The sequence below is a fragment of the Streptomyces sp. bgisy159 genome, assembly GCF_057707805.1.
The window spans coordinates 54761-110259 of record NZ_JBYIQX010000005.1; the positions used below are offsets into that span (position 1 = coordinate 54761).

52 protein-coding genes and 2 tRNA genes (2 of these 54 running past the window's edge) are annotated in these 55499 nt (G+C 72.4%); 19 read left to right on the forward strand and 35 right to left on the reverse strand.

The features are described from left to right. Both AC3ET3_RS07270 and AC3ET3_RS07275 read left to right on the forward strand, forming a co-directional pair. Positions 1-90 carry the end of an LLM class flavin-dependent oxidoreductase gene (locus AC3ET3_RS07270; protein ID WP_432133196.1) on the forward strand. The gene continues 993 nt to the left of window position 1, outside the view, so only the last 90 of its 1083 coding nucleotides appear in the window; its start codon lies beyond the left edge, outside the window; its stop codon occupies positions 88-90. Next, the gene (locus AC3ET3_RS07275; RefSeq protein WP_432133195.1) at positions 65-256 is read left to right on the forward strand and encodes a hypothetical protein; all 192 of its coding nucleotides are present in this window, start codon (positions 65-67) and stop codon (positions 254-256) included. Before AC3ET3_RS07270 ends, AC3ET3_RS07275 begins: the two co-directional genes overlap by 26 nt. Here AC3ET3_RS07275 and AC3ET3_RS07280 read toward each other — a convergent pair. Beyond that, entirely contained in the window at positions 235-2127 is a 1893-nt protein-coding gene (locus tag AC3ET3_RS07280; protein ID WP_435611841.1) for a putative bifunctional diguanylate cyclase/phosphodiesterase, read from the reverse strand. The genes AC3ET3_RS07275 and AC3ET3_RS07280 overlap by 22 nt on opposite strands. 313 nt (positions 2128-2440) lie before the next feature. On the opposite strand from AC3ET3_RS07280, the gene AC3ET3_RS07285 reads away from it, so the two are divergent. Next, on the forward strand, positions 2441-3718 hold the full coding sequence (locus tag AC3ET3_RS07285; protein ID WP_432133193.1) for a M6 family metalloprotease domain-containing protein: 1278 nt from the start codon (positions 2441-2443) through the stop codon (positions 3716-3718). 61 nt (positions 3719-3779) lie between these two features. On the opposite strand, the gene AC3ET3_RS07290 is transcribed toward AC3ET3_RS07285, so the two are convergent. The 7 genes from AC3ET3_RS07290 to AC3ET3_RS07320 form a co-directional block, all read right to left on the reverse strand. Beyond that, a tRNA-Lys gene (locus AC3ET3_RS07290) sits at positions 3780-3853 on the reverse strand. Further along, entirely contained in the window at positions 3844-4455 is a 612-nt protein-coding gene (locus AC3ET3_RS07295; protein WP_432133192.1) for a bifunctional DNA primase/polymerase, read from the reverse strand. Before AC3ET3_RS07295 ends, AC3ET3_RS07290 begins: the two co-directional genes overlap by 10 nt. Positions 4456-4575: 120 nt before the next feature. Next, on the reverse strand, positions 4576-4941 hold the full coding sequence (locus AC3ET3_RS07300) for a hypothetical protein (protein WP_432133191.1): 366 nt from the start codon (positions 4939-4941) through the stop codon (positions 4576-4578). 266 nt (positions 4942-5207) lie between these two features. After that, positions 5208-6548: a DEAD/DEAH box helicase family protein gene (locus AC3ET3_RS07305; protein ID WP_432156676.1), complete on the reverse strand. Its 1341-nt coding sequence runs from the start codon at positions 6546-6548 to the stop codon at positions 5208-5210. Continuing rightward, positions 6545-8137, reverse strand: coding sequence for a hypothetical protein (locus tag AC3ET3_RS07310; RefSeq protein WP_435611842.1), 1593 nt, complete (start codon positions 8135-8137; stop codon positions 6545-6547). Before AC3ET3_RS07310 ends, AC3ET3_RS07305 begins: the two co-directional genes overlap by 4 nt. Further along, on the reverse strand, positions 8128-9318 hold the full coding sequence (locus AC3ET3_RS07315; protein ID WP_432133188.1) for a hypothetical protein: 1191 nt from the start codon (positions 9316-9318) through the stop codon (positions 8128-8130). The genes AC3ET3_RS07310 and AC3ET3_RS07315 overlap by 10 nt, the downstream gene beginning before the upstream one ends. Further along, positions 9215-10216, reverse strand: coding sequence for a phosphatase PAP2 family protein (locus AC3ET3_RS07320; protein ID WP_435611843.1), 1002 nt, complete (start codon positions 10214-10216; stop codon positions 9215-9217). Before AC3ET3_RS07320 ends, AC3ET3_RS07315 begins: the two co-directional genes overlap by 104 nt. Before the next feature lie 207 nt (positions 10217-10423). Between AC3ET3_RS07320 and AC3ET3_RS07325 the strand changes: the two genes are divergently transcribed. Continuing rightward, positions 10424-11020, forward strand: a complete 597-nt coding sequence (locus AC3ET3_RS07325) for a histidine phosphatase family protein (RefSeq protein WP_435611844.1) — start codon at positions 10424-10426, stop codon at positions 11018-11020. Between the two features lie 28 nt (positions 11021-11048). Here the strand turns inward: AC3ET3_RS07325 and AC3ET3_RS07330 are convergent, their stop codons facing one another. Beyond that, a complete protein-coding gene (locus AC3ET3_RS07330) occupies positions 11049-12554 on the reverse strand; it encodes an NsdA family TPR-like regulatory protein (RefSeq protein ID WP_435611845.1) in 1506 nt (501 codons plus the stop codon). Between the two features lie 276 nt (positions 12555-12830). Here AC3ET3_RS07330 and AC3ET3_RS07335 point away from each other — a divergent pair, with 276 nt between their 5' ends. After that, positions 12831-13205: a hypothetical protein gene (locus tag AC3ET3_RS07335; RefSeq protein ID WP_432133184.1), complete on the forward strand. Its 375-nt coding sequence runs from the start codon at positions 12831-12833 to the stop codon at positions 13203-13205. A 60-nt stretch (positions 13206-13265) separates the two neighbouring features. Further along, on the forward strand, positions 13266-14135 hold the full coding sequence (locus tag AC3ET3_RS07340) for a spermidine synthase (protein ID WP_432133183.1): 870 nt from the start codon (positions 13266-13268) through the stop codon (positions 14133-14135). A gap of 55 nt (positions 14136-14190) precedes the next feature. On the opposite strand, the gene AC3ET3_RS07345 is transcribed toward AC3ET3_RS07340, so the two are convergent. Further along, positions 14191-14727: a hypothetical protein gene (locus AC3ET3_RS07345; protein WP_432133182.1), complete on the reverse strand. Its 537-nt coding sequence runs from the start codon at positions 14725-14727 to the stop codon at positions 14191-14193. A 110-nt stretch (positions 14728-14837) separates the two neighbouring features. Between AC3ET3_RS07345 and AC3ET3_RS07350 the strand changes: the two genes are divergently transcribed. From AC3ET3_RS07350 to AC3ET3_RS07360, 3 genes are all read left to right on the forward strand, one after another. After that, entirely contained in the window at positions 14838-15557 is a 720-nt protein-coding gene (locus tag AC3ET3_RS07350) for a response regulator transcription factor (protein ID WP_435611846.1), read from the forward strand. Then, entirely contained in the window at positions 15554-17053 is a 1500-nt protein-coding gene (locus tag AC3ET3_RS07355) for a HAMP domain-containing sensor histidine kinase (protein ID WP_435611847.1), read from the forward strand. The genes AC3ET3_RS07350 and AC3ET3_RS07355 overlap by 4 nt, the downstream gene beginning before the upstream one ends. A gap of 108 nt (positions 17054-17161) precedes the next feature. Then, positions 17162-18643 carry a glycoside hydrolase family 18 protein gene (locus AC3ET3_RS07360; protein ID WP_432133179.1) on the forward strand — a complete coding sequence of 494 codons (1482 nt, stop codon included), beginning with the start codon at positions 17162-17164 and terminating at the stop codon, positions 18641-18643. 202 nt (positions 18644-18845) lie between these two features. Here AC3ET3_RS07360 and AC3ET3_RS07365 read toward each other — a convergent pair whose 3' ends face one another. From AC3ET3_RS07365 to AC3ET3_RS07380, 4 genes are all read right to left on the reverse strand, one after another. Continuing rightward, positions 18846-20372, reverse strand: coding sequence for a GH1 family beta-glucosidase (locus AC3ET3_RS07365; RefSeq protein ID WP_432133178.1), 1527 nt, complete (start codon positions 20370-20372; stop codon positions 18846-18848). Positions 20373-20514: 142 nt separating this feature from the next. Then, positions 20515-21417 carry a carbohydrate ABC transporter permease gene (locus tag AC3ET3_RS07370; RefSeq protein WP_432133177.1) on the reverse strand — a complete coding sequence of 301 codons (903 nt, stop codon included), beginning with the start codon at positions 21415-21417 and terminating at the stop codon, positions 20515-20517. 11 nt (positions 21418-21428) lie between these two features. Then, on the reverse strand, positions 21429-22442 hold the full coding sequence (locus tag AC3ET3_RS07375; RefSeq protein WP_432133368.1) for a carbohydrate ABC transporter permease: 1014 nt from the start codon (positions 22440-22442) through the stop codon (positions 21429-21431). A 5-nt stretch (positions 22443-22447) separates the two neighbouring features. Continuing rightward, positions 22448-23806: an ABC transporter substrate-binding protein gene (locus AC3ET3_RS07380; RefSeq protein WP_432133176.1), complete on the reverse strand. Its 1359-nt coding sequence runs from the start codon at positions 23804-23806 to the stop codon at positions 22448-22450. A gap of 403 nt (positions 23807-24209) precedes the next feature. Between AC3ET3_RS07380 and AC3ET3_RS07385 the strand changes: the two genes are divergently transcribed. Continuing rightward, positions 24210-25265 carry a LacI family DNA-binding transcriptional regulator gene (locus AC3ET3_RS07385; protein ID WP_432133175.1) on the forward strand — a complete coding sequence of 352 codons (1056 nt, stop codon included), beginning with the start codon at positions 24210-24212 and terminating at the stop codon, positions 25263-25265. Between the two features lie 339 nt (positions 25266-25604). Here AC3ET3_RS07385 and AC3ET3_RS07390 read toward each other — a convergent pair whose 3' ends face one another. Together AC3ET3_RS07390 and AC3ET3_RS07395 are read right to left on the reverse strand one after the other, a co-directional pair. Continuing rightward, positions 25605-26159 carry a GNAT family N-acetyltransferase gene (locus AC3ET3_RS07390; protein WP_435611848.1) on the reverse strand — a complete coding sequence of 185 codons (555 nt, stop codon included), beginning with the start codon at positions 26157-26159 and terminating at the stop codon, positions 25605-25607. A 312-nt stretch (positions 26160-26471) separates the two neighbouring features. Next, entirely contained in the window at positions 26472-27170 is a 699-nt protein-coding gene (locus AC3ET3_RS07395; RefSeq protein ID WP_435611849.1) for a hypothetical protein, read from the reverse strand. 218 nt (positions 27171-27388) lie between these two features. Here AC3ET3_RS07395 and AC3ET3_RS07400 point away from each other — a divergent pair, with 218 nt between their 5' ends. The 3 genes from AC3ET3_RS07400 to AC3ET3_RS07410 all read left to right on the forward strand — a co-directional run bounded on the left by AC3ET3_RS07400 (position 27389) and on the right by AC3ET3_RS07410 (position 29708). After that, positions 27389-28504: a helix-turn-helix domain-containing protein gene (locus tag AC3ET3_RS07400; protein WP_435611850.1), complete on the forward strand. Its 1116-nt coding sequence runs from the start codon at positions 27389-27391 to the stop codon at positions 28502-28504. 12 nt (positions 28505-28516) lie between these two features. Beyond that, a complete protein-coding gene (locus AC3ET3_RS07405) occupies positions 28517-29101 on the forward strand; it encodes an HD domain-containing protein (protein ID WP_435611851.1) in 585 nt (194 codons plus the stop codon). Between the two features lie 352 nt (positions 29102-29453). Beyond that, a complete protein-coding gene (locus AC3ET3_RS07410; protein ID WP_435611852.1) occupies positions 29454-29708 on the forward strand; it encodes a hypothetical protein in 255 nt (84 codons plus the stop codon). A 60-nt stretch (positions 29709-29768) separates the two neighbouring features. Here the strand turns inward: AC3ET3_RS07410 and AC3ET3_RS07415 are convergent. The 4 genes from AC3ET3_RS07415 to AC3ET3_RS07430 form a co-directional block, all read right to left on the reverse strand. Further along, positions 29769-29841, reverse strand: a tRNA-His gene (locus tag AC3ET3_RS07415). Positions 29842-29951: 110 nt separating this feature from the next. Further along, positions 29952-30560 (reverse strand): oligoribonuclease, encoded by a 609-nt coding sequence (gene orn / locus AC3ET3_RS07420; protein ID WP_432133170.1) that lies wholly within the window; start codon positions 30558-30560, stop codon positions 29952-29954. Between the two features lie 113 nt (positions 30561-30673). Beyond that, a complete protein-coding gene (locus AC3ET3_RS07425) occupies positions 30674-31939 on the reverse strand; it encodes a helix-turn-helix domain-containing protein (protein WP_432133169.1) in 1266 nt (421 codons plus the stop codon). Between the two features lie 378 nt (positions 31940-32317). Then, positions 32318-32653 carry a hypothetical protein gene (locus tag AC3ET3_RS07430; RefSeq protein ID WP_432133168.1) on the reverse strand — a complete coding sequence of 112 codons (336 nt, stop codon included), beginning with the start codon at positions 32651-32653 and terminating at the stop codon, positions 32318-32320. Between the two features lie 322 nt (positions 32654-32975). Between AC3ET3_RS07430 and AC3ET3_RS07435 the strand changes: the two genes are divergently transcribed. Continuing rightward, a complete protein-coding gene (locus AC3ET3_RS07435; protein ID WP_432133167.1) occupies positions 32976-33503 on the forward strand; it encodes a universal stress protein in 528 nt (175 codons plus the stop codon). A gap of 161 nt (positions 33504-33664) precedes the next feature. Next, positions 33665-34228, forward strand: a complete 564-nt coding sequence (locus tag AC3ET3_RS07440) for a GPR1/FUN34/YaaH family transporter (protein WP_432156665.1) — start codon at positions 33665-33667, stop codon at positions 34226-34228. 154 nt (positions 34229-34382) lie between these two features. Here AC3ET3_RS07440 and glmS read toward each other — a convergent pair whose 3' ends face one another. From glmS to AC3ET3_RS07485, 9 genes are all read right to left on the reverse strand, one after another. Next, positions 34383-36200, reverse strand: coding sequence for a glutamine--fructose-6-phosphate transaminase (isomerizing) (gene glmS, locus AC3ET3_RS07445; RefSeq protein WP_432133165.1), 1818 nt, complete (start codon positions 36198-36200; stop codon positions 34383-34385). An 11-nt stretch (positions 36201-36211) separates the two neighbouring features. Continuing rightward, positions 36212-36469, reverse strand: a complete 258-nt coding sequence (locus AC3ET3_RS07450) for a hypothetical protein (RefSeq protein WP_432133164.1) — start codon at positions 36467-36469, stop codon at positions 36212-36214. A 75-nt stretch (positions 36470-36544) separates the two neighbouring features. Next, complete coding sequence (locus AC3ET3_RS07455) at positions 36545-37423, reverse strand: DUF4429 domain-containing protein (protein WP_432133163.1); 879 nt, start codon at positions 37421-37423, stop codon at positions 36545-36547. Positions 37424-37464: 41 nt separating this feature from the next. After that, the gene (locus tag AC3ET3_RS07460) at positions 37465-39243 is read right to left on the reverse strand and encodes an IucA/IucC family protein (protein WP_435611853.1); all 1779 of its coding nucleotides are present in this window, start codon (positions 39241-39243) and stop codon (positions 37465-37467) included. Continuing rightward, positions 39240-39773, reverse strand: coding sequence for a GNAT family N-acetyltransferase (locus AC3ET3_RS07465; protein WP_432133161.1), 534 nt, complete (start codon positions 39771-39773; stop codon positions 39240-39242). Before AC3ET3_RS07465 ends, AC3ET3_RS07460 begins: the two co-directional genes overlap by 4 nt. Further along, positions 39770-41056, reverse strand: coding sequence for a lysine N(6)-hydroxylase/L-ornithine N(5)-oxygenase family protein (locus AC3ET3_RS07470; protein ID WP_432133160.1), 1287 nt, complete (start codon positions 41054-41056; stop codon positions 39770-39772). Before AC3ET3_RS07470 ends, AC3ET3_RS07465 begins: the two co-directional genes overlap by 4 nt. Beyond that, a complete protein-coding gene (desA, locus tag AC3ET3_RS07475; protein ID WP_435611854.1) occupies positions 41040-42482 on the reverse strand; it encodes a lysine decarboxylase DesA in 1443 nt (480 codons plus the stop codon). Before desA ends, AC3ET3_RS07470 begins: the two co-directional genes overlap by 17 nt. 213 nt (positions 42483-42695) lie before the next feature. Further along, a complete protein-coding gene (locus AC3ET3_RS07480; RefSeq protein ID WP_432133158.1) occupies positions 42696-43526 on the reverse strand; it encodes a siderophore-interacting protein in 831 nt (276 codons plus the stop codon). A gap of 45 nt (positions 43527-43571) precedes the next feature. Continuing rightward, positions 43572-44618, reverse strand: a complete 1047-nt coding sequence (locus AC3ET3_RS07485; RefSeq protein WP_432156663.1) for an ABC transporter substrate-binding protein — start codon at positions 44616-44618, stop codon at positions 43572-43574. Between the two features lie 70 nt (positions 44619-44688). Between AC3ET3_RS07485 and AC3ET3_RS07490 the strand changes: the two genes are divergently transcribed. Then, the gene (locus AC3ET3_RS07490) at positions 44689-44856 is read left to right on the forward strand and encodes a hypothetical protein (RefSeq protein ID WP_435611855.1); all 168 of its coding nucleotides are present in this window, start codon (positions 44689-44691) and stop codon (positions 44854-44856) included. 67 nt (positions 44857-44923) lie between these two features. Here the strand turns inward: AC3ET3_RS07490 and AC3ET3_RS07495 are convergent, their stop codons facing one another. From AC3ET3_RS07495 to AC3ET3_RS07510, 4 genes are read right to left on the reverse strand one after another with little or no spacing between them, the layout of a single operon-like run. Further along, positions 44924-46084 carry an acyl-CoA dehydrogenase family protein gene (locus AC3ET3_RS07495; RefSeq protein ID WP_432156662.1) on the reverse strand — a complete coding sequence of 387 codons (1161 nt, stop codon included), beginning with the start codon at positions 46082-46084 and terminating at the stop codon, positions 44924-44926. Positions 46085-46089: 5 nt separating this feature from the next. Further along, the gene (locus AC3ET3_RS07500) at positions 46090-47037 is read right to left on the reverse strand and encodes a hydroxymethylglutaryl-CoA lyase (protein ID WP_432133154.1); all 948 of its coding nucleotides are present in this window, start codon (positions 47035-47037) and stop codon (positions 46090-46092) included. Then, positions 47034-48959 (reverse strand): acetyl/propionyl/methylcrotonyl-CoA carboxylase subunit alpha, encoded by a 1926-nt coding sequence (locus AC3ET3_RS07505; protein WP_432133153.1) that lies wholly within the window; start codon positions 48957-48959, stop codon positions 47034-47036. The genes AC3ET3_RS07500 and AC3ET3_RS07505 overlap by 4 nt, the downstream gene beginning before the upstream one ends. A gap of 11 nt (positions 48960-48970) precedes the next feature. Further along, positions 48971-50587, reverse strand: a complete 1617-nt coding sequence (locus AC3ET3_RS07510) for a carboxyl transferase domain-containing protein (protein WP_435611856.1) — start codon at positions 50585-50587, stop codon at positions 48971-48973. Between the two features lie 97 nt (positions 50588-50684). Here AC3ET3_RS07510 and AC3ET3_RS07515 point away from each other — a divergent pair, with 97 nt between their 5' ends. From AC3ET3_RS07515 to AC3ET3_RS07525, 3 genes are all read left to right on the forward strand, one after another. Beyond that, entirely contained in the window at positions 50685-51281 is a 597-nt protein-coding gene (locus AC3ET3_RS07515) for an SACE_7040 family transcriptional regulator (protein WP_435611857.1), read from the forward strand. Positions 51282-51400: 119 nt separating this feature from the next. Beyond that, entirely contained in the window at positions 51401-52558 is a 1158-nt protein-coding gene (locus AC3ET3_RS07520; RefSeq protein WP_432133150.1) for an acyl-CoA dehydrogenase family protein, read from the forward strand. Between the two features lie 9 nt (positions 52559-52567). Beyond that, positions 52568-53437 carry an acyl-CoA thioesterase gene (locus tag AC3ET3_RS07525; RefSeq protein WP_432133149.1) on the forward strand — a complete coding sequence of 290 codons (870 nt, stop codon included), beginning with the start codon at positions 52568-52570 and terminating at the stop codon, positions 53435-53437. A gap of 4 nt (positions 53438-53441) precedes the next feature. Here AC3ET3_RS07525 and AC3ET3_RS07530 read toward each other — a convergent pair whose 3' ends face one another. Both AC3ET3_RS07530 and AC3ET3_RS07535 read right to left on the reverse strand, forming a co-directional pair. Beyond that, a complete protein-coding gene (locus tag AC3ET3_RS07530) occupies positions 53442-54230 on the reverse strand; it encodes a phosphatase (protein ID WP_432156660.1) in 789 nt (262 codons plus the stop codon). Between the two features lie 62 nt (positions 54231-54292). Further along, positions 54293-55499, reverse strand: partial view of a helix-turn-helix domain-containing protein gene (locus AC3ET3_RS07535; RefSeq protein ID WP_435611858.1) — the 3' portion only. Its footprint extends 410 nt past the window's final position; only the last 1207 of its 1617 coding nucleotides appear in the window; its start codon lies off the right edge, out of view; the stop codon is at positions 54293-54295.

Below are 55499 nucleotides of genomic sequence, written 5' to 3' on the forward strand. Positions count from 1 at the left end.
CTGATGCTCACCAGCCACGCCCACCGCGGCGAACTGCGCCTGCGCTCCTACGAACTCGTCGCGGATGCCTACGGACTGCCCACCGGGTGACCGGGCGCACGCCGCCACCAAGACGAACATCGTGCCCCGGGTGCTCGCCGCCTCCAAGACGAACATCGTGCCCCGGGTGCTCGCCGCGTCCAAGACGAACCCCGTGCCCCGGGCGCACGCCTCGCCCAAGACGCACCCCGGGGCTTACGTGCACGCCTCGCTGTAGCGCAGCTCGGAGATGCGGTCCGGCGGCACCGGCCGGGAGTACAGCCACCCCTGGCCGGTGTCGCAGCCGATGCGCCGCAGCCGGTCGGCCTGGGCCGCCGTCTCCACGCACTCGGCGGTGACCGTCAGCCCCAGCCGGTGCGCGAGGTCGATCATCGCCTCGACGATCACCTCGTCCGCCGGGTTCGGCGGCCCCGCCCCGTCGCCGCGCCCCTCGTACTGGAAGCCCCGCACGAACGATCCGTCCAGCTTCAGCACCGACACCGGCAGCCGGGACAGATAGGCCAGGTTGGAGTACCCGGTGCCGAAGTCGTCGATGGCGATGCGCACGCCCATGTCGCTCAGCGCCTGCAACGCCTGCAGCGGCCGGCCGGCCGAGCCCATCACCGCGGACTCGGTCAGTTCCAGTTGCAGCAGGTGCGGGGGGAGCCCGGTCTCGGCGAGGATCGCCGCCACGTCCGCCACCAGGTCGGAGTCCCACACCTGACGCACCGCCACGTTCACGCTCACGAACAGCGGCGGCTCCTGCGGGTGGTCCAGCTGCCAGCGGCGGGCCTGCCGGCAGGCGGTGTTCAGCACCCAACGGCCCAGCGGCACGATCGAGCCGTCCTCCTCGGCCAGCGCGACGAACCGATTCGGCGGCAGCAGCCCGAACCGCGGGTGGTCCCAGCGCACCAGCGCCTCCACCCCGTGCAGCCGCCCGTCCGCCATGCCGACCAGCGGCTGGTACTCCAGCACGAACTCGCCGCGCTCGATGGCCGGCCGCAGCGTGGAGGCCAGCGCCTGCCGGGTCATCAGGTGCGCGTTGCGCTCCGGGTCGAACAGCGTCCAGCGGGACTTGCCGTCCACCTTCGCCCAGTACAGCGTGGTGTCCGCGGCCTGCATCAGCCCCGTCGCCGTCGTCCCGGCGGCGTGCCGCTCCACCACGCCGATCGACGCGGACAGCCCCAGGCGCTGCCCCGCCAGGTCGAACGGCGCCTGCAGCGCGCGCAGGACCGCCTCGGCCAGCTCGGAGAGCTGGTCGGTGCCCGTGGAGTCCTCCACCAGCAGGGCGAACTCGTCGCCGCCGAGCCGCGCCACCAGCGGCATGCTCGTCCGGCCCGCCCCGGCCTCCTCCGCGCAGGCCGTCAGCCGCTCGGCCACGGCGGCCAGCAGCCGGTCGCCGACGCGGTGGCCGAGGGTGTCGTTGACCACCTTGAAGCCGTCGAGGTCCAGGTAGCACAGCCCGATCCGGCCACTGCCGCCGCGCTCGTAGGCGTAGGAGTCCGCCTCCAGGGCGGCCGTCAGCCGCTCGAAGAACAGGGTGCGGTTGGGCAGCCGGGTCACCGGGTCGTGCATCTCCAGGTGGCGCAGTCTGGCCTGCAGATCGCGCCGGGCGCTGATGTCGGTGACCGACAGCAGGACCCCCGGCCGGTCCGCGTCGCCCAGCGCGGAGACGGTGACCTGCACCCACAGCGAGTGGCCGGTGCGCTGCTTCAGCCGCCGGGTGCAGCGCACCCGGGCCTGCCGGCCGCGCAGCAGCTCGCGGTAGGCGTGCCAGGTGCGTGGGTCGGAGGACAGGTCCATCAGGTCGGCGGCCACCTCTCCGGCCAGGGAACCGGGTTCCCGGCCGAGCAGGGTGCCCAGCGACTCGTTGGCGCTGACCACCAGGCCGCCGCGGTCGACGACGGCCATCCCGAGGGGAGCGGCGGCGAAGACGGAGCGGTAGGTCAGCGGGTCGTCGAAGGCGGTCATGGCGAGCGCACCGGCTCCGGTGCCGGTGCGCGGATCGATGGCCCCCTCGGTACCGGACGGGGCTGTGCTGTCACGCTCCGTGACGGCTGACCCGTCGAGGTCTGCCGCGGGCGTCGGCCCTTCGGACGTTCCGCTCACCGCTCGCTCCCGCAGTGCACTTGATCTCTGTCCGCGCAGCAAAGTGTGCCGATCATAGAGGCTGGCCCCGGAGTTGCGCAGCCACTGCTTAGTGTCCCCGACCGGACCGCACTTCTGACAGATCGTTTCTGCCCGCACCTGGACGGGTTCTGGGGGTGCCCGACCGCTTGTGACGTTCCGTGAGTGGTCCGGGGGTGTCGACCGGTCCGCATCCCCCCGGTCCCTCACTCATCCGGTGCAGATAAACAGGGCGTAGTACGACAAATCCACACAGGCTGGATGGCGGTGTCCCCTGAACCGCCCGGAGGTCCCTGTGCCGCGTCCGCTCTCGCGCCCCCGACTGCGCAGTACCGCGGCCGTGTTCACCACCCTCTCCGCCCTCGCCGCCACCTCCCTGTTCTCCGCTCCCTCGGTGGCCGAACCCTTCTCCACCACCCCCTGCGCCCTGCGGCGCACCGCCGCCCACCACTCCGAGGGGCTCGACACCTGGAACCCCGCCTATCCCCGGCCCACCCGAGCCCTGGACGCGGTGATGGTGTTCCTGTCCTTCCCGGACTGGCGGCCCCTGTCCAGCCCCGCCGCGCTGACCGCCGACCACTTCCCGGCCACCAGCCGATTCTTCCGCCAGGCCTCCTACGGCCGGTTCACCTTGCGCGCGCACCCGCTGCGGCACTGGATCCGCATGCCCAAGCCGTCCACCGCGTACGCCATACGGCGCGACTGGCGCCCCGAGCACCGTGCCGCCTACCTGCGCGACGCCCTCGCCGCCGCCGACGGGCTGGTCGACTTCTCCCGCTACGACATCGTCTACCTCGTCGCCGACCCGGACGCGCCGGGCGTGGACTCCGACGCCACCAAGGTGGTCAATCTGCGGGCCCCGCTGCGGGTCGACGGCACCGACATCCGCCGGGTGGTGACGGTGTTCGAACGGCATCCGCCGGACCGGCTGGTTCTCGCCCATGAGACCGGCCATGTCCTCGACCTTCCCGACCTCTACCGGCGGCCCGCCGACGGCAAGGGCGACTGGGACACCCACGTCGGCGACTGGGACCTGATGGGCAGCCAGTTCGGGCTCGCCCCGGACCTCCTCGGCTGGCACAAGTGGAAGCTCGGGTGGCTGCGACCGCGCCAGGTGGCGTGCGTGCAGGGCACGGAACCGGCGCGCCTCACCCTGGAGCCGCTGGGTGCCGGTCCGGGGGTGCCCGTGCTCCGCGCGTCCGGCATGCCCTTCTTCGGGCTCGGCCGCGGCACCAAGCTGGCGGTGGTGCGCACCGGCGTCGACACCGCGCTCGCCTTCGAGGCGCGCGAGCAGGTGGGCAACGACCGGAACGCCTGCCGCTCCGGGATCCTCGTCTACCGGGTCCGCGGCGGCACCGAGTCCGGCCGGGGGCCGGTCGAGGTGATCGACGCCCACCCGGACACGGACGCCTGCTGGGAGCGCTCGGTCTATCCGCCGCTCGCGGACGCGCCGGTCGGGGTGGGCGAGAGCTTCACCGTGCCGGGGCGGGAGGGGACCCTGGGCGTCCGGGTGATGGTCGAGGGCCGGACGGCGTCCGGGGGGTGGACGGTGCGGATCACGCCTGGGGTGTGACCCGGGTGTGAGGGGCGTATGCGAAAAGCCCCCCGCTTGTGCGAGGGGCCTTCCCGTCGAGTGCGCCGCCAGGGACTCGAACCCCGGACCCGCTGATTAAGAGTCAGCTGCTCTAACCAACTGAGCTAGCGGCGCCTGCTGACGTCGTAGACCTTAGCATCCTGCTCCGGGGAGAACGAAATCGAAATCCGGGTCCCCGTCCGGGCCGCCCGCACGGCCGCCCACAGCAGTATCTCGGGGCCCGGCAGCCACGGGCGGCGGGTGTCCGGGGCCACCAGCCAGCGGGAACCGGAGGCGCCGGGGCCGGCCAGGGACGGCACGGTGACGGCGTCGCCGGTGCCGTGGCAGAGCAGGGGCGGGACGGCGGCCGTACGACCGGCGGGGTGCCCGGCGCCGGTGTCCGACGGGCCGCTGCCCCACTCCTCCCAGGCCAGCAGGGACGGCAGCCGCCGGGCCGTCCCGGGGGCGGCGAACAGCAGCACCCGCCCGCGGTGCACGGCCACCGGGCCGGAGCCCGCGCCCTCGTCCCACAACCGGTCGAGCATGCGGCGGCCGAACAGCGCCGGCACGCTCACGACGTCGAAGACGGAGCCGCACGGCAGGACGACGGGCGCGTCGGGACGCTCCCGCCAGTGGGCGAGCGCGCTGCGCGGATACGTTCCGGCGGAGGCCAGCCAGGCGGCACCGTCCGCGGTGGCGCCGACGGCGTCGAGGGTCTCGTCCCATACGCTGCTCATACCTGACAGGTGTACCTGTGGTGAGCGTGCGGTTCCGGTGAGTTGCCGAAACCCGGGACAGCGGAGCGCGGAACGGCTATCCTGCCCGCCTGGCATATGCCGGACGTCGGTGCGCGCGCCTCAGACCGGGTCGACGGGGCTGACTCCCTCGCCGTCTCGCAGCAGGTCCCGCCCGAATTCGACCATCTTCTTGGCGTAGTCCTCGGTCCACTCCGCCCGCTCGGCGATGTCCGCCGCGGTCAGCCGGTCGAACCGCCGGGGGTCGGCCAGCTGGGCCGCCGCCATGGCCTGGAACTCCACCGCCCGGTCGGCAGCGGCGCGGAACGCCAGCGTCAGCTCCGTGGCGCGTGTCAGCAGGGCCCGGGGGTCGTCGATCGACTCCAGGTCGAAGAAGTGCTCCGGGTCGCCGGCGGCCTCCGCCGGCTCGAACAGCAGGGGCGCGGGGCGTAGCCGCGGCTCAGGGTGACGCGGCGTGGGCTCCGCCATGTCGTGACCTCCTCCTCGGGTCGCTACCGGCCCGCCCGGATCACCCGCACGGACCACCCTCCATTCTCCCCCGCCCCCGCCGTGCGGACTCCCCCCACTTCGGCAGAGCCCCCGGGGCTCGCAGAGCCCACCGGTCAAGAGCCCCTCCGGTCCCGCAGAGCCCCCGGTCCCGCAGAGCCCCCGGTCCCGCAGAGCCCCCGGTCCCGCAGAGCCCCCCGGCCCCGAAGAGCCACCACCCCCGCACGTCCCGGCGCGGCCCGGTTCCGTCACGGCCGCCAGGCCACCCGGTGTTCCGCGAGGTGGGCCAGGACCGCGTGGTTGGCCTCCCAACCGTCCGGAAACTTCACCAGAGTGCCGAGCTGGACCGGCTCCGTGGACGGGTAGTCGTCGAGGAGGTCGGTGACCCCGGCGCGGCACACGACGATGCAGGCGTGGCGGTGGCGGGAGGCCAGGACGCACAGGCGGCCGGTCTCCAGGTGGAAGGCGGTGGCGTCGGGGCGGCCGGACAGCGGATGCAGGACGACCGTGACGTCGAACTCCATGCCCTGCAGCCGGTTGGCCGTGTCCACCGTGACGTCCGGCACCGCGAGGTCCGCGAGAGCCGCCCGGACCGCCGCGGCCTGGTCCCGGTGCGCCGTACCGACGGCGATGCGGTCGGCGGTCAGCGGAGCCGGCACCGGGGAGCGCTCCGAGGTCGCCGCCCCGCCCCGGTCCAGCAGCCGTCGTACCACTGCGGCGACCGCGCGGACCGCCTCCGGGTCCGTGCGCGGCGTGTGCCGGGCCGGCAGCTCCAGCAGCCCCCAGCCGGTCTCCGCCGCCTCGTCGATCACCCGGTCCGGGCCGGACCCGTCCGACGGCACCGCGAACGCCAGGCTCCGGTCCCCGTGGCCGGTGCCGCTGCGGAACCGCGTGTACGGGTAGAACGCGTCCGAGACCAGCGCAGCGGCCGACGCCGGCAGCCGCCACGACACCGGCAGCCGGTGCTGGGGCAGCTCCGGGTTGTGCGCCAGCAGCGTGGTCACCGCCGACGCCGACGGGTCGTACGACAACCCCGCCCACTGCTCGCTGCCCACGATCGCGAACGGGTCCAGCTGCCCCGGATCGCCCACGAACAGCGCCCGCTCGAACAGGCCGGCCACGGCCAGCAGCCCGTCCGAGCGCATCTGGTACGCCTCGTCGACGATCGCGTGCCGCCACGGCTCGTCGGCCTTCACGTGCGCCCACTTCGCCGCCGTGGAGATCACCACCGGCAGCCCGCCGAGGTCCCCGGCCTTCGCCGACTTCCGTACGTTCGCCAGGTCGTCCAGCGCCTTGTCGTAGGGGTCGGCGTCGCTGCTGTGCAGTCGGCCCACCGGCAGGTCGGGGGACTTGTCGGCGAGGCGCAGCACCAGGTCGTCGACCTGCGCGTTGGTCTGCGCCACCACCATCAGCGGCCGCCCGGCCTCGGCGAGCTCCAGCGCGGCCCGCACCACCAGCGTGGACTTGCCGGCGCCGGGCGGGGAGTCGACGACGACACCGCGCGCGGTGCCGTGCAGGGTGTCGCGCAGGATGGCGTCGGTGGCGCGGGTCGCGGCCGTACCGGGGTCGAAGCCGGCCTCGGTGGTCACAGGACGTCCTCCTCGGTGACGGGGTCTGCGGCCTCGGGTGCCTGCTCGCCGGGCGGCCCGCCGTGGGTCCACGGGGTATCCTCCGGGTCGGGCAGCCTCGCGCCGCCGCGCTGCTCGTGCTCGAACAGCGTGAAGCACACCCGGTCGCCCTTCTCGGGCACCGACCCCTCCTCGGGCTCCTTGCCACGGCCCATCTTGTCGACGATCCGCAGGACCAGCAGCGACCCGTCGTCCTCCAGGCGCACGAACTCCGCCGCCTGGGGCCTGCCGCCCAGCGACCGGTAGACCTTGGCCCGCTCGGCGAGGTGCGGCCGGTCCTCGGTGCGGACCGTGACCAGCGGGCGCGGGCTGGGCCGCCGGCTCTCGGAGTGGGCCATCACGACGTCGGTGACCTCGCCGGCGAACGCCTCCCCGGCCAGCCGCCGCCCGGCCATCACCAGCGGGTCGTCCAGCGCCTCCTGCGCCTCCAGCCGGGCCTGCTCCCGCTCGCGCGTGGCGAGCTTGTTGGCCGCCGTGACCGCGTCGTCGCGGCGCGGCTGCGGGGGCTCTCCGGCCAGGACGCGGTCGCGGTGCCCGGTGAAGGACCAGCGGTCGCGGGTCCAGCGCTCCTCGACGTGCGCCCCCTCGGGCAGCGCCCGCAGCAGGTCCAGGCCCCGCCAGACCCGCTCCCAGGTGGGCAGGGTGCGGCTCAGCACCAGCTCGCGGATCTCGCGCTCGGCCGCGGTGAGGACACCGAGCCGGTCGTCGGCCTGCAGGCCGTCCTCGGCGGCGGCCAGGGCGGTGCGCGCCCGGTCGTAGCGTTCGATGGCCGGTGCGAGCAGCCGGTTGTCGAACGCCGGATCGGTGGCCGGGCCGGCCGGCGGGCACAGCAACTGGCCGTCCGCGTCCCGCCCCGACTCGGCGAGCCGCGCGGCCTCGGCGCCCGATCCGTCCTCCGGGGGGTCGATCCACGCGAGCAGGGCACCCAGGTGCTGGTCCTCCACGCCGGACTGCCCGGTCGCCCAGTGCCGGGCGAGCACGTCGGTGAGCGCGAGCAGCAGGGTGGAGCCGGGCACCCGGGCCCGCTCCCCGAAGTGCGTCAGCCACCGTCCCAGCAACGGCACGCGCGGCGGCGCGGGATGCGGGGCCTCCGGCTCCTGTTCCGCGGTGCGCCGGAACCGCATGGAGCGGCCCAGCAGGCGGACGAAGTCGATGCCCGCGCGGCTCGGCACGATCAGCTGCGGGGCGTCCGCGCACAGCTCGACCTCCACCTTGACGCGCTTGCCGGTCTCCGGGTCGGTCTCGGTGCGCTCGGCGGCCTCGACCACCCCGGTGTAGGAGTCGACGTACGGCAGGACGACGTCGGCGAGGTCGGCGAGGAAGGCGAACCGCAGGTCGCGGTCGCGCGGCTGCGGCACCACCAGCAGCCGGGGCGCGTCCCGGTCGGTCCCGACGAGCGCCCCGAGCGGCGCGCCCGCCTCACCGGCGGTGGTGAGCGGCACGAGGACCAGGGGCCGCCGCGACACGTGCCGGTGGCGGACGGTCGCCGTCGGCTGCGCGCGACCGGTGGCGACGGCCTCCAGCCGGGCGAGGGTGGCCATCAGCGACATGCCGCCTCCCCGCGGGCCTCACCGAGCGCCTCCGCGCGCAGCGCCGCCGCTCTGCGCAGCGCCGCCACCGCCGGGTCCGCGGGATCCCCGTCCTCGCCGCGGGCGGCGGCGAGGACGTCCTCGACGGTGCTCAGGCCGCCGAGCTCGGCGCGCACGGAGCGGCCCAGGGGGGTCACCGCGCCGGCCGCGCGGGACCGTTCGCGGCAGTGGAAGGCCAGCTCGCAGGCGGACAGGCACTCGGGCGCGTAGGACGCCGGCAGCGCCTCCACGGCGGCGGTGAGCCGCTCGGCGGGCAGGTCGGGCGCGAAGCAGGTGCCCTCCGGGAGGGTGTCGGCGATGTCCTGCACGCGGGTGAGGCGGGCCAGTTGCCGGGCGGTGACGGCGCGCTGCTTGCGGATGTCCACGGCGGAGCCGGTGGGCTGGTTGGAGAAGTCCTTAGGGCAGACCAGCAGGACCCGCTCACGCACCCGTGGCGCCGGGTCCAGCCGGGCGGCGACCCGCTCCAGCGCCAGTACGTAGACCGCGGCCTGGCGGGCGGCGGCCCCGACCTTCGCCGGGTCGGCCGCGCCGTCCAGCATCGGGAACGACTTGATCTCCACGACGCTCCAGCTGCCGTCGGGGTGCACGACCACCGCGTCCGGCTCCAGGAAGGCGGGGGAGCCCGCCACCTCGAGGGCGAGCATGGGATGGTCGAGCAGCGTCCACGCGCCGGTCGCCTCGGAGGCCTCCCGCAGCGCCAGGGCCGTACGGGCCGTGCGCCCCTCGGGGCCGATCGCGCTCAGGTCGGGGACCGCGGCGCAGGCCGGGGGCTCGGCCGCGGGGTCCAGCCGGTCGTGCACCAGCCGCAGCAGCTCCGCGCCGCCGTCCGCCTTGACCCGCGCCTCGAAGGCGTTGCCGCGGATCAGGGCGAACTGGGACTGGCCGAAGGCCGAGGGCGAGCCCAGCGCGCTCGCCAGGGCGGTCTTGTCCACCCCGGCGCCGTCGAGGAGCGCGCGCCGCCGGCACCCGGGGTTCGCCGCGAGCGCGGCGAGGGCCCGCGCGTCCAGCGCCTTGGCCGGTACGTCGGGCCCGCGCAGCTCAGCGAGCCGCCGCCGGAGCGCCGTCCCCCGCGTCGGTGGGGGCGGCGTCCGGTTCGGCTCCGGATGCGAACCCTGTTTCGCGCTGCCGTGGAAGTCGCTCACCCGGGGAAGTCTTGCATTCGCCACTGACAATCGAGGCCGGAGCGTCGGAAGTCGCGCCGGGAGAGGCGGCGGAAGCCCGCGTGGGTGACGCGCCCGGGGCGCTCTTCGCGAGCGCCGGGAAGCGGACGGCGAGCCGGGCCTGCACCCGGTCCGTCGCGCGCAGCACCAGCGGCGTCAGCAGCAGCCCGACCCCCATCACGGCCACGCCCGCGACCGCGTCGAGGAAGTAGTGGTTGGCGGTGCCCATCACCACGATCGTCGTCACCAGCGGGTAGACGACCCCGGCCACCTTGGCGGAGCGCGTGCCGCCGTGCCGCCACAGCATGACACCGCACCACAGGGCCCAGCCCACGTGCAGACTCGGCATCGCCGCGTACTGGTTGGTCATGCCGCCCATCCCGCGCGGGGCGCTCGCCTCGCCGCCCCACCAGCCGTACGAGCTGTACTGGGCCATCGTGTCCACGAAGCCGTGGCTCGCCGACAGCAGTCGCGGCGGGCAGGTGGGCAGCAGGGTGAAGCCGATCAGGCCGATGAACGTCGACGTCATCAGCCAGGTGCGGGCCGCCCGGTAGTGCCCGACCCGCGACCGGAACAGCCAGACCAGCAGCACCGGGGTGACCACGTAGTGCAGCGACGCGTACCAGAAGTCCGCCGGCACGCCCAGCCACGCCTGGTGGGTGAACAGCCGGTTGAGCGGGTGCTCGGCGTTGATGTACAGGAACTTCTCGATGCGCAGGATCGCCAGACCGTGGTCGACGGCCGAGGAGACGTCGCCCCGCGCGAGCAGTCTGCCCGCGGAGTAGCAGCCGTAGACCAGCAGGATCAGCGGCAGCTCCGTCCACCAGCGCAGCCGTGTCAGCGAGGCCGCCACGGTGCCCGGTGACTCGGTGTGGGGCATCCGATCGCCTCTCCTTCGTGTCGCTTCCGCGGTCGCCGTCCCATGTCGCCGCGTGCCGCGGCATCGGGCGTGTCACTTTACGGCGTATGTGCGCGCCGGTGCCCGGCACCCCGGCCCTCAAGACGCCGAGACCGCCCCCTGGGTTGCCCCTCTCAGGTGTGAGCGATGATGGAGGGGTTCGTCCCCTGATCCACCCGGAAGGTCCCCATGGCACCGCGCATCCTGCTGGCCCGGCACGGGCAGACCGAGTGGTCGCTGGCCGGCAAGCACACCGGCAGGACGGACGTCCCGCTGCTGGAGGAGGGCCGGCGCGGCGCCAAGCTGCTCGGCGAGCGGCTGCGGCGCGCGCCCCTCGGCGGTCTTCCCGGCACCGAGGTGCGCACCAGCCCGCTGGTACGCGCGCGTGAGACTTGCGAACTGGCCGGCTTCGGCGAGCGCGCGACCGTGTGGGACACGCTGATGGAGTGGGACTACGGGGCGTACGAGGGGATGACCCCCGCCGAGATCCTGGACACCCGCCCCGGCTGGCTCATCTGGCGCGACGGTGTGCCGGACGGGGAGACACTGGCCGAGGTCACCGCCCGCGCCGACGAGGTGGTCGCCTGGGCCCGGTCCGCCGACCGGGACGTCCTGGTCTTCGCCCACGGGCACATCCTGCGCTCCATAGGCGCCCGCTGGCTCGGCCTGCCCCTCGACTTCGGCGCGCGGATCCGGCTGAACCCGACGTCCCTGTCCGTGCTCGGCTGGGCCTACGGCGAGCCGGCCGTCGAGAGCTGGAACGACCTGGGGCACCTGGCCGCGTGACGCGCCCGGCGCCCGGTCCCGTACCGGGTCAGACCGTCCGGGGCAGCGAGGCGTGCCGCTCCAGGAACGCGGCCACCCCCGTCGCCCGCCGGTGCGGCAGGAGTACCCGCGCGGTGCCCGCCAGCATGGTCTGGACGCGGGACGACTGGACCTGCTCCAGCAGATCCAGGACGCGCATGCCGGCCGCCGCTGCCTCGTCGGGGCGGCCCCCGCGCGCGAGGTCGTCGGCCAGCTCCGCGGTGTAGAGGGCGATGTTCCGGGTGAAATGCGGATCCTGCAGCCGGGTCGCGCGGGACGCGTGACGGGCGGCGCGGGGCCAGTCGCCGAGCGTGGACCAGCACTGCGCCTCCAGCACCTCCAGTTCGGCCTCCCCGTAGAAGCTCATCCACTCCGGGTCGGCGTCCGAGGGCCCGCGGCCGAACAGCGCCTGTGCCCGCACCAGGGCCTGCTCGCAGGCCGACCGGTCGGCGAGCCCCGCCCAGCCGCCCGCCTCGCGCAGCGAGAGCAGCGACATCAGCCGGGCCGAGCCCAGGGGCCGGGCGGCGCGCTGGGCCGCCTGCGCGGCCCGGACCGCCTCGCGGGGCCGGCCCGCGTCGCGGGCGAGGAAGGCGGTGTTGCAGAAGGCGTGTGCCTCCAGCGCCTGGTCGCCGGTCACGCGCGCGGTGGCGAGCGCTTCGGCGTAGTGCGAGCGGGCGTCCTCGAACCGGCCCGAGTCGTGCGCCAGCCAGCCCACGGAGATGGCGAGTTCACCGGCGCCCGAGTGCAGCCGGTCGGCGGTCGCCTGCCGGGTCGCGCCGGCGTCCAGCAGCGCGTAGGCGGCGCGCAGCGGGGCGGCCGCGCGCCGGTAGAGACCGTCGGCGCCGTGCCGGTCGTCCAGCAGCCGGATCCTGCGGACGGCTTCTTCCAGGACGCCCGCCTCGCCCGCCCCGGCGCGGCGCACCGGTCGCCGGGCGGCCGAAGCGTCCGGGGCGAGCCCGAGCGGGCCCAGGGAGGCGGCGGCCAGGGTGGCGCCTCCGCCGGTCATGAATGCGCGACGCAGCACGTCGCTCTCCTCGTGGTTGTGGTGCGGGTCGTACGGATGGTGCATGTCGGGCCGGTCGTGCGGGGCGTGGACGGCGTGTGCTTCCTGCGGGTCCTGCGTGTCGATCAGGTGGTGCGGTTCTGGGGCGTTCTCCGGGGCATACGGCTCACGCGCCCCGCGCGTCTCACCGGCGCCGGGCGCGTCGTCCGCTGTACGCGCCCCGCGCCCGCGCACCGAGGAGCGGGGCGCGAAGCCCAGGTCGGTGAGCGTGCGGCCGGGAAACATGTGCAGGAACACCCGCTCGTAGGCGTAGTTGGGACAGCGGATCTCACCGGCCTCGACCCGCCCGATGTAGCGAGCGTCACAGCTCACCCGCTCGCCGATCTCCCGGGCGGCCCGCCGCACCAGCGCGGCGAACTCCGCGGGTGAACGCCGGCCGCGCAGGCGCCGGAAGACGAGGTTGGGCCGCGGTGGCCGGCTGGGCCGGGGCGTGGGCACCGTTGACGACGCCATGGCCGGGTCCTCTCGTGCGAACCGTCGAACCATGCCGGATCCAGGGGCGGTCCGACCGCGAAGACGATCAGCCGACCGTCCTGTCTCCGGCGGGCAAGAACGTACCTGCTGCACCAGGGCCGCCACGCGATGTTTGACTACAAACCGGATATGTCACCCGTGATCTGCCATGAACTGCCATCCTTTGCGGCGGACTTCGGCCGTAGCCCTTGACGCGCTCCCGCGTTGAACCCGTCAGACCGCCGTCAGGGGTTCCGTTCCGTCGTGGAGGCCGGCATGGAGACCAGTCAGGGAAACGTTCCTTGTACGCCGTGCGATCTGGTGACCGTGCCGGCGCGGCAGGGCCTGGAAGCGGTGGACATCCTGCGGCGGGGCGCGGGTGACAGCGTCGGTCCCGTGCTGCACGACGACGGGGGCGGCACGCTGGGCTTCGTGGTGCCGGCGGGGACGGCGGCCGCCTGGGACGTGCCGGGCAGCACCTGTACGGGGACCGACGGACGAGGCCTGCGGCTGGACCCGGAGCCGCCGGTGGCCGGCTCGGACTGGCTGCTGCCGCCCGGCGAGGCCGACCTCGCGACCGACCCGGCGGTGCTGCGCAGAGCGCTGGGCGAGGCGGCACGGCTGATCGAGGCGGCGGACAGCTGCGAGTGATCGCACGCGCTTCGCGTCCCCGGCGCCACGCCGCACCCCCGCCCCTGCGAAAATGGCCCGATGGGAAGGTCCAGGAACGCCCGGCGCGGGCGGGGAGCCGCCGAACCCGTCGTCGAGAGCGTGGACGGCGGGGTCGCCCAGCTGATCCCCGACCGGGAGCGGCCCCGGGCCTGGACGCTGCTCATCGACGGCGCACCCCAGTCGCACGTCGACCTCGACGACCCGGCTCGTCTGGAGTTCGAGTACCAGCGGCGGCTGGGCCACGTCATCGACCTCGTCGCACCGCCCGGCCGGCCGGTCCACGCCGTGCACCTCGGCGGCGGCGCGTTCACCCTCGCCCGGTACGTCGCCGCCACCCGGCCCCGCTCCACCCAGCAGGTGGTCGAGCGGGACGGGAGCCTCGTCCGGCTGGTGCGGCGCGAACTGCCGCTGGACCCGGCGGCCCGGATACGGGTGCGGTCCGTGGACGCCCGCGAGGGGCTGGCCAAGGTGCCCGACGGCTGGGCCGACCTGATCATCGCCGATGTCTTCGGCGGGGCCCGGACGCCGGCCCATCTGACCTCCACCGAGTTCCTCGACGCGGTCCGCAGGGCGCTGCGCCCGGACGGTGTCTACGCCGCGAACATCGCCGACGGCCCGCCCCTGGCCCATCTGCGCGGCCAGATCGCCACCGCCGCCGCGCGGTTCGCCGAACTGGCCCTGGTCGCCGACCCGACGGTGCTGCGCGGCAAGCGGTTCGGCAACGCGGTGCTGGTGGCCGCGGACGGTGCGCTGCCGGTCGCCGAACTGACCCGCCGGGCCGCCTCCGACCCGCACCCCGGCCGGGTCGAACACGGGCGCGCCCTCACCGACTTCGCCGGCGGCGCCGCACCGGTCGCGGACGCGTCGGCCGTCGCGTCGCCGGCCCCGCCGCCGTCCGTGTTCCAGTAGCCGCTCGCGTGACGGTGGCCGCGGCGGAGGCGGGGACGGTGGCCGTGACGGCGCGTCAGTACGTCCCGATCTCCACCCGTGGCGGCCCGTCGTGCCAGGTGCAGAACACCGACACCCGGTCGGTGCCCGAGCTGAACTCCACGCGGATCCATGAGGCGGTGGTCCAGGTCTGCATCGACCAGCCGGGGCCCGGTGTGGCCGAGACGAGACCCGCTGACGTCGCGCCGAGGTCGAAGACGACCCGGCCGCCGTCGGTGTCGTAGCTCCTGACCCGGCCGGACGGGCCGGAGGGGGTGGCCGTGGCGCGCGGCTTCGCCGAAGGGGCGGCGGAGGACGGTGCCGGGCTCGTGGAAGGGGCGCGGGAGGCGTCGGCCGACGGTGTCCCGGAGGACGGTGCGGGCCGGCTGGTCGCCGGGGGCAGCGGCCCGGGCTCCCGCGCGGGCTTGTCGTCGCCGGCCGCCGCGAGGGGCAGGGCGTACGGCCGCTCGTAGGCCGTGCCCGCCATCACCGTGTGCACACCCCACCACGACAGCGTGACCGCCGCGCCGGTGGCGAGCGACCAGGCCAGTACGTGTACGAGTCCTCTGCGCATCGCGGGCCATACTGCCCCACGTCCCCCGTGGGTGTCGCCCCGTCGTCCATAAAGGGGGAGTTGTCCACAGGCTCCCGACCGGCTCGCCCGCATGGCGTACGGTGCGGCGCATGGCAAGTGTGCTCGTGGTCGAGGACGACCAGTTCGTACGCTCGGCGCTGATCCGGCACCTGACCGACGCCGCCCACACGGTGCGCAGTGTCGGCACGGCGCTGGAGGCGCTGCGCGAGGTCGCCCATTTCCGTTTCGACCTGGTCATCCTGGACCTGGGACTCCCGGACCTGGACGGTTCCGAGGCGCTGAAGATGCTGCGCGGCATCACGGACGTGCCCGTCATCATCGCCACCGCACGCGACGACGAGGCGGAGATCGTCCGGCTGCTGAACGCGGGCGCGGACGACTATCTGACCAAGCCGTTCTCCGTGGAGCACCTGGCGGCGCGGATGGCCGCCGTGCTGCGCCGCTCGCGCGCCGGCACCGGCGAGGCGCCGGCGGACGGAGTGCTGCGCGTCGGCGGCCTGACCGTCGACCCGATGCGCCGCCAGGCCGAACTCGACGGCCTGCGGCTGGACCTGACCCGCCGTGAGTTCGACCTGCTGGCGTTCCTGGCCGGCCGGCCGGGCGTCGTCGTACCGCGCCGGGAACTCCTCGCCGAGGTGTGGCAGCAGTCGTACGGGGACGACCAGACCATCGACGTCCATCTGTCCTGGCTGCGCAGGAAACTGGGCGAGACCGCCGCCGACCCGAGGTACCTGCACACCCTGCGGGGCGTCGGGGTGAAACTGGAGCCGCCCGCCGAGGGCGTCTCGGGCGGGGGGCCGGTGCGATGAGGTGGGCGCTGGTCAAGGTCTGTCTGGCCGTCACCACCATGGTCGTGGTGGCGTTCGCCGTGCCGCTCGGACTGGTCGTCAAGGAGATGGCCCGGGACCGCGCCTTCTCCAACGCGGAGCGGGAGGCGGCCGTCGTCGTGCCCGCGCTGTCCATCACCACCGACCGCGACCAGCTGGAGCGGGTCCTCGCCTCGGGCGGCGGTGACGACGGCATGGCCGTGCACCTGCCGGCCGGGCCGGGCCGCGCCGCCGTCGACCTCGGCCGGCAGCGGGCCGGCAACGAGGACATCGCGACCGTACGGCGGATGGGCCGGGCCTCCACCGCCGAGGTGCCGGGCGGGTTCGTGCTGCTGCAGCCGGTCGCGGTGAGCGTCGGCACGGCGGTGATCGAGGTGTTCGTGCCCGAGGCGGAGGTGACCAACGGCGTGGGCACGGCCTGGGCGGTGCTCGCCGCCGTGGGCGCCGCGCTGGTCGTCGGCTCGGTCGCGGTCGCCGACCGGCTCGGGGTGCGGATGGTGCGGCCGGCCCAGCGGCTCGCCGTGGGGGCGCACGAGCTGGGCGAGGGGCGGCTGGGCGCCCGGGTGCCGGAGGACGGGCCGACCGAACTGCGGCGCGCGGCGGTCGCGTTCAACTCGATGGCGGACCAGGTCGTCCAGCTCCTCGCGAACGAACGGGAACTGGCGGCGGACCTGTCGCACCGGCTGCGCACCCCGCTGACCGTGCTGCGGCTCAACACGGCCTCGCTCGGCGACTCACCGGCCGCCGACCAGACCCGGTCGGCGGTCGCCCAGCTGGAGCGCGAGGTCGACACCATCATCCGGACCGCCCGCGAGGCCAAGCCGCAGACGGCGGCCGCCGGCCCGGGAGCCGGGTGCGACGCGGCGGAGGTGGTGCGCGAACGGATGGCGTTCTGGTCGGCGCTCGCCGAGGACGAGGGCCGCAAGGTGCGGCTGGCCGGGGTGGAGCGCCCGGTGCGCATACCCGTGGCCCGCGCCGACCTCGCCGCCGCCCTGGACGCGCTGCTCGGCAACGTCTTCCGCCACACCCCCGAGGGCACCGCCTTCGCGGTCGACGTGCACAACGCCGAGGACGCGGTGATCGTGCTGGTGTCGGACGCGGGTCCGGGCATAGCCGACCCGGAGGCGGCGATGGCGCGCGGCCGGGGATCGGGCAGCGACGGCTCGACCGGGCTGGGGCTGGACATCGTACGGCGGCTCGCGGAGTCGACCGGCGGGGATGTGCGGATCGGGTCGTCGGTGCTGGGCGGCACCGAGGTGCGGATCTGGCTCCAGCTGGACGGGCACGGGCCGACGCCCGCGCGCCGGGGACACCGGGGTGCGGTGCGGCGGCGGGGGCGGGGGCGCACCGCGGGCGGGACGGGCGGAGCCTTCGAGGGCGCCGGGAGGCCCGGGGCGGGGGAGCCCCGGCAGGCCGCCGGAGGGAGCCGGGTGGCCCGAATGGTCTCTACCTTTAACCGATCCCGATCCCTTCCTTAAGCGCGCCCTAAGATCCCCGACGCCCGTCCGGGACAGGCGGTTTGCCCGGTTCCGGATCGCTAGCGTGCCTTCGCGATCCCACCCGAGAGCAGCGAAGGCAGGCACGTGATGAGTTCCCATCGGCGCAAGGTCAGCGGCAGGAACAAGGCGATCGGCGGTGTCGTCGCGGCGGCCGTCGTGGGCGGTGGTGTCTTCGTGTTCACCAGCACCGCCCAGGCCGCCGGGATCGGCGCCGCGTACACCAAGACCAGCGAGTGGTCGACGGGCTACACCGCGCAGTACGTCGTCACCAACAACACCGGTCGGGCGAAGGCCGACTGGACGCTGGAGTTCGAGCTGCCGTCCGGAGCGACGCTGGGCTCGCTGTGGAACGGCGAGTCGAGCGTGAGCGGCCGGCAGGTCACCGTGAAGCCGCCGAAGTGGGACACCGACGGGCTCGCGGTCGGCGAGTCGGTGACCGTCGGCTTCGTCGTCAACGGCACCGCCGACCCGACCGGTTGCCGTATCGACGGCGTCACCTGCTCCACCGACGGCGGTGCCACGCCCGAGCCCAGCGGCCGCCCCACCCAGTCCCCGACGACGGCCCCGACGACACCCCCGACGACGGCCCCCACGCCCACCACCCCCACCGCCGAACCCTCGCAGCCCAGCGGCACGGGCACCCCCGGCACCGGCACCCCCGGTACGGGCACGTCCGGCACCGCCCGCTTCGCCCCGTACGTCGACACCTCGCTCTACCCGGCCTTCGACCTGCTGGCGACCGCCCGGGCGACCGGGGTGAAGGACTACAACCTCGCCTTCGTCACCGACGGTGGCGGCTGCACCCCGAAGTGGGGCGGTGTGACGGACCTGGCCGACGACGCGGTGGCCGCCCAGATCGGCGCCCTGCGCGACCAGGGCGGGGACGTCCGCGTGTCCTTCGGCGGCGCGGCCGGCTCCGAACTCGGCACCACCTGCGCCTCGGCGGACAAGCTGGCGACGGCGTACGGCAAGGTCGTGGACGCCTACGGGCTGACCAAGGTGGACTTCGACGTCGAGGGCGGCGCGCTGCCCAACACGGCCGCCAACTCCCGCCGCGCCCAGGCGATAGCCGAGCTCCAGCGGCGCCACCCCGCCCTGGACGTCTCCTTCACCCTCCCGGTGATGCCCGAGGGCCTCACCCAGGACGGCGTGAACCTGCTCGCGGACGCCAAGTCCCACGGGGTGCGGATCAGCGCGGTCAACATCATGGCGATGGACTACGGCCCGGCGTACAGCGGCGACATGGGCGGCTACGCCGAACAGGCCGCCACCGCCACCCAGGCCCAGATCAAGAGCGTGCTGGGGCTGAGCGACAGCGCGGCCTGGAAGACGGTCGCCGTCACCCCGATGATCGGCGTCAACGACGTCGCCTCCGAGGTCTTCAAGGTGGACGACGCCGCCCAGCTGGTCGCCTTCGCCAAGGCCAAGGGGCTGGGCTGGCTGTCGATGTGGTCCGCGACCCGCGACAAGCAGTGCGCGGGCGGCACCAAGAACACCGCGGACGCCACGTGCAGCTCGATCCTGCAGGACCCGTTCGCCTTCTCCAAGGAGTTCGCGGCGTACCGGTGACCTACGACCGGCGGCGATCGGCGGCCTACCGGAGACCGGCGCTGATCGGCGACCGGCACCGGCGACCGGCACCGGCGGCAGACCGCGGCCGGAGAGAGCGGCGGGGCCCGGGAGCGCCCCCACAACGTCCCGGGTCCCGCCTGTCCGGTGGTCCCGCCTCTTCGGCGGGTACGCCTCCCCGGCCGTTACGCCCTTCCCGTGGTCACGGCTGGACGGGTTCGGCCGGCGGCGTCACGGACTCGGCCGGCGGCGCCACGGGCTGGGCGGGCGGCAGGACGGCCTCGGACTCCGGCACCCCGGTCTCGGCCGGCGGCAGGACGCCGGACTTGGCGGCCCGGCTGTACCAACGGGCGCTGGACTTCGGGGTGCGCTCAAGGGTCTCGTAGTCCACGTAGACCGCCCCGAAGCGCTTCTCGTAGCCGTACGCCCACTCGAAGTTGTCCATGAGGGACCACAGGAAGTAGCCACGCACGTCGGCGCCGTCGGAGATGGCCCGGCGGACCGCCCCCAGGTGGCCGTGCAGGTACGCGATGCGCTCCGGGTCGTGCACGGCGCCGTCGGGCCCGGGCTTGTCGTCGTAGGCCGCGCCGTTCTCGGTGATGTACAGCGGCAGACCCGGCGCCTCCCGGGTGTAGCGCATGATCAGGTCGTGCAGGCCCGACGGGTCGACGGTCCAGCCCATCGCCGTGCGCTCGCCCGGCGTCTGGTGGAAGGCGACGTCGTCCGCGCCCGGCCAGGGGGAGTGGTCGCTGGCGCCGTGGCCGTCCGCGCGCGGCCCCTCGGGCGCGTTCCGCGCCGCCGAGACCAGCGCCGGCGTGTAGTAGTTGAGGCCGAGCGCGTCCAGCGGCTGGTGGATGGTCTGCACGTCGCCGTCCTGGACGAAGGACCAGTCGGTGACCGACCGCGTCGCCTCCAGCAGGGAAGCCGGGTAGGCGCCGTGCAGGATCGGCCCGTGGAAGACGCCGTTGGCGAGGTCGTCGATGCGGCGGGCGGCGTCGAGGTCGGCCGGGTCCTCGGTGAGCGGCCGTACCACCGAGGAGTTGAGGCTGATGGCCACCTGGTTGCGGGTCGGCATCACCGAGCGCAGCGCCGAGGTGCCCAGCCCGTGGGCGAGGTTGAGGTGGTGCGCGGCGCGCAGCGAGGCGGCCGGCTCGGTGCGGCCGGGCGCGTGCACCCCGGAGCCGTAGCCCAGGAAGGCGCTGCACCACGGCTCGTTGAGGGTGATCCACTGCTCCACCCGGTCGCCGAGCGCCTCGCCGACGATCTGCGCGTACTCGGCGAACCGGTACGCGGTGTCCCGCTCCGGCCAGCCGCCCGCGTCCTCCAGCTCCTGGGGCAGGTCCCAGTGGTAGAGGGTGACGGCCGGCTTGATGCCGTGCGCGAGCAGCTCGTCCACCAGGCGGCGGTAGAAGTCCAGGCCGACCTGGACGGCGGGGCCCCGGCCGGTCGGCTGCACCCGGGACCAGGAGATCGAGAAGCGGTACGCGGACAGGCCCAGGTCCGCCATCAGGGCCACGTCGTCGCGGTAGCGGTGGTAGTGGTCGACAGCGATGTCACCGGTCTCGCCACCGGCCGTCCTGCCCGGGGTGTGGCTGAAGGTGTCCCAGATGGACGGGGTGCGGCCGTCCTCCCGTACCGCCCCCTCGATCTGGTACGCCGATGTCGCGGCGCCCCAGAGGAAGGCGGGAGGAAAGGTCGCCGGGGTCTCCGGCTGTGCGGACTCAGGCATGGAAGCGCTCCCATAGATGGTCGTCGAGACCGACGAAGGAATGAGGGGGGACAGGGGAGTGGCGAAGTGCGAGGAGAAGGCGGTGGGGGTAGGAAGCGGGGCCGAGGCGGCGGTGACCCGGCCCCCGCAAGTGCGGCGCGCGTCAGCCCTTGACCGCGCCCTGCATGATCCCGCCCACGATCTGCTTGCCGAAGATCGCGAAGACCAGCAGCAGCGGAAGCGTGCCGAGCAGCGCGCCCGCCATGATCAGTGACTGGTCGGGCGTGTACCCGCGGCCGAGGCCCGCCACCGCGACCTGCACGGTCGGGTTGCCGGTCTGGGTCAGGACCAGGAACGGCCACAGGAAGTCGTTCCACGTCTGGACGAACATCAGCATGCCCAGCACGGCCATCGCCGGCCGCGCGGCCGGGAACACCACGTGCCACACCACCCGCCAGCTGCTGGCCCCGTCGACCCGGGCCGCCTCGATGATCTCGTCCGGCAGCGCCTGGATCAGGTACTGCCGCATGAAGAACACGCCGAACGCGCTCACCAGCGACGGGAAGATCACCGCCTGCAACTGGTCGGTCCAGTCCAGCTTGGCGACCATCATGTACAGCGGGATCACGCTGAGCTGCGGCGGCACCATCATCGTGCCGATCACCAGCAGCATCAGCGCGTTGCGGCCCTTGAAGCGCAGCTTGGCGAAGGCGAACCCGGCGATGGTCGACAGGAAGACGACGGTCAGCGCGGACACGCCCGCCACGAAGGTGGTGTTGACGAACGCCTCGCCGAGGTTCGCGTCGTTCCACGCCACGTCCAGGTTGTGGAAGAGGTTCGAGCCGAACCACAGCGGCGGCGGGGTCTGGGCCAGCCGGTTGTTGTCGCGCGAGGCGGCGATCGCCGTCCACACCAGCGGGAACAGCGAGACGATCGTGAAGATGATCAGGATGAGGTAGGCGATCGGCCCGGCGTGCATCTGCCCGCCGGCCCGGGCCGACCGGGGCCCGTGCTTCTTGCGCCCGGCGGGGGCGGTCGTGTCGGGTTTCGTCAGGGTCGTCGTCACGGCCGTACTCCTTAACTACTGGCGCGCAGCCGGCGCGAGATGACGTAGTTGACGATCCCGATCACGATGAGGATCAGGAACATCGTCCAGGCGATGGCGGAGGCCCGGCCGAGGTGCTGGTTCACCCAGCCCTGCTCGTACAGGTACAGGCCCAGCGTCTGGAACTGGTGCTCACCGCCGCCGGACGCCCCCTTGTTGGCGTCGAACAGCAGCGGCTCGCCGAAGACCTGGCTCGCGCCGATCGTGGAGACGACCGCGGTGAACAGGATGGTGGGCCGCAGCGAGGGCAGTGTCACGTGCAGGAACTGCTGCCAGCGGCTGGCGCCGTCCAGCGCCGCCGACTCGTACAGGTCCTGCGGGATGGCCTGCATCGCCGCCAGGTAGATCAGCGCGTTGTAGCCGGTCCAGCGCCAGATGATGATCGACGAGACCGCGATCTGCGAGGGCCACTTGTCGCCCTGCCAGTCCACCGGGTCGATCCCGACGGAGTCCAGCACCCAGTTGATCATGCCGTAGTCGCGCCCGAACAGCAGCACGAACACCAGCGAGGCGGCCGCGATGGACGTGGCGTACGGCGCCAGCATCATGACCCGGTAGAACGTCGAGGCGCGCAGCTTGTAGTTGAGGATGTGCGCGATGCCCATCGCCATCAGCAGCTGCGGCACCGTCGAGATGATGCCGATGGTCAGGGTGTTCTTCGCCGCGTTCCAGAAGAAGTCGTCGTCGAAGATGCGCGTGTAGTTGCGCAGCCCCACCCACGACATGTCGGTCGGCGCGGTCAGCTCCACCTGGTGCAGCGACGCCCATCCCGTGTAGATCAGCGGGAACAGGCCGAAGGCGAGGAAGAGCAGGAAGAACGGGGAGACGAAGGCGTACGGGCTCCAGCGCATGTCCCGCTGCCAGCGGCGGGAGAGCCGGGCCCGCCGGCGCGTGTCCGCCTCCGTGGGCGGTGCCCCCGGCCCCGGGCGGGCCGGGGCCGCGCCCCCCTCCACGGGGGGCGCGGCAGTGTGGTGGCGGGTGGCCATACGGGTCACTTGTCCAGGTTGTTGTCGATGGTCTTCGTGGCCGTCTCCCAGGCGTCCGCGGGCGACTTGCCCTTCGTGACCAGGATGACGCCGTTGTCGGTCAGACCCTGCTGGATGATCTGGTCCTTCGGGCCGATCACCTGGACCGGGGCGTCCTTGGCGGCCGCGGCGAAGACGTCACCGATCTGGGCGTCACCGGTCATCTCGTTCTTCGCGCCGGTCACGTCGGGGTTGGTGTACGTGGACGGGGCGCTCGGGAAGCTGCCCTGCACCTTGAACAGCTTGATCTGCTGCTCCGGCGCGGTCAGCCAGGTGATGAACTCCTGGGCTTCCTTCACGTGCTTGCCGCTCTCGGGGACGGTGAGGAAGGAACCGCCCCAGTTGCCGCCCTTGGGCGCGGTGGCCACCTCCCACTTGCCGGCCGCGTCGGGCTGCGACTTGCCCTTGATGGTGCCGAGCATCCACGGCGGGCAGGCGATCGTGGCGAACTTGTTGTTCGCGATCGTCTGGTCCCAGGCCGGCTGGAACTGGGTCTGCGACTGGACCAGCCCCTCCTGGGCTGCCTTCGCGGTCAGGTCGAAGGCGGCCTTCACGGCCGGGTTCGTCTTGTAGATGATGTTGCCGGAGGCGTCGTAGAACTTCTCCTTCTCACTGCTGAGGATCGCGTTCAGCAGACCGCCGGGGGAGTCCATGAAGTAGGTGCCCGCGGGGGCCTTCTTCTTGTACTGCTCGCCGACGCTGACGAACTTGTTCCAGTCGCCCGCCCAGAGCTTGGACACCTCCTCGCGGGAGGTCGGCAGGCCGGCCTTCTCGAAGAGGTCCTTGCGGTAGCACAGGGCCATCGGGCCGATGTCGGTGCCCAAGCCGATGGTCTTGCCGTCCTTGGTCGTGGCCTGCGACCACTTCCAGTCCAGCCAGTTGCTCTTGTTCACGCCCGAAACCTTGGACATGTCGGTGAGCTTGTCCGCCTGGGTGGCGACCACCTCGGCGATGTTGCCGACCTCGACGGCCTGGACGTCCATCAGGCCGCTGTTGGTGGTGAGGTGGTTGAGCAGCGCGGGGTAGTAGTTCTCGTTCCGCTCGATGACGTTCTCGGCGATCTTGATGTCCGGGTGGAGCTTCTCGTACTCGGTGTAGAGTCCGGCCTCCTTGAAGCCCATCGTGCCGAAAAGGCCCAGCGTGATCGTGGTCTTGCCCTTGCCGCCGGACGACGACGAACCGTCGGAGTCGCCGCCGTCGTCGGCACAGCCGGCCAGCAACCCGGCGCCGAGCGACGCGACGGCCGCCAGGACGACCACCCTGCGGGTGATGGGGGTCCCCCCGCTCGAGGGCGTTCGAGAGTGGGGGAGGGTACGTGCTCGCATTGGATCCTCCTGTTGCCCTGACGTGCCGACCCCCCGGCCAACTGCATGGTTGGGCCCGTTAGTTCTCGCTGCGGCTCGGGCGGGGAACGTGCGGGATGTGTATGTGTCAGGTACCGTGGGAGCGCTCCCACAAGTGATGTGTTGAAGAGTCGTCGGTTCGGGCGAGGGTGTCAAGGGTGGAGGCATGGCGAGATGCGTTCAGTTATCGGGCTGTTAACTAACTCCGAGGGAGGTCCGCATTTCGCCCAGTTCACCACAGACTTCCTGGAGGTGTCCCCAGGCGTACCTCCTCGGGGGTGCGGGGATGCGCCACCGCACGGCAGCGGGCGGGGCCGGTCACCTCGACGGCCAGGACTGTTAGATTCCAGGCCAGAGGCAGGACGACGGCGGGAAGGCGGAGCCCATGGCAACCCACGGAGCGCGGGGCCGGAGCGGCGGCCGCCCGACCCTGGAGGAGGTCGCCGCACGCGCCGGCGTCGGCCGGGGCACGGTCTCCCGGGTGATCAACGGTTCGCCGAGGGTCAGTGACGCGACCCGCGCGGCCGTGGAGGCGGCGGTGGCGGAGCTCGGCTACGTCCCGAACACGGCCGCCCGCGCGCTCGCGGCGAACCGCACGGACGCCATCGCGCTGGTGGTGCCGGAGCCGGAGACCCGCTTCTTCGCCGAGCCCTACTTCTCCGACATCCTGCGCGGCGTGGGTGCCGAACTCCAGGACACCGAGATGCAGTTGCTGTTGATCTTCGCCGGCAGCGACCGCGAGCGCCGCCGCCTCGCCCAGTACCTGGCCGCCCACCGGGTGGACGGCGTCCTGCTCGTCTCGGTCCACGCGGACGATCCGCTGCCCGATCTGCTGTCCCAGCTGGAGATCCCGGCGGTGATCAGCGGCCCCCGCTCCGCCGCGGAGACCCTGCCCTCGGTCGACTCGGACAACTACGGCGGCGGCCGTGCGGCGGTGGAGCACCTGCTCGCCCGGGGCCGCACCCGCATCGCCCACATCACCGGCCGCCTCGACGTCTACGGCGCCCAGCGCCGCGTCGAGGGCTACCGCGACGCGCTCTTCGACGCCGGCCGGCCGGTCGACGACACCCTGATCGAGCAGGGTGACTTCTCCGAGGAGGGCGGGCGCCGGGCGATGGCCGCCCTGCTGGACCGCCACCCCGACCTCGACGCGGTCTTCGCCGGCTCCGACGTCACGGCGGCCGGCGCCCGCCAGGCGCTGCGCGAGGCCGGCCGGGTCATCCCCGACGACGTCGCCCTCGTCGGCTACGACGACTCCGCCATCGCCCGCCACATGGAACCGCCCCTGACCAGCGTCCGCCAGCCCATCGAGGACATGGGGCGCCGCATGCTCGACCTCCTCCTCACCGAGATCGCCGACCGCCGCCCGGCGGTGTCGAAGGAGCTGGAGCGGCGCAAGGTGGTGCTGCCGGCGGAGCTGGTGGCGCGGGCGTCTTCGTAGGGCGATCGGCGCGTGGATTCCACGAGCGAGGAGGAAGCCCGCCGTCGACGCGGCGCTGCACGACCACGCCGCACGCTTCGAGCGTCTGGAGGCGTCCGAGAAGTGGGCGGCGCGGGGTGAGCCTGGGTGAGTGCGGCAGCGGCGCACGAGAACCCGAAACGCGCCAGCCGCGCGGCTCGAGTGATCACGTGCCTCCTGGACACCCTGACCTCCACGCTCCGAGGACACTTCCGCCTCCACGACTCACGCCCACCGTCACGAACGGTCGGTACTGCATGACATCTCAGGGGGCTAAGAAGCCAAGCTGACCAGGGCAGACCGTAGGGCAGCTCCACTGGATCAAGATGGTCCGGTGTCGTCTTGGATGCGCGCGTGGAGGTGTTCGTCGTGCCAGCCGTCGGCGTGGAGGAGCGCGCTGCGCATCGTCCCTTCCAAGGGGAACCCGGCTTGGGTGGCAACCTTGCAGGAGGCCGTGTTGGCCACGGAGTGTGTAATGCGCAGGCGATGCAGTCCGAGAGTGTCGAAGGCCCATCGACTGACGGCGAGAGTGGAGTTGACCATGGCTCCGCGTCCACGGCCAGCAGGCAACAGCCAGTAGACGAACTCGCCGCTGCCGTCTCGCAGGTCCAGGTCGGCGAGGCCGATCAATCCGACAGGGATGTCCTCGTTCACGGGAGCGATGGCCCAGAGGGCAGCCTCCTCGTTCTGCCACCGCAGCTTCCAGCGCGCAATCTTCTCCCGGGCTGTCTCGGCGGTCAGCAGACCTGGGCGGTTCCAGTGCTGGATGTCCGGGTCGAGGCACGACTGCACCAGGACCTGTGCGTCGCTCTCCCGCCAGGGGCGCAGATGCATGCCCCCGGAGAGTGCAAGGTCGGGCTGCCGTGTCTGCTTCATTCGGCCAGGCGACACCACAGGGCCTATCGGATTGATCATCAATCCAGCATGCCAAGGGGCGCCGCCCGTTGTCGCGCGCATTGTGACAACGGCTCGAAGCGGGCATCTTCGCCAGCGGTGGCAGACTCCCGGGGCCAGGCAGGTGCCCGAAGCAGTGGTGCAAAGGCGCGCTCTTCGTCGAAATGCTGTCGCGTTCGAAAGCCGTGGTGGAGCTGTCCGAGGAAGCGGTTCAGCTGCCACGCAGCGCAGCCCGGCACCGGCCGCGGTGGGGCTTCAGACAGCGTGAGCGACAGGCACCCGTCTTGTCGCAGATCACCGCGCCTCCCTCCATGCCTGCCGCCACGTCTCGTGCAGCTCCTGCCCAGTGGGGCACGTGTGTCCGGCCCGGCACGTTGCGCATCCGGCGGCGTGCTCCAGGTAGCGGTTGTAAGCGCGGCGGGCGTGCTCGGCGCGCGACTCGGCGGTGCGCTGCGCGGGGTGGCCCGTCACATCCGCAGCCCGCTGGGCCAGCGCATGCTGCCCAGCGGCGACCAGCCGGGCCACGGAGGGCGGTCCACACAGCACACCGGCCGACTCGATCGGGACGGACCAGTACGAGGCACAGGCGGCCAGGTCCGGATCCGTGCGGTCCACCGCGGGAACGCCGAGGTAGCAGTCGTGGCCCAGGACCGCGACCCCCAGCTTCCGCCACCTCGCCGCCGCGTCCGGGTGCGTGCGGGACATGCTGTCGGCGACGAGCGCGTAGTAGACACGGCTGCGCGGGTCACAGACAACGGGACCGCCGTCGAGGGCGTCGGCGAGGAACGCGTCCAGTGCCCGGGACGGCATCTCCGCCTCGCCGGCGGCGGCGATCACAAGGTTCCCGGGCACTCGTACGGCGGACATGATGCCGCCGAGCGCCAGCAGCGCCATTCCCTGCTCGGTCCACTCCTGGCGCGCTCGCTGCCGGCTCCTGGCGGCCGACAACAGCCAGTGCTCTACTGACGGGCGGCGCTCGGCTGCCGTGGGCACGAGTGCCTCGGGTCCCGGTTTCGCGGGCGGCGCAGCCTTGGCCGTCGGCCGGTGTCCGTCATCCGAGCGAGCGTTCTTCACATGGGCGTCCACGCTCGCACCTCCCCTATACGCTCAGTTTCCAAGTGGCTACTTGGACGGTAGAGAGCTGCCCTCGGCGCTTGAACTGACCGCCGGTACAGGTAGATCGACGACCAGCACAGGGGAGTGGTGGTGGCATGCCGTCGAGCACGGGGCCGACCTTGACCGACGCGCAGGGTTTGGCGTCGAAACCGTGCGCCGGAGTCATTTCCGGCTACGTCTTCCGCACCATCCGCGAGCAGCTCGGCCACACACAGGAGACCATCGCCGAACAGCTGAGCGTCTCGCCCGACACGGTCGCGGGGTGGGAGTCGGGCCGCCGTCCGATGACCGCCTTGCCGGTTGGCCGAACGCTGGTGCAGCGACACCGTCTCCTGCGGATCGGCGCCCCACCCGCGCTCTTGCAGATCCTCGACAGGGCAGCGGAGGCGGACGTCCTCATGTCCAGCGCGCTCGACGATCAGATCGACGCCGAGGACAGCCCCCTCGGCGCCTGGGTGATGCAGCGTGACCTCGTAGAAGTCCTCGTCTGGCCGCTCAGCGGCGTCGCCCCGAGGTCCGTACGGAGCCTGCCCGCACCGCCGAGACCGCGCCGGGGTCCGGTGCCGTCCGGGCCGGAGCTTGCCGCGGTTGACCGTCGGCAGTTCTTCACCCACATGCGGACCACCGCGGAGCGGGCCCGCGGCGAGAACCAGTTCCTGCTCCGCCGACAGGCTCTGTACCTGGCGGGCTACGACGACCAAGGGGACACCGGGCAGTGGCTCGCTCACCAGCAGTCCACTGAGCGCCCGGGTGACTGGCTCACGGACTGGCTCAACGCCCGCTCCGTAGCCGCTGTCGCCGCCCGGCAGGGCGACCTCGACCGCATGAACCACTTCATCGACACCACCCTCGTCGACGACGAGCCCGGCGAGGCGGCGAACCTCAACTACTGGGCCTACTGGATCGGCGAGAGTGACCACCTCGAACCGTCCGACGACTTCATCGCTTCCCGCACTCCCGGTCCCTGGCCCGGCACCAGGCTGCTCACCCACCTCACCCGGGGCCTGCTCCCGCAGCACGGGTATCTCGAACTCAACATCCACTCGCTGTGGGCCCTGCTCACCGTCCGGCCGGACCTGCTGCGATCCGGGGCTGCCCACGCCGCTCTCCACGGCCGGCTCCCTTTGCTGTTGGATAGCCGGGAGCTGTCCGCCCGCGCACGCCGCGAGCTGGAGGGCATCAGATACGCGATGCGCCTGGCAGGGGCGTGAGGGGAGAACCAGGTGACGGACGAGCTGGCCGGGGTGGCGCACTTCCTCTACGAGGCAGGCACGCTCAAGCAGTCCCGGCGCACCGGCTGGTGGATGGCCGGCGTGCGGGACCCCGAGAGCGTGGCCGAGCACTCCTGGCGCACCTCACTCATCGCTTCAGTGATCGCCGCGATGGAAGGGGCCGACCCCGCCCGGGCCGCGCTTCTCGCCGTGTGGCACGACTCTCAGGAGTCCCGGACCGGGGACGTGAACCACCTGGGGAAGAGGTATGCCGGTGAGACCGACCCCGAAGCGGTCACTGCCGACCAGGTGGCGGCGATGCCTCCGGTGCTCGCGGCCGCCATCCGGGAGGCGGTGGCAGAGTACGAGGGCCGCCAGTCGCCCGAGGCGATCGCGGCACGGGACGCGGACAAACTGGAATGCATGTTGCAGGGCATCGAGTACAAGGCCCAGGGCTACGAACTCGCGCAGCGGTGGATCGACAACAGTCGCGGCCGGCTGGTCACCAGGAGTGCTCAAGCGCTGGCCGACCAGTTGCTCGGTATGGACCCTCTCGACTGGCTCCGGGCCGTACTCGGTGAGAAGCAGAAGGGCTGACGCCCAAGTGCTGCCCCTTGCGTTGACGCGTACTGCCACGCTCACGGTATGTCACAGATTCGTCACTCGGTGATGGCTCCCCGTCGGGAGCTGACAGATTGACGGAATGCGACTTCTCAGGACTTTCCTGCTGGCAGTGACCCTTGGGCTCGGTGGTGCGGCGTGTGGCGGTTCCGGAGGCGAGGGGGCCGATGATGCCGGCAGCAGCCCGTTGTCCGGCGCGTCGGTGAGCCGGACACCGGGGGCGGCGGCCACGGCGTCGGCTCCCGTGGCGGCGGAACCGTCCGCGGCGAAGTCGAGCGCTCGGGTGTCTCTCTTCCCGGGGCGTCCGGTGAGCCGGACGGACCGCGGTGTGATCGCCACGCGGGAGACCTGGGGCGACGGCTGGCCGTGGAAGACGTCCGACGTGGTGATGGCGTGCAGCGACGCGGTCAACGGTGGCGCCTACCTGAGTGCTGCGGACGGCAGGAACTATCTGCTGACCGGGACCATCGCCCGGCCGGGCTTCATCGTGGGCAATGCGGGCGTCATGCTGTGGGACCTCAAGGACGCGGACGCGTACGGGCGGTGGGTGGAAGCGGGCGAGAAGCTGTGCCCGTTGGCGTGAAAGAGGATGAAATAGTTCGGCCCGCTGACCTGGTCCCAGGTCAGCGGGCCGAACAGTAAGGGTGAGTGACGGGACTCGAACCCGCGGCATCCTGGACCACAACCAGGTGCTCTACCAGCTGAGCTACACCCACCATGACCGGCGGTTGACGTTGTCGTTTCCCCGACCGGCCGAGAAAAAGTGTACAGGGTCCGAAGGGGTGCTCGCGCACGGCTTTTCCTGGGGGCCGTACGCGAGCCCGGCTCATCCGTGCTGAGCAGGCAGGACGTGCTTGGCGGCGATCGCCTTCGCGGTGTCGGAGTCCGGGCCGGGCTGCGGGACGAAGACGGCCTCGCGGTAGTAGCGCAGCTCCGCGATGGACTCGCGGATGTCGGCGAGGGCGCGGTGGTTGCCGTTCTTCTCCGGGCTGTTGAAGTAGGCCCGCGGGTACCAGCGGCGGGCCAGCTCCTTGATGGAGGAGACGTCGACGATCCGGTAGTGCAGGTACTCCTCCACCTTCGGCATGTCCCGGAGCAGGAAGCCGCGGTCGGTGCCGACCGAGTTCCCGCACAGCGGGGCCTTGCCGGGCTCCTTCACGTGCTCCCGTACGTACGCCAGGACCTGCTCCTCGGCGTCCTCCAGGGTGGTGCCGCGGGGCAGCTCGGCGAGCAGGCCGGAGGCGGTGTGCATCTGCCGGACCACCTCCGGCATGGTCTCCAGGGCGGTGTCCGGCGGGCGGATGACGATGTCCACACCGTCACCGAGGATGTTCAGCTCGGAGTCGGTGACAAGGGCGGCCACCTCGATGAGCGCGTCGTCGGACAGCGAGAGGCCGGTCATCTCGCAGTCGATCCACACCATGCGATCGTTCATGCGACCACCCTAAAGCTGAGGTCCGCTTCCCGGGGCCCCGCGGTGCCCCCGGCTTGCCGGGCGGGGACGGGCGGGGCCGGGGGCGACGTCCGCCCCGGCCCCGCCTCACCGTCCTACGCCCCGCTGCGCTGCCCCGGCAGCCCCACTCGGGCGGCGTACGCCTCCCGGGCGTGGTCCGGGGACAGGCCCGCGGCCGAGCCCACGGCGCCCGCGGTGGCGGGGGTGCGCCGGGACTGCAGGGGGAGCGGGCTCTCCGGGTGCAGGGTGGGCGGCCCGCCCATCGCCGACGCCGGTGACCGGTCGGCGGCCGGGGGCGCGGACAGCGGCGGGGGCGACTGGTCGCCCTCGATCCGCTCGCCCTGCGGCCGGCGTGCCCGGTACGCGGCCCGGTAGGCGGCAGGCGACGAGCCGAGCTGCCGGCGGAAGTGGCCGCGCAGGGCCACCGGTGAGCGGAAGCCGCAGCGGCCCGCCACCTCGTCCACCGAGTAGTCGGACGTCTCCAGCAGCCGCTGGGCCTGCAGCACCCGCTGGGTGATCAGCCACTGCAACGGGGCGGACCCCGTCAGCGAGCGGAACCGGCGGTCGAAGGTGCGGCGGCTCATGTAGGCGCGTGCCGCCAGGGTCTCCACGTCGAACTGCTCGTGGAGGTGTTCCAGCGCCCAGGCGACGACCTCGGCCAGCGGGTCGGCGCCGATCTCCTCGGGTAAAGACCTGTCGAGGTAGCGCTCCTGGCCGCCCGACCGGCGCGGCGGGACCACCAGACGCCGGGCCAGCGCGCCCGCCGCCTCGTTGCCGTGATCCGTTCGCACAATATGAAGACAGAGATCGATTCCGGCCGCGGTGCCCGCTGAGGTCAGCACGTCCCCGTCGTCGACGAAGAGCTCCCTCGGATCCACGTGGACCGACGGGTAGCGCTTGGCCAGCGTCGGCGCGTACATCCAGTGGGTGGTCGCGGGCCGGCCGTCCAGCAGGCCCGCCGCCGCGAGGACGAAGGCGCCGGTGCACAGGCCGACGATGCGGGCGCCCTCCTCGTGGGCACGGCGCAGCGCGTCGAGCGCCTCCTCCGGTGGCGGGGAGGTTATCGACCGCCAGGCGGGCACGACGACCGTGCCCGCCCGGGATATCGCCTCCAGGCCGTGTGGTGCGGTCAGTTCCAGGCCCCCTGTGGTCCGCAGCGGGCCGTCCTCACCTCCGCACACCAGCAGTCGGTAGCGCGGCACGCCGGCGTCCTGGCGGTCTATTCCGAACACCGACAGCGGAATGGAACTCTCGAAGATGGGACCGCCGCTGAACAGCAGCACCGCGACGATCTCCTTGCGGCGGCGCCCGGAAAGCTTCCGGGTCGCGGCTTCCGGCGCGGCAGTGGAGTCGTGGCTCATCCTGCTAAGCCCCCCTCGGTGGTCGCGGCTCCTCGGTTGTGTCGCTCCTGCACGTTTCCCCTCGGTCCTGCACGAGTCCCCCGCCGTAGACAGTCAAGATCGAATCTACTGTGTCGCGCCCGTGCCGGGGCGACCGGTTCGCCACCCGGCACATTGTCGACATGGCAACTTGGCGTGAAGCATTCGATCACGAAGCGTTGCACTCGTGGGTCGTGCAGGGAAGTGCGCCTTGTGGGTGTGGCCAATCTGCGTAGGGTGCGCAAGGGTCCCGTGACCCTTTCCATGCAGGTCAGGCCGGGTGAGGGGGGTGGTGTGCAGCCGTGATGCACGGGTGCGGGAAGTTGGCTGAAAAGATACGGGCGTGTGCGCGGAAACCGGTCAGCCGACCGGTGTGTTTCCCCCGCCGCGGCGTCCGCCTCGGTGAGCGCCCGTACCCGTGCGGTGACGGCCGCCCCGGTGGTGCGCGCGGGACGGTTGCCGCTCGCCGTGCGGCCGGGCCGCACCCCGTTCCGACTGCCGCAGCAGCCACCGGCACACGGCCGTGACCGCCGCGAGGCCCAGCGCCGTGCCGGCCGTGCCGGCCAGTGAACTGCCGTACCAGAGCAGCACCACCGGGACCAGGACGCAGCTGAAGGCCGCCCAGCGGACGAGGTCGGTCGCCTTCTCGCCGCCGGGGTCTGCCGGGTCGGTCTCGGTGCGGGGCGCTGCGGACATGCGGACTCCTGGGGCGTGCGATCACCCGGTTCAACGCGAGTTCGATCACTCGGTCACTGTGTGGACCGGCCACGGTGGGTGAACGTCGGGCAAACCGCCTGTACGGGGCAGCAACCATTGCGTTACCCGCGCACCCTCGTGCATGCTCCCTGGAACCCCGGGCACGGTGTGCGGGGGCGCCCCCCACCCTGCGTCGCGGGATCTGGGCGAAGGAGGAGTGCCGCCGTACCCTTGGGGGTATGGGGTTGGGAAGATGATTCCCGGACACGGCTCCGCCGCTCACTGTCGTCCCACCCACGAGGATCTGAACGCCGAGACAATCATGGCCGGTCACGAATTCTTCGAACCCGCGGACCGCAAGCGGCCCGTCGCCGACCCGACGGCGGCCGATCCCCTGGCGGCACAAGAGGCGCGCCCCGCCTGCGATCCCGCTTTCAAGCACGGTGTCGTCGTCGGCTTCGACGGCTCCACCTCCAGTGAGCGCGCCCTCGCGTACGCCGTCGGCATGGCCAACCGGTCCCGGTCGGGCCTGATCATCGTGCACGTGGCCAACCGGCTGCCCACCACGGTGTGGGCCGGTTGCGAGCCGCCCGTCTTCGTGGACGTGCCGGACCACCGCACCGAGGTGCTGGGGCTGGAACTGGCCTGCGCCGACTACCTCGCCGAGGTGCCCTGGATCCTCGTCGAGCGCGGCGGCGACATCTGCCACGAGCTGGAGGAGGTCGGCCGCGAGTACGAGGCCGACGCGATCGTCGTCGGCTCCACGCACGGCCTCGCGGGGCGCATTTTCGGCTCCGTCGCCGGCCGGCTCGCCAAGCGCGCCAAGCGGCCGGTCGTTGTCATTCCGTAACTCACCGTTCTCCCAGGTGAGATGCGCCGTGGGAAGCGGCAACCCCCTTTTGTGACCGGGCACATGACCGGATGAACCTACTCGCCCGTAGAGGTGTTTGTGCCTTTGTGAAGGGCATATATCGGTCACCGCGCAACCCCATTGCATGAAGGGAGCCCGCCGTGGACAACGACGTCTCTGCGGGAAGCACCACCACGATCGCCGGCCGACTCGCGCTCGGCGTCACCCTGTTGGCCTTCGGCATCGGCACCGCCGATGTCATCGACGGCGTGACGGCGGCCGACGCCGTGTCCGTCGCCCACTACGTCGGCGGCGTCGCCCTGTTCGTCGCCGGCCTGTTCGCCTTCCGGGACCGTGACACGGCCACCGGCACGGCCTACTCGGTGCTCGGCGCCTTCTGGTTCACCTGGGCGCTGTCCGCGGGCACCCAGGTCTCCGACAACGCGGCCGGGCTCTTCCTGGTCCTGTTCGCCCTGGTGGCGCTCTCCCTGACCGCCGCGGGCGGCGACCAACTGACGCAGGCCACCTACGGGTTGTTCCTCGTCGCGCTGGTGCTCATGGCCATCGCGCGCTTCGGCGACCTGAACGGGCTCGCCAAGGTGGGCGGTTGGTTCGCGGTCGCCTCCGGGGCGCTCGCCTGGTACGCGGCGACGGCGGCGCTGGCGCACTGGCCGACCGCGCTCCCGCGGCGGGCTGCCGGCCGGGGTGTGACGGCCGCCGGCTGAACGGCAGCCGTCCGCCGGGGACTCGGGCGGCCCCGGCGGACATGAACGGACCCCCACGTGCGGGTGGCGCACGTGGGGGTCCGTCACGTCGTACTGCACCTGCGGGCGGGCGGAGGCGTTCGCGCCGTTCCCCGCGCCCCGGTGCGAGGGCCGCCTACTCGACCGTCACCGACTTGGCGAGGTTGCGGGGCTTGTCGATGTCCCGGCCCAGGGCCTTCGCCGTGTAGTAGGCGAGCAGTTGCAGCGGGATGCCCATGAGGATCGGGTCGAGCTCGTCCTCGTTCTTCGGGACGACGATCGTGCGGTCGGCCTTCTCCTGCGCCTGGTGGGCGACGGCGAGGATCTGGCCCTGGCGGGCCTTGATCTCCTCCAGCGCGGCGCGGTTCTTCTCCAGCAGGTCGTCGTCGGGGACGATGGCGACCGTCGGCAGGGCCGGCTCGATGAGGGCCAGCGGGCCGTGCTTGAGCTCGGAGGCGGGGTAGGCCTCGGCGTGGATGTAGGAGACCTCCTTGAGCTTCAGGGAGGCCTCGCGGGCCACCGGGTAGCCCCGGACGCGGCCGATGAAGAGCATCGAGCGGGCCTCGGCGAACTCCTCGGCGAGCTTCTCCACCTCCGCCTCCTGCGCCATGATCTCGGCGATCTGGCCGGGCAGCTTGCGCAGGCCCTCGATGATCCGCTTGCCGTCGCGGACCGACAGGTCGCGGGTGCGGCCCAGGTGCAGGGCGAGCAGCGCGAAGGCGACGCAGGTGTTGGTGAAGCACTTGGTGGACACCACGCAGACCTCGGGGCCGGCGTGCACGTAGATGCCGCCGTCCGCCTCGCGGGCGATCGCCGAGCCGACGACGTTGACCACGCCGAGCACCCGGGCGCCCTTGCGCTTCAGCTCCTGGACGGCCGCCAGCACGTCGTACGTCTCACCGGACTGGGAGACGGCGATGTACAGGGTGTCGGGGTCGACGACCGCGTTGCGGTAGCGGAACTCGGAGGCCGGCTCGGCGTCGGCGGGGATGCGGGCCAGCTCCTCGATCATCTGGGCGCCGATCATGCCCGCGTGGTACGAGGTGCCGCAGCCCAGGATCTTCACGCGGCGGATCTGGCGCGCCTCGCGGGCGTCCAGGTTGAGGCCGCCCAGGTGCACGGTGGAGAACCGGTCGTCGATGCGGCCGCGCAGCACGCGGTCCACGGCGTCGGCCTGCTCGTGGATCTCCTTGTGCATGTAGGTGTCGTGGCCGCCCATGTCGTAGGAGGCGGCCTCCCACTCGACGGTGGTCGGCTCGGACGTGGTCCGGGTGCCCTCGGTGGTGTACGTGCGGAAGTCGTCGGCCTTGAGGGTGGCCATCTCGCCGTCGTCGAGGGTGACTATCTGGCGGGTGTGGGCGACCAGCGCGGCGATGTCCGAGGCGACGAACATCTCCTTCTCGCCGACGCCGAGGACGACCGGGGAGCCGTTGCGGGCGACGACGATGCGGTCCGGGAAGTCGGCGTGCATCACGGCGATGCCGTAGGTGCCCTCGACCACGTGCAGCGCCTGGCGGACCTTGTCCTCCAGCTTCTCGGCCTGGGACCGGGCGACCAGGTGGGTGAGGACCTCGGTGTCGGTCTCGGAGAGGAACTCGACGCCGTCCGCCTCCAGCTTGCGGCGCAGGTCGGCGGCGTTGTCGATGATGCCGTTGTGGACGACCGCGACCTTGCTGTCGGCCGACATGTGCGGGTGGGCGTTCACGTCGGAGGGGGCGCCGTGGGTGGCCCAGCGGGTGTGGGCGATGCCGGTGGTGCCCTTGAAGCGGGCCGGGACCTTGGCCTCCAGGTCGCGCACGCGGCCCTTGGCCTTCACCATCTTCAGGCCCGCCGACTTCGGGGAGCTGACGACGATGCCGGCCGAGTCGTAGCCGCGGTACTCCAGGCGCTGCAGGCCCTCCAGCAGCAGCGGGGCGACGTCACGCTTCCCGATGTAACCGACGATTCCGCACATATAGGGACTTCCTAGCCGTAGACGATGCGGCGCAGCTGCCTGAGCGAGAGCTCGGGGGGTGCCACCGCCCGGTATCTGAGGTCCGCCTCGATCCGTTCGAAGATCTCCGCGTTCACCAGGCCCTGGGCCTGGAGCTCGCGGTGGCGGCGACGGACGTATTCCTCGGTCGTCTCGTCGAAGTACGCGAGCACGTCCTGGATCACCCGCAGCGCCTCGCCCCTGTTCAGGGGCGTGGTCCGCGTGAGGTGATCAACAAGTTCGTCGTGCACCCGGTAGATCCTGGGGTAAGCGGACGGCTTTCGCAAGAATCTTGCCCGATTTCGGGCAGAGTGGGTCCGGTGGTGCTACATCCGCTTGAGGACCGCCTGTTTGGCCAGCGTGAACTCCTCCTCCGTCAGCACGCCGGAGCGGTGCAGCTCACCCAGCTCGCGCAGGCGGCGCAGCAGGGCGTCGTGGTCGTCGCCGGAAGGGGCGGCGGCCCGCGGCCCGGGAGCGGCGATCGCCGCCGGCGGCGCGGGCGCCGCGCAGGGGTGGGGCAACCGCGCCTGGACCGCCGCCGCGACCAGGGCCATCAGCGGGTCCTTCTTGAAGCCCCACAGCTCGACGGCGTTCGGGTCGTACTTCGGCGGGGCCTTCGTCGCCGAGCCCCGCACGGTGAAGCGGAGCCAGCCGTTCTCCAGGCCGGCCGACGGATGCCACTCCACGCCCGTGATGTCGGCGAGGGGGATCTCGCGGGCGCCGGCGGACGCCTTGGAGTCCTCCGTCTTCCAGTTCCACTCCAGGCGCACGCGGTCGCCGTCGAAGCTCGCGGTGCCGTCCCCGGCGGAGACGGTCAGCGGCACCGACGGTCCGGGCACCAGGTACCGGCCGACCGGGCCGGATCCCACCTGCTCCAGCAGCAGCGCGTTGCGCACCTCGTCCGCGAAGTACTCGGCGACGCCGTACCACTGCGAGCCCACGGCCAGCTGGTAGGGGTCGTGCGGCTCGGTCAGCCGGCCGCCGGTGGCCGACAGCAGGGGGTCCGCGCCGTCCCGCAGGCGCAGCCTGAGCCGCCCGCCGCGCCGGCCCTGTTCGAACGAGACCGCCGTCAACGCCTCCAGCGGGACGGTCACTTCACCCAGTTCCCGGCGCAGCAGCCCGACGCTCTTGTCGCGTCCCGGCGTCAGCCGCAGCGCGTCACCTTCGAAGACCCAGGTGCCGTCCTTCTGGATGATTTCCGCCATGGAGGGATTGTGGCAAAGGAGCCGCCGCTCCCGCCGACGGGTCAGAGACCGGCGAGGGGATTTGGCAGGGTGCCGATCAGCTGCAGCGCCCCCGACGGGTCCGCCAGGTCCACCATCTGCCGGTTGTCGCGCAGTTGGAGCCGGTTGAGGCAGGACAGCGCGAACTCGGGCGCGAAGATGTCGTACTGGCGGAACTTCTCCGCCAGCTCGGGCGTCGCCTCCTGGTAGGCGCGGGTGACCTCGGCGACCGTGCGCCAGAAGTCGTCCTCGGGCAGGATCTCCTCGGCGGCGAGCTGTGCGGCCAGGAAGCGGAAGAAGCAGTCGAAGACGTCCGTGAAGATCGACAGCAGCTTCTTGTCCTCGGGCACCTCGACGCGGATGCGCGCGACCTCGGGCGGCAGCACCGCGTCCGGGTCCATCACCGCGATCTCCTCGGCGATGTCCTTGTAGACGGCCCGCCGCACGACCCCGTCCTCCAGCACCAGGATCGTGTTCTCGCCGTGCGGCATGAAGACCAGGTCGTAGGCGTAGAACGAGTGCAGCAGCGGGACGTAGTAGGCCCGCAGGTAGGCGCGCAGCCACTCCTGCGGGGCCAGGCCCGAGCGTTCGACCAGGGCGCCCGCAACCGACCGGCCCGCGTGGTCGACGTGGATCAGCGAGGCCATCGTCGCGAGCGACTCGCCGTCCGCCAGGGAGGGCACCGGGCTCTCCCGCCACAGCGCCGCGAGCATCTTGCGGTAGGGCGAGTAGCGGTCCGTGGCCGCCTCGTACTCCAGGTGCCGGTACCCGACGGCGGCCCGCTCCCGGATGACCGACAGGCCGGTGGACCTGAGCACCGGGTCGCCCTCGATCAGGGCGGCCAGCCAGTCGTTGATCGCCGGGGTGGCCTCCATGTAGGCGGCGGACAGGCCGCGCATGAAGCCCATGTTGAGGACGGACAGGGCCGTCTTCACGTAGTGCTTCTCGGGGTGGGAGGTGTTGAAGAAGGTGCGGATGGACTGCTGGGCCAGGTACTCGTCGTCGCCCTCGCCGAGGCAGACCAGGTGCTGCCGGGCGACCTCGGCGGCGAAGGTGACGGTCAGCTTGTTCCACCACTGCCAGGGGTGGACGGGGATGAGGAGGTAGTCGGCCGGGTCGAGACCCCGCTCGCGCAGCCGCCCCGCGAACCGTTCGACGGTGGCCTCGCCCAGCTCCTGCCGGACGAAGGACTCGTACTCGATGCCGGCGCCCGCCGTGAACGCGGCACGCGAGCGGTGCGCGGCCAGCCAGACCAGGCGGACGGGGCTCGCCGTCTCCGGGGCGTACGCCAGGTACTCGTGGACGCCGAAGCCCAGCCGGCCGTTGTTGGCGACGAAACAGGGGTGGCCCTCGGTCATGCCGGTCTCGACGGCCTGGAACCCGGCGTCGATCAGCTCGGCCGAGGTGATCTGCGGCTTGGTGAGCTTGTAGCAGGTGCCGGAGAGGGTGGAGGAGATCTCCTCCAGGTAGACGGGCAGGATCTCGTCGCTCAGGCCGAGTGACTTCCTCAGCTCGATGAAGAAGTCCAGCGCGGCGAGCGGCAGTTCGGTGCCGTCGCGGTGGCGGGTGAGGGAGTCCGCGTCGACCTGCCAGTGGTCCAGGGCGCGGCGTACGGCCGTGAAGCGGTACGCGGTCCGCCCGTCGTCGGTGTGGACGACGTACCCGCCGTCCCCGTCGGCCTCGGGGGTGATCAGCCGCTCGTGGGCGAACTCGGCGAGCGCCTTGCGGATCAGCAGCCGGTTGGCCTTCGCCCAGTGCTCCGGGGTGAGGTGGGCGACGGCGCCGGTCGGGGTGGGGTTCACGCGGACACCGCCTCCTCGAACCGCTCACGGGTGCAGAAACTCAGCAGCGCCTTCTTCTCCGGCTTCCGGATCTCCCGCTCGGGCACGAAGCCGACGGCCTCGTTGAGGGCGTGCACGGCCGTGTTGGTGACGTCCGGCTCGACGACGACGCGGCGGACCGCCGGGTCGTCGAAGAGGTGGGTCATCACGGTGGTGATGACGGCCCGGGTGAAGCCGTGCACCGGGGCTTCTGTGGGCGCCACCAGGAAGTGCATGCCGATGTCGCCGGGCTGCGGCTCGTACAGGCCGACCAGCTCCCGGTGGGCGGGGTCGTAGTACTCCATGAGGAAGGCGGGCTCCCCGTCGTGCAGGCCGAGGAGGGCGTGGTGGTGTTCGTCGGCCGCGATCTCCATGTAGGCGCGTTCGACGTCCTCCAGCCGGGCGTCCTGCATCATCCAGAAGGCGGCCTTGGGGTGGGTGACCCAGGAGTGCAGCAGCTCGGCGTCCTTGAGGGGGTCCAGCGGTCGGGTGCTCAGCGTGCCGATGCTCATACGGCGAACTCCTGGAAGGCGATGGTCTTCTCGACCGGGTAGTACTCGCTGCCGAGCAGCTCGCGGATGATGCAGCTGTTGCGGTAGGGGCCCATGCCCAGGTCGGGTGAGGTGACGCTGTGGGTGTGGACGCCGCCGTTCTGCAGGAAGACACCGCGTCCGGTGACGTCGACGGCGTAGTTGCGGGCGATGTCGAAGCGGCCGTGGCCGTCGAAGCGGAGGCGGTCGCGGACCGGGTCGAGGAAGGCCGGCGGGGTGTAGTGGTATCCGGTGGCCATCACCAGGCCCTCGGTGGTGATCTCGAAGTCCTTGCCCTGCTCCTCCTGGCGGAAGCCGAGGGTGTACGTCCCGTCCTCGTGACGGGCGCGGTGCAGGCGGGAGTTGGTGAGCAGGCGGGTGGGCAGCGGGCGGCCGCCGCTCTCGACGTTCTTCTGGTAGAGCAGATCGAAGATCGCGTCGACGAGGTCGGAGTTGATGCCCTTGAACAGGCCCTTCTGCTGCTTCTCCAGCCGGTAGCGGGTCTCCTCGGGCAGCGCGCGGAAGTAGTCGATGTAGTCCGGGGAGGTCATCTCCAGCGTCAGCTTGGTGTATTCGAGCGGGAAGAACCGCGGGGAGCGGGTGACCCAGTTGAGCTGGTAGCCGTGGACGTCGATCTCCGAGAGCAGCTCGTGGTAGATCTCGGCGGCGCTCTGGCCGCTGCCGACGACGGTGATGGACTTCTTGCGCTGGAGCTCGGCCTTGCGGTGCATGTACTCGGCGGTGTGCAGCAGGTCCCCGCCGACGCCGCGGCAGGGCTCGGGGAGGTAGGGCACGGTGCCGGTGCCGAGGACCAGGTGACGGGCGCGGAACTCCTCGCCGGCCGCGCTGCGCACGACGTACAGCTCGGCCCCTTCGTCGTAGCTCACCTCGGTGACCGTCGTGCCGAAGCGGATGCTGGTGAGTTTGGCCGCGGCCCAGCGGCAGTAGTCGTCGTACTCGACGCGCAGCGGGTAGAAGTTCTCGCGGATGTAGAACGAGTACAGCCGGCCCTTCTCCTTCAGGTAGTTGAGGAAGGAGTACGGCGAGGTGGGGTCGGCGAGGGTGACCAGGTCCGACATGAACGGCGTCTGGAGGTGGGCGCCGTCGAGGAACATGCCGGCGTGCCACTCGAAGTCGGGCTTGGACTCCAGGAAGACGCCGTCGAGTCCGGCGACGGGCTCGGTCAGGCAGGCCAGGCCGAGGTTGAAGGGGCCGAGCCCGATGCCCACGAAGTCGTAGGTCTTGGATTCAGCAAGCGCGGTCAAGGGACTCTCCCAGGTACTGCTCGGCGTGGCCGGCGATCAGGTCGAGGACGGCGGTGATGTCGGACAGCGTCGTCTCGGGGTTGAGCAGGGTGAACTTCAGGTAGTGACGGCCGCCGACCTTGGTCCCGGCGACGATCGCGTCCCCGGAGGCGAACAGGGCTTTGCGGGCGTACAGGTTGGCGCGGTCGGTCTCGGCCGGATCGGTGACGGCGGCCGGGACGTACCGGAAGACCAGGGTGGACAGGGAGGGCTCGACCACGACGTCGAAGCGCGGGTCGCGGGCGAGCAGTCGCCACGCCTCGGCGGCCAGGTCGCAGACCTCGTCGAAGAGCCGCCCGACGCCGTCGGCGCCCATCACACGCAGGGTCATCCACAGTTTCAGCGCGTCGAAACGGCGGGTGGTCTGCAGGGACTTGTCGACCTGGTTGGGGATGCGCTCCTGCACCGTGCGGCGCGGGTTCAGGTACTCGGCGTGGTAGGTGGCGTGCCGCAGGGTGGCCGTGTCCCGGACCAGGACGGCGGACGAACTCACCGGCTGGAAGAAGGACTTGTGGTAGTCGACGGTGACGGAGTCGGCGCGCTCGATGCCGTCGGCGCGGTCGCGGTACTTCAGGCTGGCGAGCAGCCCGCAGCCGTAGGCCGCGTCCACGTGCAGCCAGGCGCCGTACTGGGCGCACAGTTCGGCGATCTCGGGCAGCGGGTCGATGGAGCCGAAGTCGGTGGTGCCGGCGGTGGCGACGACGGCCATGGGGACCAGGGCGTCGCGCGCGCAGCGCTCCAGCTCCCGGGCGAGGGCGACGGTCTGCATCCGCTTGTCGTGGTCCACGGGGAGGGTGACCACGGCGTCGGCGCTCAGGCCGAGGAGTTTCGCCGACTTCCTGACGCTGAAGTGGCTCGCCTCGGAGGCGAAGACGCGCAGTCTGGCGAGGTCGCGGGTCTTGGCCTCCTCGCGGGCCAGCAGCAGCGCCTGCAGGTTGGACTGGCTGCCGCCCGAGGTGAACACGCCGTCGGCGGCCGGGCCGAGGCCGATCCGCGCGGCCGTCCAGTCGATGAGCTTGCGCTCGATGAGGGTGCCGCCGGCCGACTGGTCCCAGGTGTCCAGCGAGGAGTTGACGGCGGACAGGACGGCCTCGCCGAGCACGGCCGGGATGACGACCGGGCAGTTGAGGTGGGCGAGGTAGCGCGGGTGGTGGAAGTAGATCGCGTCCCGGAGGTAGACCTCCTCCAGTTCGTCGAGGGCGGCGGCGGTGTCGCGCAGCGGCCGGTCGAGATCGATCGCGTCGATGACCGGGGCGAGGGCGTCGACCGTGACGCCGGTGAACGGACGGTCGGTGGCGGCGAGTTGGGCGGCCACCCGCTCGACGCCTTCGGTCACGGTGCGGCGGTACCGCTCCGCGGTCGTGTCATTGAGCAGGTGCGAGCGCATGGTGGGGGTCCTCCGGGGGTGGGGACGGTCCGCTGCGGACGGACTCGGATGGCGGAGCCTCGGCATCAACTTAGGTTAGCCTAACCTAAGTTGGGTTGGGTCAGGCTGGACCTCGCCGTGGCGGTGATCACGTTCGCGCCGTACTTCCGGGGGGAGCGCTTCCTGGGGACGGGGCAGGGGGTGCGGGGTGGGGAGGGCGGCGGCCTCCGGGGCCTACTCGCCCTGCTCGCGCAGCTGTTCCTCGGTCAGGCCCTGACGCCAGTAGCCGACGAAGGTGACCCGGCGCCGGTCGATCCCGCGCTCCCGCACGAAGTGCCGGCGCAGCGCCTTCACGGCGGCGGACTCGCCGGCGATCCAGACGTACGGGTGTCCGGCGGCGGGGAGCCGGGCGTCGCGGAGGGCGTCGAGGGCCATCGGGGAGCCCTGGCCGCCCTCCGCGACGAGCCAGGTGATCTCGGTGTCCGCGGGGGCGGTCAGGTCCATGACGTCGCCCGGGTCGTGCGTCTCCAGCCAGACCCGGGCCGGCAGGCCGTCGGGCAGGGCCTCCAGGATGGCGGCGATGGCGGGCAGCGCCGTCCCGTCGCCCCACAGCACCACCAGGTCGGTGTCCTCGGGCGGCCGGAACCGGATCGCCCGGTTGTCCGCCACGGCCGGCCCGAGCAGGACCACCCGGTCACCGGCGGCGGCCCGTCCGGCCCACTCCGAGGCGTGCCCTGCGGGTTCGTGCAGCACGAAGTCGACGTCGATCTCGTCGGGCTCCCGGCGCAGCGCCCGCAGGGTGTACGACCGCATCACCGCCCTCACGCCGTCCGGCAGTTCCCGCCAGCCCTGCCACCATCCCTCGCCGAGCTCGACGGGTACCCGCGGCCCGGCCTGGCCCGGATGCGGCAGGAACAGCGACAGCGACTGGTCGTACCCGTCGGAGTGGAAGTGCCGCAGTTCCTCCCCGCCGAACGTCACCCGCACCAGGGACGGCCCGAGCCGCGCGGTCCGGACGACGTGCAGCGAGAAGAACCGGAAGGGGTTGTCGACGGCGGTGGCCATGGCAGGGGGCTCCTGATTCGGCTCAGGGTTGCGGGTGGACGGCGCTCACGCGACCTTCTCGGCCTTCTCCAGAGCCTGCGCCAGCGTCTCCAGCAGCGGCACGCACTTGTCGTACGACAGGATCGGCTCCGGCGACCGGGAGATGACCTGGCCCGCCTTCACCGCGGGCAGCTTCTTCCAGGTCGCCTCGGTGATGTCGGCGGGCTGGATGGTGGAGGACCGGTCGTCCATCATGATGATGTCGGCCGGGTACTTGTCTACGTTCTCCCAGCTCAGAGACTCGTACCAGCCGCCGCCCTGCGCCTTCGCGCTCTCCGGGGGCTCGACGAGGTTCACGCCGAGGGCCTTGAAGTACTCCAGGTCGATGGAGAGGTTGCTGCCGGAGACGTAGAACAGCTCCTGGCTCGCGGACCCGGCCATCACCTTGATGTCGGGCTTGGCCTTGGCGGCGGCCCGCAGCCGGGTGGCGGCGGCCTCGAACCGCTTCTTCGCGTCGGCCGCCTTCGCGGCGGCCATGTCGGCGCCCAGCGACTCGGCGAGCTCCCACATCCGCTGCAGTGGCTCGGTGAGCTGACGGTCGTACACGGAGATGCCGACGCTCGGCGCCAGCTTGGCGATCTTGTCCTTGGACGCCTCGGGGACGTACCAGAGGGTGCCGGCGTCGTCGAACATGGTGGAGATGAGGACGTCGGGCTGGAGGGCCGCGTACTTCTCGACGTTGAACTCGTCCCAGACGTTGCCGATGACCTCCACCTCGGAGACGTCCATGTCGCCGGCCTGGACGTCGGGCTTGCCGTCGGAGGTCCTGGTCGGGCCGAACACGCCCTTGACCTTGATGCCGTAGTCGAAGAGCGCGGCGGCGACACCGGTGAACGCGACGATGTTCGCGGGGGCCTTGTCGAGCTTCACGGTCGTGCCGCGGTCGTCCTCGAACGTCCAGGGGCCGGAGGCGGTGGCGGACGCCGCCGGGTCCGAGCCACCGCTTTTCGCGTCGTCGTCCCCGCAGGCCGCGAGCGCGGCCCCGAGGCCGAGGGCGCCGCCGGCGGCCAGGATGCCGCGACGGGTGAGGTGGGTGGCTCTGGAATTGGGCATGGCGAAGGCTGCTTTCGGACGTGCGGAGACCGCCGGACAGATCAAAGGTAGGTTAGCCTAACCTCAGAACTTGTCCAGGGGGCTGGGGGTGACACGGTCCTGCCGCGAGCGCGAACGGCCCGGCGCTCAGGTGCCCGCCCCCTTCGACCTCGACACGTCGGCGTTCTCCGGTGACGCGAAGAACGCAGAAGACGGTGCGGACGGTGCGGGCGGCGAGAGCGGGCAGCCGGAGGCGTGAACGCCCGACGGCGGCCCGCGCCACCCCCGGCGCGGGCCGCCGCCCGGAACTCGGGCCGCCCTCGGCCTCAGCCCGCCAGACCCAGCTCCCGCGCGATGAGCATGCGCTGCACCTCGCTGGTGCCCTCGCCGATCTCCAGGATCTTGGAGTCGCGCCACATCCGCGCCACCGGGTACTCGTTCATGAAGCCGTAGCCGCCGTGCACCTGGGTGGCGTCGCGGGCGTTGTCCACGGCGATCGTGGAGGAGTACAGCTTGGCGAGCGCGGCCTCCTTCTTGAAGGGCGCGCCGGAGACCAGGCGGGCCGCCGCGTCACGCCAGGCGAGGCGGGCGGTGTGGGCCTTCATCTCCATGTCGGCGATCTTGAACTGGACGGCCTGGTTGGCGCCGATGGGACGGCCGAAGGCGTGACGTTCCTTCGCGTACCGTACGGACTCGTCCACACAGCCCTGCGCCAGCCCGGTGGCCAGCGCCGCGATGGCGATCCGGCCCTCGTCCAGGATGCGCAGGAACTGTGCGTAACCGCGGCCCTGTTCGCCCAGCAGGTTCGCCGCCGGGACACGGACGTCGTCGAAGGACAGCTCGCGCGTGTCCGAGGCGTTCCAGCCGACCTTCGAGTAGGGGGCGGCCACCGTGAAGCCCGGCGTGCCCGACGGCACGATGATCGCGGAGATCAGCGGCCGGCCGTCCGGCTTGCGCCCGGTCACCGCCGTGACCGTCACCAGCCCGGTGATGTCGGTGCCCGAGTTGGTGATGAAGCACTTGGTGCCGTTGATGACCCATTCGTCCGTGTCCGGGTCGAGGCGGGCCGTCGTCCGGGTGGCGCCGGCGTCGCTGCCGCCGTCCGGCTCGGTCAGCCCGAACGCGCCCAGCATCTCGCCGGAGCACAGCCGGGGCAGCCACTCGCGCTTCTGCTCCTCAGTGCCGAACAGGTGGATCGGCATGGCGCCCAGCGACACCCCGGCCTCCAGGGTGATCGCCACCGAGGAGTCCACCCGGGCCAGTTCCTCCAGCGCCACGCCCAGCGCCAGGTAGTCGCCGCCCATGCCGCCGTACTCCTCCGGGAACGGCAGCCCGAACAGGCCCATCCGGCCCATCTCGCGCACGATCTCGTAAGGGAACTCGTGCCGCTCGTAGAAGTCGCCGATCTTGGGGGCCACCACGTCGTGCGCGAACTGCTCCACCGTGCGGCGGAGTTCTTCCAGTTCGGGGGAGAGTCGGAAGTCCATCGGGGTCACTGCTCCTCGGGGTCCTTGTGGGACAGGGCTCGGACGGTGCGGGACGGGCTGGGCCGGCCCAGCTGTTCGGCCATCCACGCGCTGGTGGCGGTGAGACGGCCGAGGTCGACTCCGGTGTCGATGCCGAGGCCGTGCAGCATCCACACGAGGTCCTCGGTGGCGAGGTTGCCGGTGGCGGACCTGGCGTACGGGCAGCCGCCCAGGCCGCCCGCGGAGGCGTCGACGGTGGTGACGCCGTGCTGCAGTGCCGCGTACGTGTTGGCCAGGGCCTGGCCGTAGGTGTCGTGGAAGTGGACGCCGATCGCGTCGGTCGGCACGCCCTCCTCGGCGAGGAGCGTCAGCAGGGCGCCCACCTGGCCGGGGGTGGCGACGCCGATGGTGTCGCCGAGGCTCAGCTCGTCGCACCCCATGTCCCGCAGGGCCCGGCAGACCCGTACCACCTGGGGGAGCGGCACCGCGCCCTCCCAGGGGTCGCCGAAGCACATGGAGACATAGCCGCGCACGTGGAGGTTCTCCCGCTTGGCGCGCTCCACGACCGGGCCGAACACCGCCAGCGACTCCTCCAGCGTCCGGTTGAGGTTGGCCTTGGCGAACGACTCGGTGGCGCTGGCGAACACGGCGACGCGGCGCGCGCCGAGCGCGAGGGCGCGGTCCAGGCCGCGGTCGTTGGGCACCAGGACCGGCAGGTCGACCCCGTCGAGGCCGGCGACGCTCGGGAACAGCGCCTCCGCGTCGGCGAGTTGGGGCACCCACTTGGGGTGCACGAAACTCGTCGCCTCGATGGTGGTCAGGCCCGCGCCGGCCAGCCGGCGGATGAACTCCGCCTTCACCTCGGTCGGTACGGTCGCCTGCTCGTTCTGCAGGCCGTCGCGCGCGCCGACCTCGTGGATCCGCACGCGCGCGGGCAGACCCGGGGCCGGGACGACCATGGGCAGTCCTCTCATGCCGTCGCCTCCTCACGGGGCGCGATGACGGCCAGCACCTGGTCCATGGCGACCGTGCTGCCCGGCGTCACGTCGAGTTCGGTGACCGTGCCGGCGTGCGGGGCGGAGACGACGTGCTCCATCTTCATCGCCTCCACCACGAGCAGGCTCTGCCCGGCCGTCACCTCGTCGCCGACCGCGACCTTCACGACGGTGACCGTGCCGGGCATCGGCGCGGTGAGCGAGTCGGCCCCCGCGTGCCCGGCCCGGCTCAGCGACGCGGCTACCGGGTCGTGGTCCCGGACCTGCCAGGCGTCGCCGTCGCGGCCGATCCAGTCGCCGGCGTGGTGGAAGGTGTGCCGGACGCCGTCGAGGGTGACGCCGACCCGGTCCTCGGTGACGGCGGCGGTGGTGCCGCGGGCCTCGTGGGTGACGGGTTCCAGCCCCGGTACCCGCAGCCAGAACGCCACGGCCTTGGGCTCCCCGCCCATCCGCCAGCCGCTCGGCACCGAGAACGGGTCCGTCCAGGTGTCGCCGCGCGGGCGCAGCGCCTCCAGCCGCAGCGCCGCGGCGGCCTCGTACACCTCCTCCGGTACGTCGGTGGGGACCAGCCCCGCCACCTCGCGTTCCACCAGACCGGTGTCCAGGTCGCCCGCCACCACCTCCGGGTGGGCCAGCAGCCGCCGCAGGAACCCGGCGTTCGTCTGCACGCCCAGCGTGACCGTCCCGGCGAGGGCGGCGCGCAGCCGGCGCAGCGCGGTCGCGCGGTCGGGGCCGTACGCGATCACCTTGGACAGCATCGGGTCGTACAGGCTGCCGACCTCGGTGCCCTCGCTGAGCCCGGAGTCGGTGCGCACCCCGTCGCCCTGCGGCTCGTGGAGCCTGAGGACCGTGCCGCCGGACGGCAGGAAGCCGCGCGCGGGGTCCTCGGCGCAGACGCGGGCCTCGATCGCGTGCCCGGTGAGCCGTACGTCCTCCTGGGCGAGGCCGAGCGGCTCCCCGGCGGCGACCCGCAGCTGCCACTCCACCAGGTCCAGCCCGGTGACCAGCTCGGTGACCGGGTGCTCCACCTGGAGGCGGGTGTTCATCTCCATGAAGTAGTACGCCGACGGGTCCCCGCCCGGCACGATGAACTCCACCGTGCCCGCGCCCCGGTAGCCGCACGAGCGGGCCGCCTGGACGGCCGCCTCGCCCATCGCCGCGCGGGTGGCCTCGTCGAGGAGGACGCTCGGCGCCTCCTCGATGATCTTCTGGTGGCGGCGCTGGAGGGAGCACTCGCGTTCGCCCAGATGGACGACGTTGCCGTGGCCGTCGGCCAGGACCTGGATCTCGATGTGCCGGGGACGGTCGATCCACCGCTCGACCAGCAGGGTGTCGTCGCCGAAGGAGGCGCGGGCCTCGCGGCGCGCGGCGGCGATCTCGTCCTCCAGGACGCTCAGATCGCGTACCAGGCGCATGCCCTTGCCGCCGCCGCCCGCACTGGGCTTCAGCAGCACCGGCGCGCCCAGCTCGCGGGCCGCCGCGGCCAGCTCCGGGTCCCGCCCGCCGGGCACCACCGGCACGCCGGCGGCCCGCACGGTCTCCTTGGCGCGGATCTTGTCGCCCATCAGCGCGATGGCGTCGGCGGGCGGCCCGACGAAGACCAGCCCGGCCTCCCCGCAGGCGCGCGCGAAGCCGGCGTTCTCCGCGAGGAAGCCGTACCCCGGGTGCACGGCCTGGGCGCCGGTGCGGGCGGCGGCCTCCAGCAGCCGCTCCACCGACAGATAGCTCTCGGCGGCCGGCGCGGGACCGATCCGTACCGCCGTGTCGGCCTCCCGGACGTGGCGTGCGTCGGCGTCCGCGTCGGAGAAGACGGCGACCGAGCGGACGCCCATCGACCGCAGGGTACGGATGACACGGACGGCGATCTCGCCGCGGTTGGCCACCAGGACGGTGTCGAACATGGACGCTCCCCTCACATCCGGAAGACGCCGAACTGGGGGTCACCCAGGGGCGCGTTGGCACAGGCGGTCAGGGCCAGACCCAGCACCTGGCGGGTCTCCAGCGGGTCGATGACCCCGTCGTCCCAGAGGCGGGCGGTGGCGTAGTAGGCGTTGCCCTGGCGTTCGTACTGCGCGCGGATCGGCGCCTTGAACGACTCCTCGTCCTCGGCCGGCCACTCCTCGCCCCGCGCCTCCAGCTGGTCCCGCTTGACGGTGGCCAGGACGGAGGCGGCCTGCTCACCGCCCATCACGGAGATCTTGGCGCCCGGCCACATCCACAGGAAGCGCGGCGAGTAGGCCCGGCCGCACATGGAGTAGTTCCCCGCGCCGTACGACCCGCCGACCACCACGGTCAGCTTCGGAACGCGCGTGCACGCGACGGCCGTCACCATCTTGGCGCCGTGCTTGGCGATGCCGCCCGCCTCGTAGTCCCGGCCCACCATGAAGCCGGAGATGTTCTGCAGGAACAGCAGCGGGATGCCGCGCTGGTCGCACAGCTCGATGAAGTGGGCGCCCTTCTGGGCGGACTCGGAGAACAGGATGCCGTTGTTGGCGACGATCCCCACCGGGTGGCCGTGGACGCGGGCGAAACCGGTGACCAGGGTCTGCCCGAACTCCGCCTTGAACTCCGCGAAGCGCGAGCCGTCCACCACGCGCGCGATGATCTCGCGGGCGTCGTAGGGGGTGCGGGAGTCGACCGGGACGGCGCCGTACAGGCCGTAGGGGTCGACCTTCGGCTCGACCGGTGGCCGGACCTCCCAGGGCAGGGGGTGGCGGGCCGGCAGCGTGGCGACGATGTCGCGCACGATCCGCAGGGCGTGCGGGTCGTCCTCGGCGAGGTGGTCGGTGACGCCGGACACCCGGGAGTGCACCTCGCCGCCGCCCAGCTCCTCGGCGGTGACGACCTCGCCGGTGGCCGCCTTCACCAGTGGCGGGCCGCCGAGGAAGATCGTGCCCTGGTTGCGGACGATCACGGCCTCGTCGCTCATGGCGGGGACGTACGCGCCGCCGGCCGTGCAGGAGCCGAGAACGGCGGCGATCTGCGGGATGCCGGCGCCGGACATCCGGGCCTGGTTGTAGAAGATCCGCCCGAAATGCTCGCGGTCCGGGAAGACCTCGTCCTGCATCGGCAGGAAGGCGCCGCCGGAGTCGACCAGGTAGACGCAGGGCAGCCGGTTCTCCAGGGCGACTTCCTGGGCGCGCAGATGCTTCTTCACCGTCATCGGGTAGTACGTGCCGCCCTTGACGGTGGCGTCGTTCGCCACGATCACGCACTCGCGGCCGCTGACCCGGCCGATCCCGGCGATCACGCCGGCGGCCGGGGCCTGCCCGTCGTACATCCCGTCGGCCGCGAGCGGCGCCAGCTCCAGCAGCGGCGAGCCCGGGTCGAGGAGGGCGTCCACCCGGTCCCGGGGCAGCAGCTTGCCGCGCGCGGTGTGCCGGGCGCGGGCCTTCTCGCCGCCGCCGAGGCGGGCCGCGGCCAGCTTGGCGCGCAGCTCCTCGACCAGCGCGAGGTGCGCCTGTTCGTTGGCGCGCCAGGCCGCGGACGCGGGGTCTGCCGCGCTCGTCAGCTCCGGTGCCTGATCCATGTCGTGCGGTCCCCTCACCCAGTGATCGACTGTTAATGAGCGTTAACCATTTCCTTCAGGTTAACGACCGCTAACCTCCCTGTCTAGAATTGCTTCCATGGCCACCAGAACCGACGCCCCCACCCGCCGCGAGCAGATCCTCAAGGAGGCCGCCCGCCTCTTCGCCGAGCGCGGCTTCCACGGCGTCGGCGTCGACGAGATAGGCGCCGCGGTCGGCATCAGCGGCCCGGGCCTCTACCGGCACTTCGCCGGCAAGGACGCGATGCTGGCCGAGCTGCTGGTCGGTATCAGCGGCCAGCTGCTGACCGGCGCGAAGCGACGCCTGGCGGAGGTCGACGGCGGCACCCCGGAGGCGGTTCTCGACTCGCTCATCGAGGGCCACATCGACTTCGCGATCGACGACCGCCCCCTGATCACCCTGCACGACCGCGAGCTGGACCGCCTCCGGGACAGTGACCGCAAGCTGGTCCGCCAGCTCCAGCGGCAGTACGTGGAGCTGTGGGTGCAGGTGGTCCGCGAGGCCTACCCGGCGCTCACCGAGCCCACCGCCCGCTCGGCGGTCCACTCCGTCTTCGGCCTCCTCAACTCCACTCCGCACCTGGGCCGCCCGGGCTCCCTGCCGGGCCGGGGGGTCACGGCGGAACTGCTCCACCGCATGGCCCGGGGGGCCTTCGGGGCCGCCGCCGGAGCGTGACGAGCGTTACCACCGGGGGCCTCTGGACGCCGTTCGTACTCGCCGGTACGGTTGCTCTGAGCAAGCGCTTAGACAGTTCAGCTCGGCCCGGCCGGCCGACGTACGTGGAGGTGTGGCGAGTGCGCCGTACGGTGTTCAACGAGGATCACGAGGCGTTCCGGGAGACCCTCCGCGCCTTCATCGAGGCCGAGGTCGTGCCGGTGTACGACGAGTGGTTCGCCGCCGGCCAGGCGCCGCGCGAGTTCTACTACAAGCTCGGCGAGCTGGGCATCTTCGGCATCAACGTCCCCGAGGAGTTCGGCGGCGCCGGCCTGGAGAGCCACAAGTTCGAGGCCGTCCTCTACGAGGAGACCGCGCGCGCGGGCGTGCAGTTCGGCGGCTCCGGCGTGCACGTGCTGCTCGCCCTGCCCTACATCAAGATGCTGGCCACGGACGAGCAGAAGAAGCGCTACCTGCCGAAGTTCGTCTCCGGCGAGGAGATGTGGGCCATCGCGATGACCGAGCCGGGCACCGGCTCCGACCTCGCGGGCATGAAGACCACCGCCAAGCTGAGCGAGGACGGCACCCACTACGTCCTCAACGGCGCCAAGACCTTCATCACCGGCGGTGTGCACGCCGACAAGGTCATCGTGTGCGCCCGCACCTCCGCGCCGAAGGAGGACGACCGCCGCTTCGGCATCTCCCTGTTCGCGGTGGACACCAAGTCCGAGGGCTACTCCGTCGGCCGCAAGCTGGACAAGCTGGGCCTGCGCACCTCCGACACCGCCGAGCTGGCCTTCGTCGACGTCAAGGTGCCCGTCGAGGACCTCCTCGGCGAGGAGAACAAGGGCTTCTACTACCTCGGACACAACCTGGCCTCCGAGCGCTGGGGCATCGCCTTCGGCGCCTACGCGCAGGCCAAGGCCGCGGTCCGGTTCGCAAAGCAGTACGTCCAGGAGCGCACCGTCTTCGGCAAGCCGGTCGCCCACTTCCAGAACACCAAGTTCGAGCTGGCCGCCTGCCAGGCCGAGGTGGACGCCGCCGAGGCCGTCGCCGACCGCGCCACCGAGGCGCTCGACGCCGGCGAGCTGACCCCCGCCGAGGCCGCCTCCGCCAAGCTGTTCTGCACCGAGGTCGCCCACCGCGTCATCGACCGCTGCCTCCAGCTGCACGGCGGCTACGGCTACATGAACGAGTACCCGATCGCCCGCCTGTACGCGGACAACCGCGTCAACCGCATCTACGGTGGCACCAGCGAGATCATGAAGACGATCATCGCCAAGGACATGGGCCTGTAAAGGACACGGGTGAGCCAGGCACTCCAGGATCTCCTCGATCTGCTCGACCTGGAGCAGATCGAGGAGAACATCTTTCGCGGCCGGTCGCGGTCGGCCGTAGTCCCGCGCGTCTTCGGCGGGCAGGTGGCGGCGCAGGCGCTGGTCGCCGCCGGGCGCACGGTCCCCGCGGACCGGCCCGCGCACTCGCTGCACGCGTACTTCCTGCGCATGGGCGACCCGGGCGCGCCCATCGTCTACACGGTCGAACGCATGCGTGACGGCCGCTCCTTCACCACCCGGCGGGTGGTCGCCGTCCAGCACGGCAGGCCGATCTTCACGCTGTCGGCGTCCTTCCAGGAGTACGAGGACGGCCTCGACCACCAGACCGCCATGCCGCCCGCGCCCGACCCGGTCACGCTGCCCACCTCCGCCGAACGGCTGCGCGGCTACGACCACCTCGCCCCCGAGATCGTCGAGCGTTTCCTCCAGGCGCGCGAGGCGATCGACCTGCGCTACGTCGACGAGCCGCCCTACGGCCGCTTCGGCGAGCCGCGCGACCCGCACAGCCAGGTGTGGTTCCGCACCAACGGCAAGCTGGCCGACGACCCCCTGCTGCACATCGTCCTCGCCACGTACGTCTCCGACATGACGCTGCTGGACTCGGTGCTGCTCGCGCACGGCCGGGGCGGCTGGGCGGTCGGCGACGTGGTCGGCGCCTCCCTGGACCACGCGATGTGGTTCCACCGCCCCTTCCGCGCCGACGAATGGCTCCTGTACGACCAGCAGTCCCCGACGGCCCACGCCGGCCGCGGCCTCGGCCAGGCCCGCATCTACACCCAGGACGGCCGGCTGGCCGTGTCGGTGATCCAGGAGGGCGTGGTCCGGGTGCCGCGGGCCTGACGGGTCAGGACAGCCCCGCCTCCGCCAGCAGGTACGCCGTCATCGGGTCGTAGTGGCGCGGGCTGACCACGTGGTCGTCCAACGGGACGGCGACCTGCACGGTGCCCTCCGCCTCCGCGAGGAACAGGGCGGGGTCGTTGCAGTCGGCGTACCCGACGGAGTCCACGCCGTGCTGCCCCGCGTACCCCGCCCAGCCGTGGTCGGCGACCACCAGGTCGGGCAGCGGGCGGCCGAGGTGCTCCAGCGCGGTCAGGATCGCCTTCATCGGCTCGCCCGAGTGGGTGTGCCACAGGGTCGCCCCGTGCTCCAGGACCGCCACGTCCGCGAACTGCATGACGTAGCCCTCGTCGGTCTGCAGCCCGTCCGGGATCACCACGATCTCGCAGCCCGCCGCGCGCAGGGCCGCGGCCGTGGCGCGGTGCACGTCCAGCAGGCCGCCCGGGTGACCGGTGGCGAACAGCACCCGCTGCCGGTCCTCGCCCGCCTTGCGCAGCCGCCCCGCCATCCGCTCCAGACCGGCCACGGTCAGCTCCGGGTCGATGGTGTCCTGGCCGTACCGGTGCTCCGGGTCGTCGCTGACGCCGACCCGCTCGGCCATCACCGCGAGCACGTCCTGCTCGTCGTTCCAGCGGTCGCCGAGCTCCAGGCCGAGCCAGTAGTGCCGGTTGCCGTTCGCCAGCTGGCGGTAGTGCGAGAGGTTGTTCTCGCGCGGCGTGGCGACATCGCCCGCGATGCGGGTGCGCACGAGGTGGTCGAGGAGCTCGGCACGGCTGGGTGTCCCGGGTATCGGCATGGTGTCCATTGTGAGGCAGCGACCTGTGCGAGGCGGCGCGGTTCCGGCCGCTGGGACGCGGGTCACGTGCCGCCGTCCGCCCTGTTCAGCCCCGGTGAGCGCAGCGCGAACCACAGCTCCATCCGGACGTCCGGATCATCCAGATCCGTCCCCAGCAGGGCGGTGCAGCGCGCGATCCGCTGCCGCACGGTGTTGCGGTGCACGCCCAGCGCCACCGCCGTACGGTCCCAGCCGCCGTGCAGCGACAGCCAGACGCGGAGCGTCTCGGTGAGCGCGGGCCGGCCGTCGAGCGGTGCGAGCAGGGCGCGGGCGTGCGCCCCGGCCGCGTCCGGCGGCACCAGTGCGGCGAGCCCCGCGCCGGCCCCGTGCCGCACCAGCGGCGCGCGGGTGGCCAGTGCCCGGGCCAGCGCCCGCTCCGCCTGGGCGTCGCCGCTCGCCCAGTCCGCCGGGGCGACGGGCGCGCTCGCCCCCAGCGTCCAGCCGGGCTGGGGGGCGGGTGCCGTGCCCTCGGGCAGCAGCACCCGTACGAGGCCGTCCGCGACGTCGACCAACGGCGAACCCAGCGCGGCTCCGAGGGCGAAGGCGGCGAGCTGACCGGTGGCAGGCCGACCGGTGGCGGTCGGGTCGGTGGCGGCCGGGGCGGGCGTCGGCTGCGGGCGGGCGTGGACCACCTGCCACCGTTCGTCGTCGCCCAGCAGCGGGGCGACCTCCTCGGCCGAGGCGCCCAGGAGAAGCCGCACGAGGGCGGAGGTGCGGGCCGCGCCGCTGCCGCCGTGCCGTTCGCCGGTCAGCAGGGACAGCAGCACGGCCGCCGCGGAGACGATGGTGTGGTCCCCGGCGGCCCGGCCCGGCGCGGCGACCCCGAGCACGAAACCCCGGTCGTCGCCCAGGGCGTACGCGGACAGCTGACGGCCGGCGACGGTGTCGGTGGCCGTACGGGACGCGCGGGCGGTGACGACACCGGCCAGCCCGGCCAGGGCGGCCCGCACCGGCCCCGGCGAGCCCTCGGACGCCCCGGGCCCCGCCGCGTCCTCGGACTCCTCCGGTCCGGTGGGCATCCGCCCCGCCGAGGCGATCTCCGCGCCCCCCGGCCCGTACAGCACCGCGTGCCCGCCCACCCGCCGGGCGAGCCGGCGCAGCACCGCCGACACCGGGTCGGGCCCGGAAGCGGCGGCCACCAGGCTCTGCTGGGCCTCCGCCACCCTGCGCAGCTCGGCGGTGCGGGCCCGCTCCATCAGTTCCCAGACCGCGCGGGCCACCCCCGAGAAC

Coding starts and splice junctions, on each gene's coding strand:
- orn (WP_432133170.1), bottom strand. CDS start 30,560: ATGAACGATCGCATGGTGTGGATCGACTGCGAGATGACCGGCCTCTCG.
- AC3ET3_RS07465 (WP_432133161.1), bottom strand. CDS start 39,773: ATGAGCATCGGCACGCTGAGCACCCGACCGCTGGACCCCCTCAAGGAC.
- AC3ET3_RS07505 (WP_432133153.1), bottom strand. CDS start 48,959: ATGTTCGACACCGTCCTGGTGGCCAACCGCGGCGAGATCGCCGTCCGT.
- AC3ET3_RS07455 (WP_432133163.1), bottom strand. CDS start 37,423: ATGGCGGAAATCATCCAGAAGGACGGCACCTGGGTCTTCGAAGGTGAC.
- glmS (WP_432133165.1), bottom strand. CDS start 36,200: ATGTGCGGAATCGTCGGTTACATCGGGAAGCGTGACGTCGCCCCGCTG.
- AC3ET3_RS07495 (WP_432156662.1), bottom strand. CDS start 46,084: ATGGACTTCCGACTCTCCCCCGAACTGGAAGAACTCCGCCGCACGGTG.
- AC3ET3_RS07360 (WP_432133179.1), top strand. CDS start 17,162: ATGAGTTCCCATCGGCGCAAGGTCAGCGGCAGGAACAAGGCGATCGGC.
- AC3ET3_RS07350 (WP_435611846.1), top strand. CDS start 14,838: ATGGCAAGTGTGCTCGTGGTCGAGGACGACCAGTTCGTACGCTCGGCG.
- AC3ET3_RS07380 (WP_432133176.1), bottom strand. CDS start 23,806: ATGCGAGCACGTACCCTCCCCCACTCTCGAACGCCCTCGAGCGGGGGG.
- AC3ET3_RS07325 (WP_435611844.1), top strand. CDS start 10,424: ATGGCACCGCGCATCCTGCTGGCCCGGCACGGGCAGACCGAGTGGTCG.
- AC3ET3_RS07300 (WP_432133191.1), bottom strand. CDS start 4,941: ATGGCGGAGCCCACGCCGCGTCACCCTGAGCCGCGGCTACGCCCCGCG.
- AC3ET3_RS07390 (WP_435611848.1), bottom strand. CDS start 26,159: ATGAAGCAGACACGGCAGCCCGACCTTGCACTCTCCGGGGGCATGCAT.
- AC3ET3_RS07480 (WP_432133158.1), bottom strand. CDS start 43,526: ATGGCCACCGCCGTCGACAACCCCTTCCGGTTCTTCTCGCTGCACGTC.
- AC3ET3_RS07345 (WP_432133182.1), bottom strand. CDS start 14,727: ATGCGCAGAGGACTCGTACACGTACTGGCCTGGTCGCTCGCCACCGGC.
- AC3ET3_RS07310 (WP_435611842.1), bottom strand. CDS start 8,137: ATGTCGCTGATGGCCACCCTCGCCCGGCTGGAGGCCGTCGCCACCGGT.
- AC3ET3_RS07335 (WP_432133184.1), top strand. CDS start 12,831: ATGGAGACCAGTCAGGGAAACGTTCCTTGTACGCCGTGCGATCTGGTG.
- AC3ET3_RS07375 (WP_432133368.1), bottom strand. CDS start 22,442: ATGGCCACCCGCCACCACACTGCCGCGCCCCCCGTGGAGGGGGGCGCG.
- AC3ET3_RS07435 (WP_432133167.1), top strand. CDS start 32,976: ATGGCCGGTCACGAATTCTTCGAACCCGCGGACCGCAAGCGGCCCGTC.
- AC3ET3_RS07515 (WP_435611857.1), top strand. CDS start 50,685: ATGGCCACCAGAACCGACGCCCCCACCCGCCGCGAGCAGATCCTCAAG.
- AC3ET3_RS07400 (WP_435611850.1), top strand. CDS start 27,389: ATGCCGTCGAGCACGGGGCCGACCTTGACCGACGCGCAGGGTTTGGCG.
- AC3ET3_RS07485 (WP_432156663.1), bottom strand. CDS start 44,618: ATGCCCAATTCCAGAGCCACCCACCTCACCCGTCGCGGCATCCTGGCC.
- AC3ET3_RS07320 (WP_435611843.1), bottom strand. CDS start 10,216: ATGCCCCACACCGAGTCACCGGGCACCGTGGCGGCCTCGCTGACACGG.
- AC3ET3_RS07425 (WP_432133169.1), bottom strand. CDS start 31,939: ATGAGCCACGACTCCACTGCCGCGCCGGAAGCCGCGACCCGGAAGCTT.
- AC3ET3_RS07365 (WP_432133178.1), bottom strand. CDS start 20,372: ATGCCTGAGTCCGCACAGCCGGAGACCCCGGCGACCTTTCCTCCCGCC.
- desA (WP_435611854.1), bottom strand. CDS start 42,482: ATGCGCTCGCACCTGCTCAATGACACGACCGCGGAGCGGTACCGCCGC.
- AC3ET3_RS07355 (WP_435611847.1), top strand. CDS start 15,554: ATGAGGTGGGCGCTGGTCAAGGTCTGTCTGGCCGTCACCACCATGGTC.
- AC3ET3_RS07340 (WP_432133183.1), top strand. CDS start 13,266: ATGGGAAGGTCCAGGAACGCCCGGCGCGGGCGGGGAGCCGCCGAACCC.
- AC3ET3_RS07430 (WP_432133168.1), bottom strand. CDS start 32,653: ATGTCCGCAGCGCCCCGCACCGAGACCGACCCGGCAGACCCCGGCGGC.
- AC3ET3_RS07510 (WP_435611856.1), bottom strand. CDS start 50,587: ATGGATCAGGCACCGGAGCTGACGAGCGCGGCAGACCCCGCGTCCGCG.
- AC3ET3_RS07295 (WP_432133192.1), bottom strand. CDS start 4,455: ATGAGCAGCGTATGGGACGAGACCCTCGACGCCGTCGGCGCCACCGCG.
- AC3ET3_RS07275 (WP_432133195.1), top strand. CDS start 65: ATGCCTACGGACTGCCCACCGGGTGACCGGGCGCACGCCGCCACCAAG.
- AC3ET3_RS07530 (WP_432156660.1), bottom strand. CDS start 54,230: ATGCCGATACCCGGGACACCCAGCCGTGCCGAGCTCCTCGACCACCTC.
- AC3ET3_RS07330 (WP_435611845.1), bottom strand. CDS start 12,554: ATGGCGTCGTCAACGGTGCCCACGCCCCGGCCCAGCCGGCCACCGCGG.
- AC3ET3_RS07385 (WP_432133175.1), top strand. CDS start 24,210: ATGGCAACCCACGGAGCGCGGGGCCGGAGCGGCGGCCGCCCGACCCTG.
- AC3ET3_RS07500 (WP_432133154.1), bottom strand. CDS start 47,037: ATGAGAGGACTGCCCATGGTCGTCCCGGCCCCGGGTCTGCCCGCGCGC.